Raw genomic sequence first — 41971 nt, forward strand, 5'->3', positions numbered from 1 at the left:
CACCAGTCGCGGCGCGAGCGCCTGGATCTCCTTCAGGTACCGGCTGCGCCACCGGGCCATCGTCCCGTGCACGGTCGCCACCTCGGGGTGCACGAACGGCGGCCGGACATCCATGTCGTGCCTCGGCCGCAACCCGAACTCCCGGACGCAGCGCTCGTGCACCTCGGTCCCCGGGTAGATGCGGACGGCGTTGAAGACGGGGTCGGCGGGCAGGTAGCCGAGCAGCTCGGTGGCTCGCAGGAACTCGAGGTTCTCGGCCAGCTCGGCCGTCGTCGTCCACGGGTCGAACATGATGAAGTCGAGGTCAAGGCGGATCCCGTTGGCCCGCAGCAGCTCGATGGCGGCGATGTTGTCGGCCACCGTCGTGCGCTTGCCCATGCGGGCGAGCACCGATTCGCTGCCCGACTCGATGCCGATCTCGAGGAACGTGCACCGGGGCGCGATGGCGGCGATCACGTCGGGGTTCGCCCTGACCTTGTCGGCGGTCGCCGTGGAGGACCACGTCACGTCCGGGCGCCAGGCCGCGAGCGCGGCGTCGAAGGCCCGGACCCGGCCGGCGTGGACGAAGAAGTTGGCGTCGAGGATGCCGACGTGGCCGAACGGGGCGGCCCGGTCGAGCGCTCGCAGCTCGTCCATCACGTGGTCGACCGACCGGAACCGCCACCGGGGGTTCATGACGATGATCGAGCAGAACGTGCACCGCTTCGGGCAGCCGCGGCTCGTCGACACGAACGCGGACGGCGCCGGGCCGGCGGCTCGGCGCCACTCCGTCGTGTCCCTGACGGGCTCGACGACGAAGTCGCGCGCCGGCGCAGGGAGGTCGTCGAGGGCGAGCGGCGGCGACAGCCCCGGGTTGCTGCGGACGCCGAGCACCGAGGTCCCGTGCGCCCGCCACGTGAGCGACGGCACCGACGCCAGGTCCGGCGCGCCCGAGGCCAGCTCCTCGGCCAGCGCCAGCATGGGCGCCTCGCCGTCGTTGCGCACGACGACGTCGACGGCCGGCTCGGCGGCGAGGAGCTCGGTGGCGCACGGGGTGGCGTGCGGCCCGCCGAGCACGACCGTCGTGCCCGGTCGGCGGGCCTTCACCCAGCGGGCGACCTCGATCGCGCTCCGGATCGTCTTCGTGTAGGCCGTGATCCCGACGACGTCGTGGTCGAGCAGGCCCGTCGTGGCGACGTCGTCCAGCCGGTCGACGGCGCAGAGGTCGAACAGGTCACAGCGGACGCCCGCGGCGCGGAGGTAGGCGGCGATCGAGCACAGCCCGAGCGGCGGCGGCCCCTGCTCGGCGGGGTCCGCACCCCGCACCGGGTCGGGCGGGTTGACCAGCGCGACGGAGACCCGGGCGCTCACGACGTGCGCTCGGCGGCTCGGCGGCCGACGGCCGGTCGGCGGCTACGCCTGGGCGGGCCCGGGTTCGTCGTCGGGCTCGTCGCGGATCGTCTTGCCGGTCGGCACGACGGGGTCGTCCACGATGCCCGGCTCCGGGGTCGTCGTGGGCGACGGGTCCACGCTCGGCTGCGGGTCCACGCTCGGCTGCGGGTCGACCGGGTCGGTCGTCGGCGGCGTCGGGTCGACGGGGTCGGTCGTCGGCGGGGTCGACGGCGTCGACGGCGTCGGGTCGTCGGGGTCGTCGGGCTCGTCGCGGATCGTCTTGCCGGTGGGGAGTACGGCGAGCTCGTCGAGCCCGGGCTCACCCTGCTGATCGGACATGTCCGCCCCCTTCGGTCGTCCCGGGCCGGGAGCGTAGCCGGTGCCTTCCGGGCCCGCAGGGGAGCGCGAGGGGTCGCCGCCCGTATGCTCTCGGTCAGCAGCGGCGTAACCGGGGGAGGGTGCGCGATGAGGTCCCGCAGCGGGATCGTGGTGCTGGCCGTGCTGGGTCTGGTGGCGGCCACCGCGGGTGTGATCGGTCCGGCCCCGCCGGTGGCGGCCGCGGCGACGTCGGTGACCGTCGCCGGCAGCCTGCAGTCCGAGCTCGGGTGCGCCGGCGACTGGGACCCGGCCTGCGCGGCCACCGGGCTCACCCGTGAGGCGGACGACGGCGTCTGGCAGGCCACGTTCGCCGTCCCTGCCGGGAGCTGGGAGTACAAGGCCGCCCTGGACGGGTCGTGGGCCGAGAACTACGGCGCGGGCGCCACCCGCGACGGGCCGAACATCCCCCTGGCGCTGTCCTCGGGCGAGTCGGTGAAGTTCTTCTTCGACGAGGCCACCCACTGGGTGACCGACGACGTCACCTCCGTGATCGCCACGGTCCCCGGCGACTTCCAGTCCGAGCTCGGGTGCGCGTCCGACTGGGACCCCGGCTGCCTGCGGTCGTGGCTCCAGGACCCCGACGGCGACGGGGTCGGGCGGTTCGCCACGAGCCTGCTCCCGCCCGGCTCGTACCAGGCCAAGGTCACCATCGGCGAGTCGTGGGCCGAGAACTACGGCGCCGGCGGCGTCCCCGACGGCGCCAACCTCACGTTCGACGTCGCCACGCCCGGCGACCTGGTCGAGTTCGTCTACGACCAGGACTCCCACGTGCTCGACGTCGTCGTCACGCCGGCCGAACCGGTGGACGACGCCGCCCTCGTGCGCGAGCCGGTGCGCCACCCGTTCGAGGACGAGGTCCTCTACTTCGCCATCCCGGACCGGTTCTTCGACGGCAACGGCGCCAACAACTGCGGTGACTACGCCGGCCCGTGCGTGGCCGGCGACTCGGAGGAGAACGTCCTCACCCACGGCTACCTGCCGTCGGACAAGGGCTACTACCACGGCGGCGACCTCGCCGGCCTCCGGCGGCGCCTGCCGTACCTCGACGACCTCGGGATCACCGCCATCTGGGTCGGCCCGATCTACGCCAACAAGCCCGTCCAGTCCGACACCACGAACCTCTACGGGCACTCCTCGGGCTACCACGGCTACTGGATCGAGGACTTCCTGCGGGTCGACCCCCACCTCGGCACCAACGAGGAGTTCGCCGGCCTCGTCCGCGCCGCGCACCGGCGCGACATCAAGGTGTTCATGGACATCGTCACCAACCACACGGCCGACGTCGTCCAGCTCGAGGGCCACACCGGCTACCGGAACACGTCGGCCTTCCCCTACACCGACGTCGCCGGCACCCCCTTCGACGACCGCGACTACGCCTACGCCGGCCCGGGGAGCCCGCCGTTCCCCGCGGTCGACCTGACGTCGTTCCCGTACACGCCCGTCGTGCCGCCGGGGGAGGAGGACGTCAAGAGCCCGGCGTGGCTGAACGACCCGACGATGTACCACAACCGCGGCAACACCAGCTTCGTGGGCGAGAACTCGCTCTACGGCGACTTCTTCGGCCTCGACGACCTGTGGACCGAGCGCCGTGAGGTCGTCGAGGGGATGGTCGACATCTACTCCTACTGGATCAGGGAGTTCGGCGTCGACGGCTTCCGCATCGACACCACCAAGCACGTGAACATGGAGTTCTGGCAGGCGTTCGGCCCCGCCATCCTGGCCGCCGCCGAGGAGCGCGGCATCGGCGACTTCTTCGCCTTCGGCGAGGTGTACGACCAGGCCTTCGGCCCCCGGTTCACGAGCGAGTTCTCGACCCGCGGCCAGCTCCAGTCGACGATCGACTTCGGCTTCCAGCTGGCCGCCAGGGGCTTCGCCGCGCAGGGAGCCGGCACGGACCAGCTGCGGGACTTCTTCGCCCTCGACGACTGGTACACCGACACCGACAGCAACGCCTACGGGATGCCGACGTTCCTCGGCAACCACGACATGGGCCGCATCGGCTACTTCCTCCAGCGGGTCGACCAGGCGGGCGCGTCGGACGCCGAGCTGCTGGCCCGCTCGCAGCTGGCCCACGCGCTCATGTTCACGGCGCGCGGGTCGCCGGTCATCTACTACGGCGACGAGCAGGGCTTCACGGGCGACGGCGGGGACAAGGACGCCCGCGAGGACATGTTCGCCAACGCCGTCCCGACGTACGCCGACAACGACCTGATCGGCACGGACGAGACGACGTCGGACGACAACTTCGACCGCACCCACCCGCTGTACCGGACGATCCGGGAGTGGTCCGAGCTGTACGCCGCCCACCCCGCCCTGCGGTCCGGCGCCCAGATCCACCGCTCCAGCAGCACCGGTCCCGGCGTCTACGCGTTCTCCCGGATCGACCGCGACGAGCGGGTCGAGTACGTCGTCGCCCTGAACAACAGCGAGTCGCCGGCGTCGGCCGTGGTCGACACCTATTCCGCGCCGGGCGTGCGCTACCGGCTCGTGAACCGCTCGCTCGTCGCCCACTCCGTGGCCACGGTGGTGCCGACCGGCGCCGGCGGCCAGCTGTCGCTGACCGTGCCGCCCCTGTCGGCGGTCGTGTACCGGGCCGAGCGGGCGGTGGCGCCGAGCGCGGCTGCGCCCGGGGTCGAGATCACCTCGCTCGCCGACGGGCAGACCGTCCCGCTCGGGACGACGGCGATGGACGGCCACGACGTCGTCGACCGCGTCGAGGTCGCGGCCGAGCTGGACGCCGACGTGCTGGCCGAGGTCACGTTCGCCGTGAAGGTGGGCGACGGCGAGTTCGTCCCGATCGGCACCGACGACAATGCGCCGTACCGGGTGTTCTACGACGCCTCCGCCCTGCGCGACGCGCCGGCGCCGGTGACGTTCCGGGCCATCGTCAACGACCTGTCGGGCCACCTCGCCGCCGACCAGGTGGCCAACGTGCACGTCGAGTTCCCCGACCCGTCGGGCCCCGACACGCCCTACGCCGTCATCCACTACCAGCGGCCGGCGGGCGACTACGGCGACCACACCGCGGGCAGCGACTTCTGGGGCCTGCACCTGTGGGGCAACGGGATCCCCGCGTCCGAGGCGACGGACTGGACGGCGCCGAAGCCGTTCGTGGGCGAGGACGAGTACGGCCGCTTCGCCTTCGTGGCCCTGACCGACGACACCGTGCCGCTCAACTTCATCGTGCACGACGGGGACACCAAGGACCCGGCCGGGAGCCCGGACCGCTCGTTCGTCCCTGCGACCACGCCGGAGATCTGGCTGCGCCAGGGCGACGTCGCCGTGTACACGTCGAGGGCGGCGGCCGAGGGCCACGCCCTCGTCCACTACGGCTGCGGGACGGCCTGTTCCGGGGTCGCCCTCGACGGGTCGCCGCCGACCGCGGTCGACGACTACGGGGCGGTGTGGCACCGGGCGCTGACCGGCGGCGACCCCGCCGCGCCGCTCACGGTGACGATCACCGACGGCGCGTCCACCGTCGTGGACGGCGCCACGTTCACGCCCGCCGACGTGCCGTCGGCATGGTTCGAGCCGGGCGACGAGACCGTGCACCCGTCCCGGGCCGCCGCCGAGGACGTGGCGATCATCCACTACCGCCGGCCGGCGGGCGACTACGGCGACCCCGGCAGCTCGAACTACAACGACTTCTGGGGCCTGCACGTGTGGACCGGCGCGGCGTCCGAGCCGCCGTGGACCGACCCGGTCAGGCCGGCAGGGTCGGACACGTTCGGCGCGGTGTTCCGCGTCCCCCTCGTCGACGGCGCCGACCAGCTGGCGTACCTCCTGCACCGAGGCGACACCAAGGACCCCGGCCCCGACCAGTTCCTCGTGTTCTCCCAGTACGGCCACGAGGTCTGGCAGCTCCAGGCCGCCGACCCCGAACGCCCCTACGTCGCCCCACCCCGCCCGTCCGGCTGAGGTTGGCCGCCCGCCGGGACCGGCTGTCGGTCCGGCGTCGTCGCCGTGGATCGAACCGATCGCAGTAGGTGTTGAATCCCTCGTGCTGCGGCGGCCGTAGGACAGGTCGTCGCGGGCGCGCTCCGTGCGGGTCCTTTGGAGGAGGAGGCGATCCATGCGTTCACCCGCCCGGCGACGGCTGGTGGTGCCGACGTGCGTCCTGGCCGTGGTGGTGCTGGTGGCCACGCCGGCGGGGGCGGCGACGCCGTGGACGATCGTGCCCAGCCCGAACTCGGGCAGGGACTTCAACCGCCTGAACGCGGTGACGGCGGTGTTCTCGAACGATGCCTGGGCGGTCGGCCTGGCCCGCCGGTCGGGCCGGTACCGGACGCTGGTGCTGCACGACGACGGCACCGGTTGGCGGCAGGTGAGCAGCCCGTCGGTGGGCTCGTCGACGAACGAGCTGCTGGGCGTGCACGGCACGTCGGCCGGCAACGCGTGGGCCGTGGGCCGGGCGTTCACGGGCTCGGTGGACCACACCCTGGCGCTGCACTTCAACGGGGCCGGGTGGTCGACGACCCCCACGCCCAACGTCGGCTCGGGCGACAACGCGCTGCGGGGGGTGGCGTCGGTGACGCCCTATGACGTGTGGGCCGTCGGCGCCTCGGCCGGCGACGACACGTTCGCCCCGCTGGCCATGCACTTCGACGGGTCGGCGTGGACGGTGGTGCCGACCCCCGAGCCGCCGGGCGGCGGGTTCCTCGACGCCGTCGTGGCCCTGGCGCCTGATGACGTGTGGGCCGTGGGCGGCACCGGCGACGACGGCGACGCCGCGCTGGTGGAGCACTGGGACGGCACCAGGTGGCGGGTCGTGCGCACGCCGGCCCTCGTGGGGGAGGACTCGCTGCACGCGGTGTCGGCCGTGGCGGCCGACGACATCTGGGCCGTCGGCCGGGTCGGCAGCTCGACCTTGACCGAGCACTGGGACGGTTCGGCGTGGTCGGTGGTCCCGAGCCCGGACCCGTTGGCGACGAGCAGCGGCACCAACTTCCTGACCGGCGTGGCCGCCGTGTCGCCCACCGAGGTGTGGGCCGTCGGCGGCGCCCGGGACTTCACCGCCGGCGGCGTGGTCCGCACGGCCACCCTCCGGTTCGACGGCACCGGGTGGCGGGTGGTCCACAGCCCGAACGCCGGCTCGGGCGACAACACCCTCCTCGGCGTGGCCACCCCCGGCCCCGGCCACCTCGTCGCCGTGGGCAGCTACCGCCCCACTCCCAGCGCCTACGACCGCACCCTCGTCCTCTCGGCAGACCGAAGCTGATCCCGGCGACGCAACGGACGACGAGCGACGAGTGACGACGGTCGAGGGAGCGTGCGCGGGCTCCGCGGCGGAGCCCGAGATCGGCCCGTCTCCCGTCGGCCGCCGACCACGGAGCGCTACGTGGGCTCGGAGCTCCGAGTCCCTCATCATCGAGGGCGTCGGCGACACCGGCGTGAGGCGTTCGGCGCCCGCGACGGCGAGGGCCCGCCCGCGGTGTCGGCCACGGCTGCGCCCTAGTGGTCGACCACCGTCACTTCGATCTGTCGGGTCGCCGACAGGCCGTCCGCGTCTCGCACCTCGAGGGTCGCGGGCTCGGCGCCCGTGCGCGTGCGCAGGCCGGAGCTCGCGATCGCCTGTGCGTCCTCGGGAAGGGGTACCTCGATCACGGTGTTCGACCATTTCGGGACGGTGTTCGACGATTCCGCGACGGTGTTCGACCGTTTCGCGACGGTGTTCGACCACTCCACGCCGGTCGTCAGGTCGCGGCCGTCGAGCAGGACCGCCGCCTTGCTCCCGGGCGCACGCGGACCGTCGTCGCCGAAGCCGGTGCCGATGATCTTCAGCGACTTGTCAGGCTTGAGCAGCGCGTCCAGCACGACGCGCGTCGGGACGGTGCCCGTGATGGCCGGTGCCGTGCCGCCCTCGATGGCCTTCTTCGCGACGTAGGTCGTGACGGACACGCCGGAGAGGGCGAGCAGCGTCGCCGGCAGAGCGGGCAGACCTGCCTCGGGGTGGGTGCCGAATTGCAGGAGGAATTAGGCGACCATCAGGAGGTTGAAGGCGAAGTACTGGAAGTCGACGAGGTCGACCTGCCCGCGGTCGTTGGCCACGACCTCGCTCAGCCCGTCGCCCACCCCTCCGGCGCTCGGATCGATCTCCGGTTTCACGAGCCCCTCGCTCGCCACTCTGGAGGTGACCAGCGCCTTGGCCGCCACGGCCGCTGCGAGCGGTAGCCCCAGCAACACCACGTACTCCGGTTGCAGCTCGGCGTCGAGCACCCGCGTGAACGCCGTCCGGGCCTCGTCCGGCACCACGGGGCACTCGCCGCTCGTGTTGCCGGCTGACGGACAGTTCGGCGTCCGGCCGAGGAACAGGAGGAACAGCAGGGCACCGAGGACGGCGAAGGTCCACATGACGGCCTGCACCTTCGATGTCGACGCGCGCCCGTCCACACCGATGACGAGGGCCTTCGCCCCCTGCCGGCGGCGGGCAACCCGACGCTCCACATCAGTGGCATTGGTCGCCAACGGCGCCGTCGCGGCGCGCACGAGACGGTCGACCGCCATGACGAGCGCGAGGAGGCAGGAGACCGAGGCGACCAGCGCCCACCATTCGGTGAAGACCACGCCGCGCCGGACGGCGAGCGCCACGAGGAGCGCAGCGAGGCCGCCCGATGGCACCACGGCGAAGACGAACACGGCCAGCCGAATTCGCAGGGACGGGGGCGTGGGGACCGCCATGGCGCGCCTCAGGCGATCCGGTCGAGGCCGTGGCCGGCGACGCGAATGAGGTCCGGCATCGTGAAGTCGCCGTCCTCGCCGAGGAACGGCCGCCACGACGGGTCGTTGCGGAGGTACGACGACGGGTCCTTCTCGAGAAGACCGAGGAACACCTCTGCGACGATCCGGCCGCCGACCGGCCCGAGGCTCCGCCCGTCGGCTCGGACCTCGGCCTCCTTCAGCACGTAGTACCAGAGCGGCGCCGGGCCGCCTCCGGGCAGTCCGAGCTCCTCGTCCGTCAGCACCGAGGCACCCATGTGGGCGGCGACGTCCTGACCCGACGGGAGAGCGAGGCGGGCGCCGCGTGTCAGGTTCCGCAGGATCAGCGAGGGAGTGGTCCCGCCGATCTCCGGGGGGAGCTCGACGAGCGGCGCCGCGAGCTTGGTATCGATGGACCGGCTCAGCTGCCGCTCGTCCTTGCCCGCTCCATCGACCTCGAAGAACCGTGCCCACTCGATCGTCCACCTGGGCGGAAGGATCCGGAATCCGGCGAAGTGCGTCTGTGGCGCCTCGTCGATCGGGTCCTTCGTGAAGACCGGCAACGCACCGACGAACGTGTTCAGTCGGTACCGGGCGCGAACCTGGGAGTGCCCGAACCGGTACGCGGCGACGGAGAACTCGACGGGGATGTACGGGTCGTTGCGCCACACGTAGAACTTCCGGCGGACCTTGGCCCCGTCCGGCGCGGCATCGTCGAGGACACGGCCGAGCGTGTCCTCGCCGACCGTCCTGCGGAGGAAGTCGTGGACGACGAGCCACTGGTAGTGCCACCGAACGATCCGCTGCGCGGTCTCGAAGACGGTCTCGCTGCCTCGGCGGAGCGTCCGGTCGCTCTCGACCTTCTCGACGACGGCGTTGTGGAACTTGAGCATCGTCAGGTGGAGCTGGGAGACGAAGATGTTCTCGTCGTTGCGCGGGTCGCCGATGAGCGCCACCTGCTGGTGGTTGCGGGGCAGGTCGTCCTCGTCGTCGTGGCGCTGGACGAGCATCCTCTGGCGACCCCTCGTGTCGTCGTAGAGGAAGGGGTCGTCAGCGGGGCCGCGCCCGTACAGGGAGTCAAGGTCGAATCGCGGGCTCCGGAAGTTGACGAGCGCTTCCGGGTCGTTCTGCCGGTCCAGGCTCGAGACGGGGTCGAAGGTCACGTCATGGTCGATGAACTGCCCGAGGTAGGTGTATCCGGCAGGGATCGTCGGGTTGTCGGCGGACGGGTTCGGGCCCGCGTCCACCATCAGATCGGCGATCTCCCTGATCCGGCCGTCGCTCGGGATGAACGGGGGCAGGCGGAACATCCGGCCGAAGCGGCCCTCGTGCAGCCTGGACAGCGGCACGTGGACAAGGCCCCGGAGCTCGGCGCCATGGCCTCGCGCCGGGCGGCCACGGCGCCCGTCGGCCTCGGGCATCGTCGACATCGCCACCAGCATCTCGGTCGTGCGCGGGGAACGGCTTCCAACGGTCATGTCGATCCCTCCGATCGTCGTAGGCCAGACGAGGAGCGATGGAGCCGGTTACACCTCGGCCGCGGGTCGCACGTAACTCCGCGCCGCGCCGGCCGTCGTGAACATGACCGACGAACGAGGAGCGAGCGCATGAGTGACATGGACGATGTCGTCCTCGAGGCGGCGCCCACGTTGGCGCCGTCGATGGCGGGGGCGGCGGCCGACGGCGGGACGCTGGTCGGGATCCGGGTGGGTCAGCACACGACGTTCGACCGGGTGGTGTTCGACTTCGCGGACGGCGGGCCGTCGTTCCTGGTGTCCCACGTCGCCCGGCTACGGGAGGACGGGTCGGGGAACGTCGTCCCCGTCCAGGGTCGGGCGGTGCTGCGCGTCGTGCTGTCGCCTGCGACGGCGCACGACGAGAACGGGGCACCGACGGTCGGGCCGCTGCCACCGGTCGCCGGGTTCGCCGCCCTGCGGGACATCGTCCCGGCCGGGGATGTCGAGGGCGTGGTGACGTACGGGGTCGGCACCGCCGGGCGGTCGCCGTTCACGGCCGGCCAGCTGACCGGCCCGCCGCGCGTCGTCGTCGACGTGGTGCACATCCCGCCGGGCCGGGGGAACGACGTGCTGCGCCAAGGTGACGAGGGAGCCGCGGTCGCGACCTGGCAGTGGCGGCTCCGGCTGGCGCTCTCGCGCACGCTCGCGGTGGACGAGCAGTTCGGGCCGGCGACGGACGCCGCGACCCGGGACTTCCAGGGCGCCCATGGCCTGGCCGTCGACGGGCTGGTCGGCCGCATGACCCGCGAGGCGATGGAGCGGGTCCTCAAGATCTCGTAGGTGTCCCCAGCGGATCGGCGGGACTACCGGGGTGGCGAGGCCGCTCCTCGAGGACGTTCCTGCTCGATGAACCGTCGAAGCCGGCGACGGGTGACGGTCGTACGAGCTCGACCATTGGCTCCTGGGTCGGGAGTGCGGCGTTCCATCGCCCGGCTGGGCGCGACGACGCCGGAAGGCGCGTCGTCGTCGACGTCAGGGGCTGCTCGATGACCGGCTCGGTGACCTTCGGCTTCGACCTCGCACCGTTACCCCCAGTCGGGTACGACGCCGACGCGTTCGGGCTCGCCTTTGGTGAAGAAGAGCTCGGGGCCGAGGTGGTCGCGCACGGTCTGCTCGACGGCGACCGTGGCCGGGTCGTCCCAGGCGCGGGGGTCGTGACCGACCGCGATCAGGAAGCCGTCGCCGACGGGCGTCGCGTTCGGTGCGGACCCCAGACGGCGGGCACCGAGGAGCTCGACGTAGGGGCGGCCGAAGTAGTTGAGCCAGAACACACCGGGGAGGTGCCGGCCGAAGTCCCGGCCGACGGCGCGTACCGGCGGCTCGTCGCTCATGACCTTCGACCAGTACTCGTCGACGTGCGAGGCGGCACCCCAGGCAGGGGACAGCCGGCCGGCGAGCGCTTCGAACGCCGCCCGCACCCACTCCGGCCCAGGATCAGCTTCGACCTTGGCGCGCCGTACCTGTAGGGCGACGTGGTTGCCCAGGTCGTACGACGGGCCGAGCGGGGCGAGCACCAGTTCGTCGACGGAGATCACGACGGTGAGCTCTGGGCCGGCGCCACGGAGCTCGGCCGAACCGGCGAAGCGCGCGTGGGGTGGCCGCCCGTGCTTCTCCACCAGTGCCCGGTAGGTGTCCCCGCGTTCGCCGGCGGCGGCCAGGACGGCGGACCCCAGCGCATGAGGGTCCGACAGGTCGATCGGGACCTGGTCCCGTGGTGCCTTCCACACCCTCAGCTTCCGGCACCACCGGGGAGCGACCGACGCCAGTACGTCCTGGACGAGGTCGAGGTCATCCATACCGAGGAAGCGATCGAACACCACCTCGACATCCAGGTCGTGACCGGCGAAGTCAGGCTTCACAGCGGCGAGATGATGACGTGCCCTCTTCGGATCCAGTCGTGCAACTGGCCGCTCCCGGGGAGTGTCGCGATCGTGAAGATCTCCAGTGGCACACCTTCCTCACGCGCGAAGCCCACGAGATCGCGAAGCTGCGCACTGCTCGAGAGGCTACTGACGTCCTCGACCTCGACGACGGTGCCTCGCGTCGGGTCGGGAAGTGCGCCCCCTGGGATTCGAACCCAGAACCTGCGGATTAAGAGCCGGCTTCCGTCTGTTCAGCGAGTGCTAGCAAGTTGCGTGTGTGCTGGTCACGTGCGGTGCGTCGTCCGGCGAGTGCCGCCGTGTAGTGCCTCGTGTCGCCGAGTTGGTGGGACAATCCGTGGGACGCGAGGGCTACTTCAACCGACCTGTGCGACGCGCCCATCGCTCGACGTCCGGCCACGCCCACAGGTGTCCGAGCTTCACGCGCGCGATGGGCTGCGGGAAGTCTGCGTGCCGTCGGCGCCAGTCGTGGACGACGCTCGGCTGCTTCGCGCCTAGGCGTGCGGCGATCTCGCTCGCGCTGACGATGTCGTCGACGTCGACCTTCCGACCCACCGGCGGGCAACGCTAGGCGTCGCACCGTTACCCCCGAGGCGAGTGCGACGACTCTATCGCAACAGTGGTAGAGTGGCGTTGCCGCTTGCCGGCCAGTTCGCGAGCCCGCTGCCGACTTCCGCGCCGCCGTCGCGTCGCCCGACCTAAGGGGTCAGCGTTGGCCAAAGAGGCAAGCCGAAGAGAAGGGTGGTTCGCGCCGAGCGGATCGAGGCGGTCGATCGAGCGGGCCGCCGGCGAGTGCGCATCGGTGTGATCGGCCAGGGGCTCGACGGCGACGACCTCGTCGGCATGGACGTCTTCGATGGACGCGGCCGCTCGACGCTCACGGTCGCCCTCGACGACACCGGTGTTGCGTGCATCTCGTTCGCCATCAACGGCGACCAGGCGATGGTCCTTGGACGGCGGACTGTGGCCGGCTCACACGATCAACGGGAGCCGTACGTCGTGCTTCTCAACCAGGACGGCGCTGCGATCGCATCGCTCGGGGGCGGCGGAGCGTGTCACGGCTCGACCTGAGGCATCCCTGGGGCGCTCGTCGTACGAGCCGGGACCTAAGAGGCCTGCGGCGTCAACTCCGCTCGGAAGAGACGCTTCGGGTTCTCACGGGGGCGGTCCTCGTCGGCCTCGCGTACTGCCTGCAGGTCCCCCGGAGGGGGACCTGCAAGGGTGTATCGGCGGGATCGGGCCGCTTCGCACACGGCCGACGCGTTGATCGCGGCTCAAGCGCGACGCGAGCTGCCCATGCCCGCCGGCGGAGATCGCCATCCGACGCTCGTCGCGAAGGGCGGGCTGGGCCGCATCTCAGAAGCAGGACGACCGGCGTGGGCTCACCGCTCCCGACCTTGGGTCGTCCGGCCGCCCGCCAGGGCCCAGAGCCGGGGGGACGCCGGGCCGGGGCGGGCGGATCAACGACGTCGACTTGGGCGAGCCTCGTCGAGCCTGACGCGAGCGCGAGGGATGGCGTAGTGCGCCCTAAGCCACGTGGCGGGGTAGGGCGGAGACAGTGCGGCGTAGGTTGGACCGGTCCGTGACGGAGTGCCAGCGCGCGAGGTCAAAGGGCCCTAGTCGGTGAAGGGCGCGGACGATCGGAGCGAGCGGCCGCCGGTCTCCCGTGTGCCGACGCCGAACTGGTGGCCCAGGCCGAATGCTTCACGCCGTATGGGTGCTATCGCATGGGAGGCGTTCCGGACGGCCAATCCAGAGTTCGATGTTCGAGGACGCATCGACGACCGCGAGCCTCGCCGAATGCCGGTTCACCCGTAGCACCTCGACCACTTCGGCGTCACCCGCCACGAGCTCTACGTCCGGCGAACACCCGTCCGGCGTCCGTGAGTCTGTCGGATGCATTCGCGAGGAGACGCCCGAGGCGAACCGTCGGGCGACGAGCAGCCCGTTTGCGGGCGGCGATCGCCTCACGCGCGTGGTGGTGCACGGCCGTCGGGTCGACGCGTCCGTCGCCTGCGCCGCTGCCCGATCGATAGGCGCAGCCGTTCACACATCCAACGCTTATCCGCTCGGCCTGGTGTTGGCGCAGATCGAAGCGCAGCGGGCCTGGGTCACCGAATCCGCTTGGAGCGACGATCAGCGAGAGGAACTGGTTCGTCATGGCTGATGCCGCAGCGAGGGAGGCGGCGAACACGTTCTGGCGCACGCGTAGAGGGCTGTCCGCCGGCAGATTCGCGATGTAGCTCGAGTCGTCGAGGCTGCCGTCGCGCTCGAGCTGCACGTCGCTGACGTCGTACTGGCCGACGCATCGAATGCAGGCGCGTCCGGCCGCGGCGACATGGGAGCGCCAGTAGGCGTTCCGCAGCCCGCCCGGACCCGGCTCGAGGCGGACCCCGCCATCGATGACCGGGATCGCGTCTGCGTAGGCGATCGTGTTGAGCACGTGACGCGGCCAGGGACGATCGACGCACGAGAAGATCACGTCCCAGTCGAGCGCGTCGACGAGGGCCTCTCGCTCGCAGACGCTCGCGTCGTAAACCACCGGCTCGAAGTGCTCGGCTGTCGCTGCGGCGACGATCGTCCGGGCTGCAATGTCGGCCTTCGACCGATGCAACAGAGCGTCGGTCGCCGTTGCGCCGTGGAGGCGGTCGAGGTTCACAATCTCGACGGAGTCGAAATCCATCACCCCGATCCGCTGGACGCCGGTCCGGGCGAGCATCTCGAGGATGAGCTGGCCGACGCTGCCTGCACCTACGACCAGCACGCGCAGCCTTGCGAGATCCGCTTGGACGGCGTCGCCCCACGAATGGAGCGTGCGTAGCTGCGACTCGGTCGTAGGAGGGGCCGGCCGAAGGCTCGGGTGGTACGTCATCGCGAGCTTCGTGCCGATCATTCGGATGGTGGCTGCCTCGCGATGGCTGATGGTCGAGCCGGTGCCCTGATCCCAGCGCCGTGCACTCCAGGTCTGGTTGCCGGTCCCGAGAGTCATTCCGACCAGCGGCTGCCCGGTGATGCCGCGAACCAGGTTGGCGATCTTCTTCTCGCTGGTCGCGTCTGCGCTTCCCGCCGGCGCGTTCTGCCACGACGTTGCGCCCGGATGGGAGTGCAAGACGGCGACTCCGGCGCCGGCAGCGGCTGCTGCTTGTGCCGCTCGGTATGCGTACTCGCCAGTGAACGACGCTGTCCCATGCACGTCGCGCTCGCCGCGGCCTGGCAAAATAGCGGCGCCGATTACTGCGGTCTCTCGCCTCCGGCCGGTGGAGGGTCGCCACAGGGCGAAGCAGACGTCCTCCTGGCCATCGTCACGCGTGAGGTGGGCGCTCAGCGCTGTGTGCTCGTCTTTCGCGATGGCGATGGAGAAGTCGTGCGTCATCGCACGGCGGCGGCGAGTAGCGCGCGTGCGTGGGCTAGCCACTGTGCCGCTGGGTTCCGTCCGTGCTGCCACTGCTTGTGGGGGCGGCTCCACTTCGACCAGCCGGAGCCGAGTTCGGACCGCTGTCGCCCTCCATTGGCGAGTTCGATGTGATCGGGCAGATGTACCCAGTGGGGCGGGACCGTGGGGAAGTCTCCGGGCGGGTCGCCGCCCACCCAGACCTCCGTGCCCGCGTGCGGCCCGACGGGCACGTCGACGAGAACGAGAACGATCCCGCCGCGCTGGTCGACCCTGTGGCCGCAGGCGACCATCGCGTCGACGAACCCCTGCACTCCGGTGGTCATTCGACGGGCATGGAGCCGGTGAACAGCGACACGTAGCGGCCCCCGGGGACGAGCTGAACCTCGTCGTTGTCATGGAGGCGCTGGTCGTTGCCCTGCCCGACGACTCGCACGAGGTCGTAGTCGGCGGGGTTGAGGTTTCCGAACTTCTGCAGCACCTCGCTTGCGGTCAGCCGGCGGTCGGGGCTGGTGTGCTCGACACCGTCGAGCGTGAACGTGACCGGCGGCTGGCCGCCTTTGTCTTGGTCGGACTTGGACACGGCGTACGCCTCTCTGTGCCGGGCTCTGGGGCGGCCCGCTGCTGGACACGTACGGCGGATCGCGTTCGCACGTCCAAGGAAATTGAGCGGCGCGAATCGGGCTAGTTGTAGTGACCACGGACGTTGTTGACGGGGTCCGCGTGTGAGTGAGCCCCCGGGTGAGTGTGGAGCTGCCAGGCGACACACGAACCCGGAGCGCTCGATGCACGGTAATGCTCGGCTGACGCCGATCGGTCGACTGACGTTGGTGCTGCGGACCGAGGCGGGCCGCCCTGCGGCCGATGTGGCCGCCGAGATGGGGTGTCGCGGGCAACGGCGTACAAGTGCGGGGCGTTGGCAGGCCGAGGGGGCGGCCGGGCTGGTGGACCGGCCGAGCCGGCCCGGGTCGCGTCCGCACCGGACCTCGCCGGCGACCGAGGCGGCCATCGTCGAGCTGCGACGGGAGCTGAAGCTCGGCCCGGCCCGCATCGTGCCCGCCTCGGGGTGCCGGCGTCGACGGTGCACCGGGTGCTGTCCCGGGCCGGGCTGAACCAGCCTCGGTGGTTGGACCGACCCACTGGGCGGGTCATCCGCGGCATCGTCACCGACCGGCCAGGCCAGCTCGTCCACGTCGATGTCAAGAAGCTGGTCCGGATTCCCGACGGCGGCGGCTGGCGGGTCCACGGCGGGCCGTGCGGGCCGGCGAGGAGCCGCGCAGCCGGGGCATGAGCTACGTGCACTCCGCCATCGACGCCCACACCCGGCTCGCCTACAGCGAGATACACGACGACGAACGGGGCCCGACCACCGCACGTGTTCTGGCACAGGGCTTCCATGTTCTTGGCCGACCACGGCATCGCCGCCATCGACGCCGTGCTCATCGACAACGCCAAGAACTACACCGGCCGGGACTTCACCGCCGCCCACGACGGCATCGAACACCGCCGCATCCGGGCCTACACACCACGCACCAACGGCAAGGTCGAACGCTTTAACTGGACCCTGCTCGAGGATGGGCCTACGTCCGCCCCTACACCTCAGACACCGAACGCACCGCCGCCCTCGACACCTGGCTCCAGGCCTACAACCATCACCGCCACCACGCCGCCATCGGGGGCCCGCCCATCACCCGCGCCAACAACCCTGCGGGTCACTACAGCTAGTCGACGACGTGCGCGGTTCGTAGGAACTCGAGGTGCACGCGGTCCTTCCCGAACGCGGTCAGTTGGAGCGCCAGCTGCTGTTCGTATGTCGTCACGAAGATCTGTCGGAGCCCGTCGCCCATCCCGAGGTAGGCGAGCGTCCTTGCGACGTAGCTGCGAGCGTCTGGATCGAGGTGTTCGAGCGGCTCGTCGATGACGCAAAACGGCACCTTCGTCGTCGCGGTGAGCGCCGCAAGACGGAGCAGGAGCTTCGCGACCACGCGCTCGCCCGTGCTGAAGGCGTCGATGTCGAGGTTCTGTCCGTCGTCGAACGGGCGGCTCAGACGTCCCCTTGCGTCCAGCCGCAGACCGGGCCGGTCGTGGAAGATCGCTTCCCATCGTCGGTTCACGTCGTCGGCGATAGGGCCGAGCTGCGAGTCGAGGACACCGGTAATCGTGCTCTCCAGCGCTGTCTTGGCGACGTCGAGCGCAGCGACCTTCGTGTAGAGCGCAACGGTGTCATCTCCGCTGCTCGCCGCCTCGAGTTCCTCCAGCTTGGCGCGTGCTGCGGCTTCCTTGGCGCGAGCTTCACCTGCTCGTGCGAGCGCCCGCTCCAACTCGACGCGTGCCGTGTCGGCGTCTTCCTCGAGGGGGGTTAGATCGACGGCCTCTCCTGACGGTTGCGCCGGCGGGTCGCCGAGTCGTTCGGCGCTGGTGGCCGCCTCCGCGAGTTGCGGCACCAATGCGCGAGGTCCGTTCTGATCGACAGCTTCAAGTTCCTCTGCAGAAGCGGCGAGGTCCAACTGATGCTGCTCTTCGGCGTGGCGGCGTGCGTCGTCGTCGAGGGGTCGCCGACAGACCGGGCACTCTGCGCCGGCGGTGCGTAGCCGGGCCAGTGCCGCCTCGACCGTGGCCACTCTTTCCTCGAGACGAGCATGTCGGGCGTCGAGCTCGGCGACCTGGACACGGGCGGCTGCCGCGGCAGCTCGCGCCGTTGGACGGAGGTCGAGTTCCTCCGGCATCGTGCCGAGCAGAGACCGGAGCTTCGCCGCGAGCTTGTCACGCTCGTGCCGCCAATTCGCGTAGGCAGCGAAGGCAGCGTTGGTGGCTCTCGCAGCCGCGACATTGGCCTCAGCGCGCCTTGCACTGTCCCTGGCGCTGGAAACCGCAGCTTTCGTCTCTGCCGTGCGTCCCTCGGCGTCTTCCAGGGCACTTAGCGCGCTGCGGATTTCGGCTTGGTGCACCCCGACGGCCTTTCGGGCGTTGTCGGCTCGATCGATCGCTGCCTTCAGCCGGATGGTGATTCGATCAACGGCGTCTTGGACGTGGTCGAGGCCGTGGAGTTTCGTGAGGTGGGAGCGAAGATCGGGATCGTTGCGAGCCTCGGCGAACTGGTCCATGAGGAAGGCTGCACGTGTCGCGAAGCGGTTGTCGGCTGCCCACTCCCGCTCGAGCAGCGCGAACACCTCGAGCGGTTGCGCAGGACGGTCGTTGATCCAGGCCTGAGTTTCCAGGGTCGGATTGCGGCCCCGCCCGCTTCGTGGGAACGACAGGATGCGCTTGATGCGTACTGGTGCTTCGCCGGCGAGAAGACCCACGTCGACAGACGAGCGTGTCGCGCGGAGCCGCATCGCTCCGGCGGCCGGCTTGGCGTCACAGTCCAGCACCCACTGGAGGGCTTCGATGAACGAGCTCTTGCCAACGCCGTTCGGCGCGACGAGGAAGGTCGTGCCCGGTGAGACCTCGAGCCGAAAGCTGCGATAGGCCTTCCAGTTCTCGAGCTCGACGTATCGGATCATCGCTGGTCCTCCTCGAGCAGGGCCTCGATGACCGCGGGATCGAAGTCGGGCTCCAGCGCGCGGTGCAGGGTTCCGGCCAGCTTCGCCTTCAATGCGCCTAGCTGCCGATAGCCGGCTCGCTTGTCCTCGCCAAAGCGCGAGGCGCGCGAAATGGCGTCGTTCGCGGAAGTGTCGACGGCCGAAGCAAGGACGGCGCGCACATCGACGTATGGCGCTAGGTGCGCCGGTCCTGCAATGACGGACAGTGGGAGGCGCTTCTGCTCGAGGTACTTGTCGAGGGTGTCCACCAAAGAGAATCCCGTCAGCAGCGGGCCGCTCGAACGATCTCCGGCCGGGAGGTAGGTCGCCCCGAACAGGCTCGGCGCGTCGTACAGGTCGACGCTGTCGCCGGGCGAGATGCAGATGGCGAGCGACGACGCGTTGAGTCGCACGAGGAGCGCTTGGGCGTGATCGACGTCTCTCTGCGTCGACAGCCGCTCTGGCATCCGGACGACAGCGACTTGCGTCGTGAAATCGGTGACGCGGCACACGCCGATCCACGTCTCCGCGAGTTCGTCGGGAACCGGGAGTGACGTGAGCCGTTGCACGTCGCACCACGGCCTCCGCCACGACAACTCCGTCCGCACGGTCGCACACAGGCTGTCGGACGTGGACTCGCTGTCGTCGTCTTCGGGCTCATCGTCGTAGCTGTCAAGTGCCGCGAGCCGGTCGACCAGGTGCTGGCGTACCTCGTGGCGCGGGTCGGTGGGACCTTCGAGCGGTGTTCCCCTCCAGATGTGCTCGCCATCGGGCTCAATACCCACGAGGTTCACGTCGCTGCTGGTGACGAGTCGCTCGGCTAGGGCGGTGGAAGGGAGGCTGACCAGGAGCGTGACCCAGATGGCAAGCGGTACCGACAGTGGTGATGCGGTCTCGTCGAGAACGAGCGTGCCCTCGTCGGCGACCTCGATGTCGAATGCGACGGGGACGACGACGACTCCATCGCCGCTTCGTTGAATGCTGCGGACGAGCACAATCGCCGCTTCCTCGCCCGTTGTGAGCCACAGCTCGCCAGGTTGTGCGTCGTCAGCGGAGACGGCTTCGGTCGCGAGCGGCGTGAAGTTCGGGACGACCACCGTTGACGGATCGACGAAGTGCATCGGTGGAACACCGGTGAGGCGCTGCCGCTTGATACGACAGACGACGCAGCCACGCAGGTGTGCCTCGATCGCATCGGCCGAGGCGCGCTCGGCGACGCCCTCGACGTAGTCGAGGAGGTCGGCGTCGAGGGGATGCGCGGAATCGGGGCGGGTTGTCACTGGCAGTGGGATACGTCGAACCGGATCAGATCATCCACGATTCGGACCACCTTCGGGCTATAGCGAGCACCGCTTCGGCGATGAGTTGTCCGTCAGGGTCGTCGACGACCTCGTGCTGGAGGAGTGCGATGGCGCGTCTCCTGATGAGCGACGCCTTCGATCCGCTGACGCCGAGGAGGCTTCCGAGCGCCTCGACCGAGAGGTTCGCAAGTCCGATTGACAGCCGTTCGGCGTCGTTCAGGCGTTCGAACACCTGCCGTGCTCGCGTGTCGTTGAGGACGGTCACGCTGGTCGAGTCCACCGTCGCGGTGTACCTCTCGCCGGCCTCGTCGAACGCCGCTGCGTCGATCGACAGCGGCGCGCCGCCGATGCCAAGTCGACGGGCCAGGGCTTGCGCCATCGCCGAGGCGCGCAGCGCCCCGCCGGCTGACTGCAGCATCGCCGTGGCCGCCCGGACAACGGAGTTCGAGTCCAGGTCGGGGCTTTGCCGTTCGCCCGCCCACGACGTCGGGACGACGATGTCCAGCCAACGCACCGCGCCAACGAGTGCGTCGAGGTCCACCTGAGCAGGCTCAAAGGGGCCGGCCGACAGCGTCCAGTACACGCCGTTCCGTTCGAACTGCGGGTCGCCGCGTAGCACGTCGTTGATGCGGATGACCAGCCGACCGATCGGCGTACGGCGGCCCTGGTCGGCCAAGAAGTTGCGCACTGTCGTCTCGAGGCGCCGCCTGAGCGCCAGCTCGGTCCTGCACCGTGTCAGGTCTATAAGCCTGCGCGAGGTTTGCGGCGACGCGAGGAACTCAGCAACAGCTGTCTGGAGCGCCGGCCCTCCCCAACTGAGGTGACCTTCGGGCGGCGGGAACCCCCTCGCGATGGCAACGGCTCGGATGGTTCGCTGCAGGAGAGCGAGGAACTGGTCACCTGGTGCGCCAGCTTGCAGCTCGTCCAGGGCGCTCATAGCCCGAACTCCTCGCACACCAGCTTGAAGGTGGCGTCGTCGAGTACGAGGTCGAGCGACTTCGCGACCTTCGGCGTCCACAGCAGCGCGGAGACCGACCGAACACGGCTGAAGCGCCCGTCCTTCGTGAGTCCGCCGGCGGGGGAGTTCGCGTGGAACACGCCTTTCTTCGCCGAAGCCGATCGGGTCACGACCACGATGTCAGCATCAGCTCGCACGACCACCGCCGGCCTCGTCGGCTTAGGGTCGTTGGGGTCGAGTAAGGGCGGGTAGAGCCGGTAGAGCCGCTGAACGTCTGGTACGTAAGGCTCATCGGACGCGAACAGTCCGTCGGGAATCTCGATCAAGCTGCACCGGCGCGTGCCCGACGGTGCCGCCCGAGATGGTTCACGTCATCGTCGAGCACTTCCACTGCCGTCCCCCTACGGCGGATCGCGATCGTTCGTCCACAAGAACTTCGTGAGCCACCGCCGGACTGTGGGCTTGGACCCACCTGCTGCGAAACTACAACGATGTAACATACACCAAACGTTGCGAAACGCCCGTTCGCCGCGACAATACAGTTCCGCGGCCCGTCCATTCCAGACAGCAGTCGCTCCACCTCCTCGCCGGCAAACCCTGAGCTGGCGGGGCTGCTTGTGGTCGGGGCGCGCTCGAGCGACAGCGACTCATGGCGTAGAGCCGCAAGCCTGTTGCGCGGCAGGGGCCGACACCAGCGGGACGACGATCGGCGGAGAAGTGGGTCTGACCTGGAGGGGCCGATACGGCCCGGCACGAGCCGGCACAGAACCGTCGGACTCAAACACCTCAGCTGTCGAGCGCACGCCCGATGCCACCGCGTCGCCGAGCCAGCGATAGGTGGCGCGGTCTTGTGCGACCGCGGAGCGCCGGCCGCCGATGCATAGGCGTCAGTTGGCCGAGCCAGCGCTTCTGTGGGCAGCGCGTCGTCGCTACATCGACGTCGAAGTCTTCCCCGAGGACTGGCACGTCCTCGTGCTGCCGCCGCGGGAGCGGCGAGCGTAGGCAGTCCCGGTTTCGTCGACGCCGCGGCCTCGACCTCGCCTGAAGCCGCGCCTCGTCACTCTTCGCCGGCTGGAGGGGCCAGGAGTGCAGCCAGTTGTGTTGCCGCCTCGCGGTCGCGTTCCTTGACGAAGGCGGCGTAGACGTTGAGCGTCGTCGAGGGCTGGGCGTGGCCGAGGCGGCCGACGACGGTGACGACGTCCTGGCCGGCGGTGATCATCTGGGTCGCGACGAAGTGGCGGAGGTCGTGGAGCCTGGCCGTCGGGAGGCCGACCTTGTCACGTAGCGCACGGAACACGATCGTGGCCTTCTCGGGCCGCATCGGCTTCGAGCCGTCGGGCCACTCGGAGACGATGTAGCTGTCGCTCGCCAGGCGCGTGCACGCCTCCCGCGCTCGGTCTTCCATCAGCGAACGGTGCCGGCGGAGGAGGTCGAGAGTGCCGGCGTCGACGGCGACGACGCGGTCGGCGTGGGTCTTGGTGCTCTTGACCGTTACGTGGCCGGCGACGTCGACGACGGAGCGCCTGATCTTGATCGTGCCCGACGCCTCGTCGACGTCGTCCCACCGCAGACCACACACCTCGCCTCGCCGCGCTCCCAGGAGTGCGGCGAGGCGGATGAACATCCCCATCTCGACGGAGTGCTCCTCAGCGAGGGCGAGCAGCTGTCGCACACTCGCCGCCGACGGGGGCGCGATGCGCTGGCGTGTCGCTCGCGGCAGTGTGGCGTCGCGCGCCGGGTTCGACGCCAGCCAGCCCCACTTCACCGCTTGGCCGAGCGCGCCACGGACGATGGCGTGGATCTGGCGGACCGACGCCGGCGCGAGGCCCTCGTAGCGCTCGAGGCGGAGGTAGTAGGCGTCGAGGTCCACGACGGTCAGCTTGTTGAGCGGGCGGCGGCCGAGGTCGGGCTTCAGGCGGCGCTCGATCACGCGCCGGTACTCGCGCGCCGTGGTCGGCGAGAGTCGTTCACGCTTCTGCTCCCACCAGCGGTCGAGCAGCTGTGCGAACGTCACCCGACCGGTCGCTCGGCCGCCCGCATCGGCCTGAGCGACGAGCCGCGCGAGCTGGCGCTGGGCTTCGCGCTTGGTGCCGTGGAACGTCTCGCTCGCCTGCCGCCGTGTGCGCCGGTGATCAGGTCGGTCGAGAGCCGCACTCCGAGTTCCCACCTGGCGACTCCTCCCGCACGGAGCCCCGCACGAGCGCGACGGGACGCCGATCGGTGGGATTCTCGGTACTCGCTGCACCCGCCGCACGAAGACCGGCCTTGGCGTGCTGGTCGGGAAGTGCGCCCCCTGGGATTCGAACCCAGAACCTGCGGATTAAGAGTCCGTTGCTCTGCCGTTGAGCTAGAGGCGCGTTCGGTCGAGCCTACCGATGGGGTGACCGAGGGGACTTGAACCCCCGACCTCCAGGGCCACAACCTGGCGCTCTAACCAAGCTGAGCTACGGTCACCGTGGGAGCGACCAGCATAGGTGACGCTCCGACGCCTCACGCCAGGGCGACGCAGCGCACCGTCCCGAGGCCGCTGGCGGCGAGCTCCCACGACCGCCCGGCGTCGGTCGACACCCACACGTCCCCGCCGCCGGTCCCGAACGCCGCCGTCGAGCCCGACGCGGCGAGGCAGTGCGTGTCCACGTTCGACGGGAACCACTCCGGCAGGCCGGCATGCGCCTTCTCGAACGGGCCGCCGTCGAGCGCCCGGCGGTACACCGCACCACGGGACGTCGACGGCCCGGTCGACGCCGTCAGCAGCACGGTGTCGCCGGCCAGCGCCACCGCCCGGGCGTACGTGTCGTGCAGGCCGTCGGTCGACCAGTCGAACGTCTCGCCGCCGTCGGTGCTCATCCCGAACCCGACCGCGGCGGCGACGAGGACCACTCCGTCGGCCGCGACCACCTGGTGGGTGTCGGCGTCGACCTCGACCCGCTCGTCCCATCCGTCGCCCGTCGACCGCCACACGCCCCCGACGTGGACGTTGACGAACGCCGTCCCGTCGCCGGCGACGGCCAGCGAGCGGGTGTCGGGCGGGGCGCCCCACGGCGTGTACCACTCGTCCCGCGTCGGGATGGCGTCGAACGACGCGTCGGGCGCCAGGCCACCGCCCGCCGGCAGGCGCAGCACGTGCGCCTCCGACGTACCGACCAGCACCTCCTCACCGCCCGGCGCAGCGGCCAGGCAGTGGGCCCGGAGCCCGTCGCCGACCGCGGCGATGTCGGCCCACGCCGCGCCGGCCCCGGACGCCTCGGACCGGGCCAGCACGGCCCGCCCGTCGGCCAGCGCCCACCGGCCGGACAGGCACGTCACCGCCCGGTCCAGCACCCGCCGGGGCTCGCCCCCGTCCACCTCGTACAGCCCGGCAGTGGTCCCGACCAGCAGCATGCGCCCAAACTAGGTCCGTGCCCGAGCCGACGCGCCGGCCGCCGGCGAACGACGCCGCGCTGTGCCAGGAGGTGCGCACCCGCGTGCTCGGGCAGCGGCGCTTCCGCCGGTGGACGGTCCTCGTCGACGCCTGCGGCGGCGTCATCGGCCTGCGTGGCGTGGTCGACGACGCCGACGACGCGGCCGCCATCGTCGAGGCGGCACGCGCCGTCCCCGGCGTCGTCGGCGTGCAGGACTACCTCCACCCCTCCGACGCGCCGCCGCCCAACCTCGCCGCCGGCCGTGGTCGACGGGGAGGGGTGACCGCCGCCGATCGTTGATCGCCGCCGGCGCTGCTGCAACCGCGGCCGGCGGCCCGTCAGGGCGCGGCGCGCAGGACCGCGCCCCTCGTCCCTCCGAGCGTGATCTCGGTGATCACCCGCCCGCCGGCGTCGAGGTAGCGGCCGCCGAGGCGGATCGTGGCCGACCGCTCGCCGGCGTTGACGATCGCCGTCCCGGCGCTGAAGTCGCGGCGGTAGACGCTCGAGCCGAGCGAGCGGTAGGTGCCACGCGGCGTGCCGAGGCGGTACGAGAACTCCGGGAGCCAGCCGGTGTCGCCCCAGCCCACGATCGAGCGGCCCTGGTTGGCGAGGAGGTACGAGGCCAGCCCGTAGAGCCCGGCGGCCCGGTCGCCGTCGACCCCGCCGATCTTCATCATGGCGATCTTCCCCATGCGCTCGGCGGTCACGATCTCCTCGATGTGGGCCCGCCAGCCGGTCGTCCCCCAGTCCCACACGAACCCGGACCCGGTCGTCGAGCTCCAGTTGGTGAAGTGCTCCTCGGCGCCGCCGTCGAGGAACTGGATCCAGTCGGCCCACAGTCCGGGGACGGAGTACGCGGCGGGGATGTTGGCGAGGGCGAGGAACCCCCTCGCCTGGATGGCAGGGCCGACCCTGGCGAGGAACGACCGCATGGCCGCCCGCGCCGTCGCGTCGTCGGCGTACGGGCCGGGGTCGTTGTAGGCGGTGTTGTCGCTGATGAGGTCGTCCATCAGGACGCCGTCCCACCCGTAGCGACCGAGCTCGTCGGCGACGTTGTCGATCCAGCGGTCCTGGTAGCCCCGGTTCTCGACCCGCATCTGCCAGAACCCGGGCCACCGGTCCCACTCCATCCGGCGGCCGTCCCGCCCGATGGCGAACCACTCCGGGTGCTCGCTGTCGGCCTCGACCCAGCCGACCCCGGTCGGCAGGAACCGGGCGTCCTCGCCGTCCTCCACGAGGTCGCCGGTCGTGCGCGTGGACCCCATCGACTTGTAGACGAGGACGAGGGCGTCGGGGTTGACGGCCTTGATGTCGTCGATCAGCGGCCAGTCCCAGGCCTGGAGGGAGATGACCCGGCGGCGGGGCGCCTCGGTCCTGACGTCGAGCGGGGCGAGCGCGAAGTCGTCGAGGAACGGGCCCGGCCGGCCTGGCGACCAGCGTTCGAGCGTGGGTCTGGTCGTCGCCCCGGCAGGCGGCGCGGCGAGGAGGGCGAGCAGGACGACGAGGAGGGCGACATGGCGCCCGGCAGCAGCCATGCCATGGAACCGTAACCTCGTCGCAATACTTGACGTGAGTTAAACACTAAACCGACTTCCATGGCCCGACGCCGGCCACGCGGTCGACCGAGATCCGGAGGACGACGCCGGGCGGCGGGTCCGGCATCGGCGGGAAACGCACGTCGGGACCGAGGTACACCCGGGCGAGCCGCTGGAGGAGCTCCGGCGCGCCGCCCTCGGTGACCCGGGCCGTCCCGTACACGACGAGGTAGTGGTCGAGCCCGAACTCGTTGCGCCCGCCCGTCTCCATGGACACAGCGACGCGCCCGTCGCGGGCGACGTTCCGGAGCTTCTTCTGGCCGGGGTCGAGGTGGGCGCAGACGACCTCGTCGCCGTCGAGGCCGACCCACACGATCGACACGTGCGGGCCGCCGGCCGCGTCGAGGGTGACGAGGTGGGCCAGGTGACCGGCCTCGAGCGCCTCGCGCACCGCGGCGGTGAGCGGCGTCGGCACGGGCCAGAGCGTACGTGACGGCCGACGGGTGGAGACTGGACCCGTGGTCGATCTCGGGAAGGGCCAGTGGTACGTCGGCGAGCGCGTCGATCCGGCCGGGCACGGGCGCACCGGTGAGGCCGTCGTGCTCGACCGCGCCGACCTCACCACCCACGGGCTGCTCGTCGGCATGACGGGCTCGGGCAAGACGGGGCTCGGCGTCGTCCTCGTCGAGGAGGCGCTGCTCTCGGGCGTGCCCGTCCTCGTCGTCGACCCGAAGGGCGACCTCGCCGGCCTGGCGCTGACGTTCCCCGGCCTCTCCGCCGACGAGTTCCGGCCCTGGGTGGGCGGCGGCGACGCCGACCAGGTGGCGACCTCGTGGCGCGACGGCCTGGCGTCGTGGGGCATCGGTCCCGACCGGGTCGCCGCCCTGCGGGCCGCCGCCGACGTCACCGTCTACACGCCCGGTTCGACGGCGGGCGTCCCCCTGAACGTCGTCGGCTCGCTCGCCGCCCCGGCGTCCACCGATCCCGAGGTGGTCGGCGACGAGATCGAGGGCTTCGTCGCCGGGCTGCTCGGGCTCGTCGGCGTCGACGCCGACCCGCTGGCGAGCCCGGAGCACGTCCTGCTGTCGACCCTCGTCCAGCACGCGTGGTCCGCCGGGCAGGACCTCGACCTCCCGACCCTGGTCGGCCAGGTGCTCCGCCCGCCGATCCGCCGCCTCGGCGTGTTCGACCTCGACGAGTTCTTCCCGCCCGACGACCGCTCCGCCCTGGCCCGCCGCCTCAACGGGCTCCTCGCCTCGCCCTCGTTCGGGCCGTGGGCCGCGGGCGCGCCGCTCGACGTCGACGGCCTGCTGTTCGGGCCGGGCGGACGGCCCCGCTGCGCGGTCGTCTCCGTCGCTCACCTGTCCGACGAGGAGCGCCAGTTCGCCGTGTCGCTCCTCCTCGGCAAGCTCGTCACCTGGATGCGCCGGCAGGCCGGCACGACCGACCTGCGGGTGCTCGTGTACTTCGACGAGGTGGCCGGCTACGTGCCGCCGGTGGCGGCGCCGCCGGCCAAGGGCCCGATCCTGACCCTGCTCAAGCAGGCCAGGGCGTTCGGCGTCGGCGTGGTGCTGGCCACGCAGAACCCGGTGGACGTGGACTACCGGGGCATCGGCAACGCGGGGACGTGGATGATCGGCCGGCTCCAGACCGAGCGCGACCGGGACCGCCTCCTCGACGGCCTCGGCGCGGCGAGCGGCGGCGTCGACCTCGCCGCGCTGGCCGGGACCATCGGCGGGCTGGCCAAGCGGGAGTTCGTGCTGCGCCGACCGGGGTCGTCCGAGCCCGTCGTCATGGGCAGCCGGTGGGCGATGTCCTACCTGGCCGGCCCGCTGACGAGGGAGCAGATCGCCACCCTCACGCACGGGTCGGCCGGCGGGGCGGCGGTGGCGCCGGCCCCGGCCCCGGCCCCGGCGCCGGCCGAGCCGTCGGCGTCCGACGGGGAGCCGCCCCCGCCGGTGGCCCAGGGCCTGCCCGTCCGCTGGCTCGACCCGGCGGCGCCGTGGGCCGCGGCGATCGGCGCGGCGCCGGCCGCCACCCGCTTTGCCGCCGGCCTCGCCGCCAGGGTCGCCCTCCTGTACGACGACGAGCGGGCCGGCGTGCGCCACACCGAGGAGTGGGAGGCCGTGCTGTTCCCGCTCGGCGCCGAGGTCGACGTCGCCGCGGCCGTCGCCGTCGACTGGGACGACCGGGACCTCCGGCCCGACCCGCCCGCCGGCGCGTCCTACGTCGTGCCCGAGGCGCCCGTCGGCCGGGCCGCCACGATCACGGCCGTCCGGCGGGACCTGGTCGAGCACCTCCGCCGCCACCGCACCGTCGAGGTGCTCCGCTGCCCTGGCCTCAAGCTGTGGTCGAGGGTGGGGGAGACCGGCGAGGCGTTCGAGGCCCGTTGCCGCGCCGCGGCCGCCGACGCCGCCGACCGCGAGGCCGCCACCCTGCGCCGGCGGTACGAGGCCCGCCTCGACCGGGCCAGGGACGCGGCGGCCGCGGCGAGGGACCGCGTCGACGAGGCCGAGGTGGCGTCCCGCAGCCGGCGGAACGAGGAGGTGCTGTCGACGGTCGGCTCCGTCCTCGGCGACTTCCTCGGCGGCCGCCACCGCGTCGGCACGCTCGCCCGGCGGGCGGGCAGCGTGGCGTCGCGGCGGGGGAGGGCGGCGTCCGCCGGACGGCGGGCGGCGTCGGCCCGCAACCGGGCCGAGGAGCGCGAGGAGGACGTCGCCGAGCTCGAGGCCGAGCTGGCCGAGGAGCTGGCCGTCATCGACGAGAAGTGGCAGGCCGCGGCCGGCCAGGTCGAGCCCGTGCAGGTGCCGCTCGAGAAGTCGGACGTCGCCGTCGACGACCTCGTCCTCGTGTGGGTCCCCGTGCCCTGACCTACCATCCGTCGCGCCCCGCCCCCGTAGCTCAGCTGGACAGAGCGGCTGCCTTCTAAGCAGCGGGTCGCAGGTTCGAGCCCTGCCGGGGGCGCCCGCCTGACCTGCGGAAACGCCGGCACGGTCGGTTCTCGGCCGACCTTTTCCAGCGATTCTTCCAGCGTGCTCGCTCGATTCGTGCGAGAATGGGGGCGTCCCGGGAGTGGAGACCCGGACCCCTAGCGACGGAGGAAGCGATGAGTCGGGACAAGAACCCGGACGACCGAAGGCGCAGCGCCTCTGTTCACGCAGGTCGGTCGTGGACATGCCCGTGCGGCAAGACGGTGTACGGCAACGGCGGCAAGTCCGGACACCAGCGGGCGTGCCGCACATGGAAGGAACGCAAGCTGGCTCGGCTCGACGAGAACGTCGCCGACATTGACGCTGGCCGGTGGGGTAGCAGTCTGTCGCCGGTCGTTGTCGAGCATTACCGCCACACATACGCGCTGGAGGCAGCGCGGCTGCGCGAGGAGCTAAAGATCGCTTCCCGCTAGGGGAGCAAGCCCCCGGTCCTTCTCCACCAGTGGGGCCGGGGGCACCAGACGAGAGGGAGAAGTGTGGAGAGAATCCTTCCCGACGACGTGAACGACACGGGTCACACGGTCAAGGCGTGCATCTGCGGCCATGGCTGGGACGAGCACCTCGTCGTCGTCGGCGGCTGCCCGTTCTGCTCGTGCCGTGCGCACCCGCCGAACCAGCCAATGCCTGATCCCACCCGCGGGCAGCAGGCGGAACCATTGAGCGCCGAGGAACTGGAACGCGTCGCCTGCGCTCTCGCTGACGACCCGGTTCTGCTCCACTGCGAGAGCTACTTCGACCTCCACCGCTGGCTCTCTGGCGCGCTCGCCACCGTCGACGCGCTCACCGCGGAACGGGACGCGTTGGTGCGGGCCGCTCGGCGCTTCGTGGAGGAGTACTGGCACGGGATGCCTCGCGAGGCTGACGACGCCATGAAGGAAGTCGCGGTTCTCGTTGGACTGCGGCTGTTCTCTGGCGACGCCGCCCCCTCCGATGGACCGGAGACAACCAATGGGTGAGATCAGCCCGGAACTGCGAGCAGCGGGAGGGCGGTTCGCCGTCGAGTACAACGCCAATACCATCCTCGCTCACCAACCCGACGCCGCCGTGATCATCGCCGCGCGTGTCAACCAGGCGGCCGTCGCAGCAGGGGGAGCACCCCCCGGGATGGAGCAGTGGGGACGCGAATGTGCGGATCACGTCGACGCCACCGGCAGCGACCCGTGTGCCGTCTGCGGTGGCCCACTCGTGTCCCTGTTCCGTCTGGCTCCTGCTGCCTCAATGGAAGCGTGAAGGGCACGCTCCGTTTCCGGGCTGGCGCCTGGCGCCTGGAAGCCTCCTACACCGACGACGGCCGCCGCCGCTACAAGACCCGCACCGTCCACGCCCCCAACAACCGCACCGGCCGCCGCCTCGCCGAAACGGAACTCGTCCGCCTCGTCGCCGAAACCCAAACCGCCTCCACCCCCACAGTCGCGCCGGATGCCACCGTCGAGCAGCTGCTCCGCCGCTGGCTCGCCGTCCGCACCCCCGACTGGTCACCGACCACCGCGTCCACGAACCGCCGCTGGGTCGAAACCCGCATCATCCCCGCCGTCGGCCACTATCCCCTGACCCGGCTGACCGTCGCTCATGTCGACGCCCTCTACGCCTCCCAACGGGCCGACGGCCTCACCGCGGCGTCCGTCCGCCGCACCCACTCCATCCTCCGCGCCGCCCTCGCCCAAGCCGAACGGTGGGGACTGGTCGACCGGAACGTCGCCGCCTTGGCCCGCAAACCGGCGCTCGGCCCGCCCCGCGTCCGCCCCCCCGAACCCGACGAGATGGCGCGGCTCACCGCCGCCGCCGAACGCGACCCGGACCTCGCCGGCTGGCTCCGGGTCGCCGCCGTCACCGGCGCCCGCCGCGGCACCCTCTGCGCGCTCCGCTGGTCCGACCTCGACCTCGACAAGGGGACGGTGACGTTCTCCCGGTCCCTGTCGGTCGGCGACGAAGGCCTCGTGGTGAAAGGCACGAAGACGGGTCGGCCGTACCCGGTGGCGTTGGACCAGGGGACGGTCGGGGTGCTGCGGTCGCATCGGGCGCGGGCCGCGGAGCGGGCGTTGGCGTGCGGGGTGGCGTTGCCGTCGGACGCTTACGTGTTCGCGAGGCCGGTCCCGCCGGACGGGTCGGTGCCGTGGCATCCGGACGGGGCGACGCAACGCTTCGCCCGCCTACGCCGCGAAGCCGGGGTGGAAGGGGTCCGGCTGCATGACCTCCGCCATTTCGTGGCGACCCGCCTGTTGGCGGGTGGGGTGGACGCGAGGACCGTGGCCGGAAGGTTGGGGCATTCGTCGGCGAAGATGGTTCTCGACTTGTACGGCCATTTCGTGCCGGCGGCGGATCGGGTGGCGGCGCAGCGGATCGCCGATGTGGTCGACGGAAAGGGCTAAGAGGGACAAGCGAGGCCCCGGATACCTAAGACTGCGTTACGAACGCGAACGGCTACTTGCACGAGCCATGCAAATGGAGTGGAATCAGCGGCCCACAGGGGCTAGATGACCACATGGGGCGGGACGGGTCTCACGGGGTCGTGCCCGCCGACCTTCGTCCCCGCCAGCGGCGTGGCAGCGCGTGGGACGCTGCTCACGTTGGAGGACAGGGGTGGGAGACCTGCAAGCCGAGCTGGCCCGGCTCGAAGCGGAGATGCCGCTCGACGAGTTCGAGGCGCTGATCCGCTGGTGGAAGGAGCATTGGGGTAGGGCCGCCGCCTACCAGGCCGCCGCTCCGCCGGAGTGCATGGACGCGATCCTCCGGAAGACGACCGACCCGGTGGAGGCGCTCAACGGGATCGTCGCCGTGCTTTCGACGGTGCACCCTCAGGTGATCGACACGTTCCTGCGGAAGCTCGACGGGTGGCTGGAAGTGGTGCGGCTGCTGCGGGTCGCGGTGCGGGAGGAGGCGTCGATGCGGTTGACGATGGAGGCGTGCGCCGCGGCGCTGTCAGCCGCGGCGGCGCCGACCTCCGGCGATGTAGGCGTCGTAGGCGGCGAGCAAGGCGGCTTTGCCTCGGGTGTCGAGCCGGGGGTCGGAGGCGATCGCTTCGCGAACGGACGCAACGGAGCGGCCCGCGGCCTCGGGGGGTAGGTAGCCGAGGAGCAGCGACAGGGAGCCGGGTGTCGCGTCGAGCGCCCGTTCGATGCTGAACACCACCTTCGGCTCCGGCTGGTACTTGCCGGCAACCCACGTGGACACCGTGTTCTGAGCGACGCCGACGCGTTCGCCGAGCGCCGCTTGGCTCAGCCCGGCGGCCTCAAGGGCAGCCGCGAGCGCCCGGCCGAAGGCGACAGGCGTCTCGTCGTCCACTGCGTCCTGATCCGTCACCGCACCGCCTGGGTCTGCCGTCTCGCCTCCATCCGCGCCCGCCACGATAAGACGCCGGGACAGAGCATATGAGGATACCTGTTAGATACGTGACCGGTGTCACGTATCCTTCGCATCAGCTTGCTTGACGACTACTAGGACGGCTAGTAGCATGTCGACTGATGGAGGAAACGTTCGGCCGATGGCTCGCCAGCAAGCGTCAGGCTCTCGGCTACACGCAGGCTCGTCTCGCTGAGCTAGTCGACGTAGGCCAGACCGCCGTCTCCCACTGGGAGCGAGACGAGTGGCGGCCGACGTTCGCCAACGTGTCCCGCCTTGGTCGGGCACTCGGGGTCGACCCGGGCGAGATTGCCATGCGGCTCGTCGCCGCCGTCGCTGGGGACGCGGCGTGACCGCCACTCTCGAAGACCTGTTCGCCGCCGCCGTCGAACGCGGTGTCGCCGCCGGCCTCGCGAAACACGCGCAGCAGCCAGAGAAGATCGTGTACACGGTCGCCGAGGCGGCGCACGTGTTGCGGATCGGGGAGTCGACGGTGCGCCGCTGGGTGCAGCAGGGCTGGCTCCCGAAGCTGCCGCACACGGGGGACAAGGTGCTGATCCCGGTGGCGGCGGTGACGGGACTGGTGGAGTCGACGGTGGCGGAGTGGCGCCGCAGCCCGGTGAGGGCGGCGTGATGGCCGCGGTCGTGTCCCTCCCGGAGCGGAAGGTGATCGTCCTGGACGAGTACCGGGGCCGGCGCCGCGAGCGGCCCGTCCCGCCCACCCCGGAACCGGAGGACGCGGCATGACGCTCGTCGACACCGAGACGGGCGAGGTTGTGGAGGTGCTGTCCTTCGAGGACGCACGCGACATCCTCAACCGGCTCAAGGTCGTGGCCGAGAACATGTGCTCGCTCGTCGAGCAGTTGTACTTCGGGAGGGCGTGGATTCCGCTCGGCTACGAGTCGTGGGACGACCTGTGCTCCAAGGAGCTTCGATTCTTGTTGGTCGCTCTGCCGAAGGAGCACACCATCGGGTCGCTCCGTCAGGCAGGCATGAGCAACCGGGCCGTCGCTTCCGCGGTGGGTGTCAGCGAGGCGACCGTTCCGGCCGAAGGACGCCGCTCCCAGACGCAGCGCAGAAGGCCGGCTGGGCGTTCATCGCCGACGACGACCGGTTCTCCGCAAACGCGGAACAGGTGGCCGTCCACTGGAACGGCCACCTGTCGTACGCGGTCGAGGGTCTGCCAGGACCTGCTCGACCGCCTCACCCAGGAGAGCAGATGAGCACGACCATCGTAGCCATACCCCCGTCCACGAACGGTTCGGACTCTGCCTCCGGTGTGACCGCCGAGGTCGTCACGATCACGCCCGAGGCAGCCGCCGTGATGCTTGCGGGCAACATCGTGAACCGGAAGCTCCGCCGTCAGCGCGTTCTTCTCTACGCGAAGCAGATGGCGGCGGGGAAGTGGCGTCTCACCGGCGAGACGATCGTGTTCAGCCCGACCGGTCAGCTCCTCCAGGGTCAGCACCGGCTGCACGCGTGCATCGAAGCCGGCGTGTCGTTCCCCACCATCGTCGTCCGCGGCATCGACCCCGAGGCCATGCGCGTCATGGATTCCGGCCTCGCCCGGACAGCGGCCGACGTCACGCGGGACGAGCTGATTCAGTTCTACGTCGAGCACGCCTCCCTGCTCGATCAGGCGCACACCATCTCCGGCCCGGCGTACGGCGCCCTGCGCCACTCGCGATGTTGGCGCCGGACCCGAGCGGCGATGCCCGCTGCGTCGAACTCGGGCACCACACGTTCCTCTCCGCGGACGGGGAGTGCATTGAGGTCGTCTCCGAATCCGAGCGCCGATCCCGGCGACTGGATCATCCGAGGCGTCAAGGGCGAGTTCTACCCGTGCAAGCCGGACATCTTCGACGCGACCTACGAGGCGGTGGAGAGCTAATGCCGCACCGCCCCGAAGACCTGTTCCCGTCGGCGTTCCCGTCGTCGACTGCTGACCGCGAGCAGGAGGCGGCGGGCAGGGCGTTCCACGCCTACCTGAACCGGCTGCGGCAGGAGAACGAAGGACGCCGCATGACGAGCATCGACGCCGCTCTCGCTGCAGCAGGACCAGCCGCTCTACCGGATCGTGGGCGAGCCGTGAACCCGGTCGTCCTCGCCGCCGCCTCCGTTCTTCGCAGGCTCGTTCTTCACTCTGCTCGCCGTCGCGGCGGGCTGGTCGCTGCGCGGCGTCTACGAGGACGATGCCCGGCACCGGCCGAACCGCGTCTACTTCGGTCCTCGACCCCTGAACGACCGGCGGAGGTGGCTGTCGTGAATGGGATCACTGCTGACCACGTTCGCCGAGTGCGATCTCGGATTGCTGATGAGCAACGTTGGACGACGGACTTCTGGGCCCGCAGCAAGTCCGGCGCCGCGGTTCCGCCGTACAGCCACGACGCAACGTGCTGGTGCGTTGAAGGCGCCGCGTTGGCAGAAGGTCTGCCACTCACTCCCTTCTGCTTCGCTGTTGCTGGCCGCTCCTCGCTGGCGAAGGTGAACGACACCGACGGCCACGCCGCCGTTCTCGGCATCCTCGACGCGGCCATCGCCCGGTTGGAGACGGCGTCGTGATCCCCCCGGATGCCCCTTGGGATGCCCCGGTGTGGACCGACCGCGACGAAGCCGAAGCGGCCCGCCAGGAACACCACGACCTCCTCGCAACGGAACACGACTTCGAGTACGTGCTGGACGACGAGGGGTGGGACTGGTGAGGACGACGATCGGCGATGTTGCTCGCCACCCCGCCTGGCTGCCCGACTGGTGGTTGGAACTCCCGCACCGGCGGGTCGCCTTCTGGCGTGACGTGCTGTACGAGCCGGGGCAGGGATGGCTGCGCTGGCAGTCGGATCGCCGCGAGCGCGTCTACTACGACCCGCCCGATCTGGACACGTGGGTGGTGTGCCCGCCCGCTCATCGGCTGTGGCTGTACCTCCGATCGTGGCTCGCTGCACCGCAGCTGTTGGTGGTCGGGTTCCGTGACGATGACGGCTGTCGGCATCGCTTGTCGTGGGACGAAGTCCGGCCGTCGTGGGACGACTGTTGGGACAGCCTCATCGACGGGGACCGGCGCCGCATGTGGGGGGCGTCGTGACCGCGCTCGTCTTCGATTCCAAGGCCGACGTGATCGCCGCCTGCGACGGCCTCGTCCACGCTCTCTCCGCCATCGCGCAGGACGTGGAAGGCCGCGACGACCCCGACCACCTCGCCCTCCTCCTCGACGCCCTCCGCCGGGTCAAGGCGGCAGTGGGGGAGGCGTACCAGCAGTGCGAAGCCCAGCTGGTCGCCTGCATGGGCACGAAGAGCCGTGAGGTGCCCGGCCTCGGTGTGATCGAAGTGAAGTTCAAGGTGGGCCGGAGGAAGTGGGATCACGACGGCCTGTGGCGTGTCGTGGTCGCCCGCGCCCACGACGAACGCCGGGTTGACGGCGATGGGGTGTACGAGTCGGAGGGGGAGGCGGTCGCCCGGGTGCTGGCCGAATGCTGCCGGCCCGACTGGCGTCTCACCCCGCTCCGTGCCCGGAGCATCGACCCTGACGAGTTCTCGGAGACGACGCCGGCCGGCTGGTCCGTCGTGCTCCCGCCGAGAGAGGTGGCGTGATGGTCCGCCAACTGACCCCCCGCCCCGCGGTGCGCAAAGGCCAGCGCGCCCGTGTCGCCCTCGCCGGTCCCGCCGGCGCGGGCAAGACGTGGACGGCGCTGGAGGTCGCCAAGGTGCTCGGTGGCCGGGTCGTGCAGATCGACACCGAACGCGGGTCAGGCTCCCTCTACTCGGACCGGTTCGACTACGAGACTGTCGACTGGCTGCCGCCGTACGATCCCCGCGAGCTGGGCCAGGCGGTCGTCGAACTCGGCGGCAGCTACGACGTGGTCCTCGTCGACTCGCTGTCCCACTTCTGGATGGGCGAGGGGGGCACCCTCGACGTGGTCGACGCCGCAGCCGCCCGCAGCCGGGGGAACTCCTACGCCGGCTGGAAGGAGGGCACCCCCGCCCAGAACGACATGGTCGCCGGGCTGCTCGCCAGCGACGCCCACGTGATCGTGACGATGCGGTCGAAGGTCGAGTACATCCTCGAGACCGACGCGAAGGGCAAGCAGGTGCCTCGCCGGATCGGGATGGCGCCGGTGCAGCGCGACGGCATCGAGTACGAGTTCACTGTCACCGCCGATCTGGACCACGAGCACACGCTGGTGGTGGCGAAGACCCGCTGCGATCTGATCGAGGGGAAGGCGTACAAGCGGGGGCACACCGCTGAAATGGCGGAGACGCTGGCTGCGTGGCTGGGGTCGGCTGAGCCGCTGGTCGACCGGATGACGGTCGAGGCGCTGGTGGCCCGGATGAACGGCATTCCGGACCCGGACACGCGGAAGCGGGTGAAGGAGATGTTCGTCGCCTGCTTCGGGTCGCCGTCGTCGTTGACCGAGAAGATGGCGGTCGAGGCGGCGGCGTGGCTGGACGAGCAAGTGCCGACGCCCCCGTCGGCGCGTGACAACGACGGCATGGGCGAGCAGGCGTCGCTCATCGCCGCGGAGGGCAACTGATGCGGGACATCGCCTCGTTCTGCGAGCACCGTCCCGGTCGCCCCGAAGCGGACGTGTCCACCGTGGTCTGCGAACCGTGGTCGCTCGCCTGCACCACCGACCCGCAGTTGGCCGGCGCGTTCCTGTTGCACTCGCTCGCCGCCGGCCGCGCCCTTCCCCGTCTGGACGACCGTGTCGTCTGCGTGCATCCCCGTGTGCGGGCGCTGCGCCCCGGTGACCGGACGATGGTGTACCCGGCTGACTGGCCCGGACAGGCGGTGGCGTGATGGCCCGCCGTCCCGCCGAAACGCTCCTCACGGTCGAAGCCCGCGAACGGTGGGCTGGTAGCCGCGCGCTCGTCCCCGTGTCGCGCGACTCGTGCCCGGCGTGCTCGTCGCCGCTGGAAGGCACGACGATGACGGAGACGCCGCTGCTGCGGCACGGCGGGTACGGCGCCGCCCGGGAGACGACGACGGTGTTCTGTGATGGGTGCGGCTGGTCGCTCGTCGTCGCCGTCTCCGAAGTCCACCCCGGCCCGCGGTCGCCCGACCCGGTCGACGTTTCCGTCGGGAGCTTCCTGTGATCGGCATCCCGTGGCGCCACCCGCGTCCTCAGCCGGCCGACGAGGACGAGCGGCCCGTCTACCGGGCCGACTACTCGCAGCACGCGTCAGCCGCCCGCTGCGAACCGTCCGACGACCCGGACTTCGATGGCTGGGAAAAGGTGATCGCGCGGCATTGCGACCGGTGGCCTAACCACATCGTGTCGTCCCCGGTGTGCCACATCGGCGGCCACCACCAGCGGTGCTACATACCGAAGGCCAAGCCGTGAGCAACCTCTACGGCAAGGGCCCGCGCGGCAAGGCGACGATGCTGCACTCGCAACTCGTCCGGCTCCGCGGCGCCTGCGAACGGTGCGGCCGCTCGGCCGGCGTGAAGCTCGAGTGCGCCCACATCATCAGCCGCCGGTACGCGTCGACCCGCACCGACGAGAGGAACGCCTGGTGTCTCTGCTCGGCCTGCCATCGCAGGTTGACGGAGTGGCCGTTCGAGCACGTCGCTTTCGCTGTGGCGACCATCGGCCAGGAGACCTACGACGAACTCAAGGCGAAGGCGTTGACGATCAAGAAGGTCGACTGGGAGGCCGAGGTGGTCCGACTGTCGGCGCTGCTGAGGGAGGCCGCATGAGCTACTTCCATCATCTGCTGTCGCTGCTGTCGAGGAAGGCGGACGGCGCGGTCCACCTGCACTACACGTACGGCACCCCCGAACGGTTCCTCGTCTCCTGGTGGGCTGGCGGCGAGTTCCATCGGGTGTCGGGTGAGCGTCTGCATCAGACGTTGTCGGAGGCGGTGCGTGAAGCGCGGGCCGACCAGCCGGAGCAGGCCGCATGAGCGACGTCGAACGGCACGCCTTGGCCATTCGCGACCGAGGACTAGGACACCAGCATCGGTGGGCGCCGGAGTGCGCTTGTGGTTGGGTGGGCCGCTTCAAGCGGCGACGCCAGATGGCCGAGGTCGAGTACCACGCTCACGTTGGGAAACAACGGCCGTCGTCCTACCGCACCGGCGTTGTTCGACGACGGCCCACGCCAACGCGACGCCTGCCGAAGGAGTTGCGATGACCTGCGAGAACGTGGCTGTCGCTCTCTCCTACGACCCGGACCGGCCATCGTGGTCCACGCCTGCCGTCTGCGCCGCGCTGGGCGTGACGAGGACCGAGATCAACTACTGGGTGCGCGGCATGCCCCTCCCGCTGGCCCGTCCCGGCACCGGCTACCGCCGCCGCTGGTCGCCCCGCGAGGTCGTCGCCATCGCCATCTGCCGGCACCTCCGCGACTCCGGCCTCTCCATCCTCGTCGCCGCCCCGGCCGCCGTCGTCGGCTGCCACGGCGACCGCGGCGAGGTGCTGTACGTCCGGCCGGAGGGCGCCGTCGTGCTCCCCGCTGAGGCGACCGCAAGCGTTTCGCAGCCGTTCCACGCGCTCCGCCTCGCTCCCGTCTGGGACGAGGTCGAAGCCTGGGTCCACGGGGAGGCCGCGGCGTGACCCACGGCAGCGACATTCGTCTCGAGGCGCTGCTACCCGAAACGGAACCGCCGCCGCCCCGCGACCCGATCCCCGTCCCCCACACCCGGCCCGACACGTGGGAGCCGGTCATCCCGTGGCCGGACCGCCCCGAATGGATGCGCCGCGGGAACTGCGCTGGCACCGACCCCGCGATCTTCTTCCCGAAGCCGGGCGACCCCGCGGCGACGAAGAAGGCGAAGGAGGTGTGCTCCGACTGCCCGGTGCGGGGCGAGTGCCTCGAGTTCGTGTTGTGGAGCCCGGACGGCAGGTGGGGCGTGTGGGGCGGGACGACGCCTTTGGAGCGGCGCCGGCTCCGCAGGCAGCGGGCACGGGAGGCCGCGTGAGCGCCCGGCTGATCGTCGCGGACGTGTTCGACGGCCTCCGCTCCCTCCCCGACGGCTCCGTAGATTTCGCCTGCTGGTCGCCGCCGTTCCTCGCCCTGCGCTCGTATCTTCCGGCGGACCACCCCGACAAGGGGAAGGAGATCGGGTCGGAGGCGACGCCTGCGGCGTGGCTGGACGTGATGCTCGCTGTCACCGCTGAGGTGGGCCGGGTGCTCGCCCCGCACGGGTCGATCGCCGTGGAGATCGGCGACACGTACGCCGGGTCCGGTGGCGCGGGCGGCGATTACCTCGCTGAGGGGTGGCGGTCGGGTGAGCCGAAGTTCAACGGCTCGGCCAAGGCGGCGCGCTGGGGTATGGACCCTGAGGCCGAAGGCAAGGGCCGCGGCAAGCAGGCCCGCCCCGAGGGCACCTCCGGTCCCGGCTGGCCCCTGTCGAAGTCGCTGACCGGCCTCCCCACCCTGTTCGCCTGGTCGCTCGCCTACGGCCGGAACCTCCTCACCGGGGAGCCGTCTCTCGCCGGCCAGTGGCGCGTGCGGAACCTGCGGCCGTGGGTGCGGCCGAACCCGCCGGTCGGGTCGTTGGGGGACAAGGTGCGGCCGGCTACGTCGTATGTGACGGTGGCGTGCCGGTCGGAGCGCCGGTGGCACGACCTCGACGCCGTAAGACGGGCGACGTCGGCGCCGGAGAAGCCAGGCGGTCGGCCGAGGCGACAGACGTCCCCCCGACCGAACGGCAGCGGTGACGGCGACCCCCGCTACGACGACGTGCCGATCATGTCGAACCCCGCCGGCGCACCTCCGTTGGATTGGCAGCACCCGGTGGACGAGGTGCTCCGCGCCCAGCTTGCAACCGACCGGACCACCCCCCGTGACCTCCGCCTCGCCCTCGAGCGCGCCGGGTGGCTTGCCTCAGCGGACACGTACGACCTGCCGCCCGGCGGGTACACGGGCGCCCACTACGCCGTCTGGCCGCCGGCGCTGGTGGCGCCGATGGTGGAGGAGATGTGCCCCCGGCGCGTCTGCCGCACCTGTGGGGGGCCGAGCCGACGCCTGACCGGCGGGGCCACCCTCGACGCCTACCGGGCGAGCGACCGGCCGCAGACCCGTCGGGCGGTCGAGCTGGCCGACGCCGCCGGGCTGACCGACGACCACATCGCCGCCGTCCGCGCCACCGGGCCGAACGACACCGGCAAGGCGCTCGTCGTCAACAACGGCGCCGGCAAGAACAGCGACGCGGTGAAGTCCCTCGCCGCCGAGGCGAAGGCCGTGCTCGGCGGCTACTTCCGCGAGTTCGTCACGACCGGCAACGCCACCTCCACCACGACCGGCTGGTCGTCGTGCGGCTGCCCCGGCACCGACGGCATCCGCGTCGACGGGTTCCACACAGGCCCCGCCTGGCGGCCCGGCGTCGTCCTTGACCCGTTCGCAGGCACCGGCACCACCCTTCGGGTAGCCGTCGACCGAGGACGTGACGCGGTCGGCGTCGACATCGACGCCCGCAACGCTGACCTCGCCGGCGAGCGGCTCGGCATGTTCCTCGACGTGGAGATCCCTGTTTCTTCTGAGGTCCAGGAAGGCGAGGTGGCCTAACCGGTGGAGTACCGACGCTCAGGAGTCACCGCGGGTACCGATCTACGGGTTCGGCTAAGCGAGAGAGACGGCTGGCGCTGCACGTACTGCCATGTGTTCCTCGTGCGGGACGGCTACGAAGCGGAGGCATGCGTCTGGTCGTCTGATGGGTGGGTCCTCGACAGGAGCGACCCAGATGCCGCGCCGTTTGACTGGCCCCACATCGACCATGTGATCCCCCGGTGCCGGGGCGGGTCGGACGACATCGACAATCTCGTACTCGCGTGCGCGTGGTGCAACCTACGCAAGGGCGCCATGACCGGCGACGAGTGGCGCTCGTCGTCAACAACGGGGCGCGTCTAGTGCCGCGCATCCGCTCCGTCCACCCGGACCTCTGCACCTCCGAGACGATGGCGACGCTGTCGGCGTCGGCGGAGCGGACCTTCGTCCGGCTGTGGACGCACTGCGATGACGACGGCCGCTGCGTCGACAACGTGCGCCTCATCAAGGCCGCCGTGTATCCGCTGAACGACGAGATGACGCTCGACGCCGTCGAGGTGGACCTGGCCGCTCTTGCTGCGAAGGGGCTGATCATCCGGTACGAAGTCGACGGCCGGCGGTATTTGGCGGTGAGGTCGTGGTGCGAGTTCCAACACCCGCAGAAGAGGCGTCCCAGCAAGCTCCCCGCCCCCTCCGCGACTACCCCCGTACTAGTACGCGAACAGTCCAGCCCTGTAGTTGAAGTAGGAGATGGAGATGGAGAGGGGGAGGGAGTTACCCCCCTACCCCCCCCGTCGGTGAACGAACGAGCGTCACGAGCGGCGTCGCCTCCGGCGACCGTGACCGCCGTCTTCGACGCCTGGCGCGATGCAACCGGGCATCACCGCGCCGTTCTCGACTCGAAACGCACGGCGACCATCCTCAAGGCGCTGCGCCTGTACCCGCTTGAGGACGTGCTCGACGCGGTGAAGGGGTGGCGGCACGACCCCCACAACCGCGGCGAGAACGACCGGGGCCGACCGTACAACGACATCACGCTCCTACTCCGAGACGCCGAGCACATCGAACGGTTCCGCGACCTCGAACGCGGCCACCCCCGACTCAACGGCAGCACCGTCGTGCCCCCGGCGATGCGCGCCTTGGAACGGTTCGTCGGCCGGCAAGGGGGTGCGGCGTGACCCCGGACGAGACGACCGCCGTGCTCGCT

43 protein-coding genes, 3 tRNA genes and 1 pseudogene are annotated in these 41971 nt (G+C 71.0%); 28 read left to right on the forward strand and 19 right to left on the reverse strand.

The window, feature by feature from the left end:
- Together VGB14_05950 and VGB14_05955 are read right to left on the reverse strand one after the other, a co-directional pair.
- Positions 1–1350, reverse strand: a 1350-nt coding sequence (locus VGB14_05950) for a radical SAM protein (protein HEX9992452.1), incomplete at its 3' end; no start/stop codon positions are given.
- A gap of 42 nt (positions 1351–1392) precedes the next feature.
- A complete protein-coding gene (locus tag VGB14_05955) occupies positions 1393–1710 on the reverse strand; it encodes a hypothetical protein (protein HEX9992453.1) in 318 nt (105 codons plus the stop codon).
- 126 nt (positions 1711–1836) lie between these two features.
- On the opposite strand from VGB14_05955, the gene VGB14_05960 reads away from it, so the two are divergent.
- Together VGB14_05960 and VGB14_05965 are read left to right on the forward strand one after the other, a co-directional pair.
- The gene (locus VGB14_05960; protein ID HEX9992454.1) at positions 1837–5667 is read left to right on the forward strand and encodes an alpha-amylase family glycosyl hydrolase; all 3831 of its coding nucleotides are present in this window, start codon (positions 1837–1839) and stop codon (positions 5665–5667) included.
- A gap of 154 nt (positions 5668–5821) precedes the next feature.
- Entirely contained in the window at positions 5822–6967 is a 1146-nt protein-coding gene (locus VGB14_05965; protein HEX9992455.1) for a hypothetical protein, read from the forward strand.
- Positions 6968–7200: 233 nt separating this feature from the next.
- Here the strand turns inward: VGB14_05965 and VGB14_05970 are convergent, their stop codons facing one another.
- The 3 genes from VGB14_05970 to VGB14_05980 form a co-directional block, all read right to left on the reverse strand.
- A complete protein-coding gene (locus VGB14_05970) occupies positions 7201–7647 on the reverse strand; it encodes a hypothetical protein (protein ID HEX9992456.1) in 447 nt (148 codons plus the stop codon).
- 75 nt (positions 7648–7722) lie between these two features.
- Positions 7723–8385, reverse strand: coding sequence for a hypothetical protein (locus tag VGB14_05975; protein HEX9992457.1), 663 nt, complete (start codon positions 8383–8385; stop codon positions 7723–7725).
- Between the two features lie 50 nt (positions 8386–8435).
- A complete protein-coding gene (locus VGB14_05980) occupies positions 8436–9794 on the reverse strand; it encodes a heme peroxidase family protein (protein HEX9992458.1) in 1359 nt (452 codons plus the stop codon).
- 258 nt (positions 9795–10052) lie between these two features.
- On the opposite strand from VGB14_05980, the gene VGB14_05985 reads away from it, so the two are divergent.
- A complete protein-coding gene (locus VGB14_05985) occupies positions 10053–10742 on the forward strand; it encodes a peptidoglycan-binding domain-containing protein (protein ID HEX9992459.1) in 690 nt (229 codons plus the stop codon).
- Between the two features lie 245 nt (positions 10743–10987).
- Here VGB14_05985 and VGB14_05990 read toward each other — a convergent pair whose 3' ends face one another.
- Positions 10988–11821, reverse strand: coding sequence for a hypothetical protein (locus tag VGB14_05990; GenBank protein HEX9992460.1), 834 nt, complete (start codon positions 11819–11821; stop codon positions 10988–10990).
- 372 nt (positions 11822–12193) lie between these two features.
- Entirely contained in the window at positions 12194–12397 is a 204-nt protein-coding gene (locus tag VGB14_05995; protein ID HEX9992461.1) for a hypothetical protein, read from the reverse strand.
- Positions 12398–12583: 186 nt separating this feature from the next.
- On the opposite strand from VGB14_05995, the gene VGB14_06000 reads away from it, so the two are divergent.
- Positions 12584–12913 (forward strand): hypothetical protein, encoded by a 330-nt coding sequence (locus tag VGB14_06000; GenBank protein HEX9992462.1) that lies wholly within the window; start codon positions 12584–12586, stop codon positions 12911–12913.
- A 766-nt stretch (positions 12914–13679) separates the two neighbouring features.
- On the opposite strand, the gene VGB14_06005 is transcribed toward VGB14_06000, so the two are convergent.
- Together VGB14_06005 and VGB14_06010 are read right to left on the reverse strand one after the other, a co-directional pair.
- Entirely contained in the window at positions 13680–15215 is a 1536-nt protein-coding gene (locus VGB14_06005) for a ThiF family adenylyltransferase (GenBank protein ID HEX9992463.1), read from the reverse strand.
- 340 nt (positions 15216–15555) lie between these two features.
- Complete coding sequence (locus VGB14_06010; protein ID HEX9992464.1) at positions 15556–15816, reverse strand: multiubiquitin domain-containing protein; 261 nt, start codon at positions 15814–15816, stop codon at positions 15556–15558.
- A 202-nt stretch (positions 15817–16018) separates the two neighbouring features.
- On the opposite strand from VGB14_06010, the pseudogene VGB14_06015 reads away from it, so the two are divergent.
- Positions 16019–16958 (forward strand): annotated as a pseudogene (locus VGB14_06015) (IS481 family transposase).
- Here the strand turns inward: VGB14_06015 and VGB14_06020 are convergent.
- The 8 genes from VGB14_06020 to VGB14_06055 form a co-directional block, all read right to left on the reverse strand.
- On the reverse strand, positions 16955–18736 hold the full coding sequence (locus tag VGB14_06020; GenBank protein HEX9992465.1) for an AAA family ATPase: 1782 nt from the start codon (positions 18734–18736) through the stop codon (positions 16955–16957). The pseudogene VGB14_06015 and the gene VGB14_06020 overlap by 4 nt on opposite strands.
- Positions 18733–20034, reverse strand: a complete 1302-nt coding sequence (locus VGB14_06025) for a hypothetical protein (protein HEX9992466.1) — start codon at positions 20032–20034, stop codon at positions 18733–18735. The genes VGB14_06020 and VGB14_06025 overlap by 4 nt, the downstream gene beginning before the upstream one ends.
- Before the next feature lie 25 nt (positions 20035–20059).
- A complete protein-coding gene (locus tag VGB14_06030) occupies positions 20060–20992 on the reverse strand; it encodes a hypothetical protein (GenBank protein HEX9992467.1) in 933 nt (310 codons plus the stop codon).
- The gene (locus VGB14_06035; GenBank protein ID HEX9992468.1) at positions 20989–21339 is read right to left on the reverse strand and encodes a hypothetical protein; all 351 of its coding nucleotides are present in this window, start codon (positions 21337–21339) and stop codon (positions 20989–20991) included. The genes VGB14_06030 and VGB14_06035 overlap by 4 nt, the downstream gene beginning before the upstream one ends.
- A 731-nt stretch (positions 21340–22070) precedes the next feature.
- Positions 22071–23267 carry a site-specific integrase gene (locus tag VGB14_06040; GenBank protein ID HEX9992469.1) on the reverse strand — a complete coding sequence of 399 codons (1197 nt, stop codon included), beginning with the start codon at positions 23265–23267 and terminating at the stop codon, positions 22071–22073.
- A gap of 31 nt (positions 23268–23298) precedes the next feature.
- Positions 23299–23370: transfer RNA gene (locus VGB14_06045), tRNA-Lys, on the reverse strand.
- A gap of 19 nt (positions 23371–23389) precedes the next feature.
- Positions 23390–23467: transfer RNA gene (locus VGB14_06050), tRNA-His, on the reverse strand.
- Positions 23468–23503: 36 nt separating this feature from the next.
- On the reverse strand, positions 23504–24394 hold the full coding sequence (locus tag VGB14_06055) for a hypothetical protein (protein ID HEX9992470.1): 891 nt from the start codon (positions 24392–24394) through the stop codon (positions 23504–23506).
- Between the two features lie 17 nt (positions 24395–24411).
- On the opposite strand from VGB14_06055, the gene VGB14_06060 reads away from it, so the two are divergent.
- A complete protein-coding gene (locus VGB14_06060; GenBank protein ID HEX9992471.1) occupies positions 24412–24714 on the forward strand; it encodes a BON domain-containing protein in 303 nt (100 codons plus the stop codon).
- 38 nt (positions 24715–24752) lie between these two features.
- On the opposite strand, the gene VGB14_06065 is transcribed toward VGB14_06060, so the two are convergent.
- Together VGB14_06065 and VGB14_06070 are read right to left on the reverse strand one after the other, a co-directional pair.
- Positions 24753–25949, reverse strand: a complete 1197-nt coding sequence (locus tag VGB14_06065) for a putative glycoside hydrolase (protein ID HEX9992472.1) — start codon at positions 25947–25949, stop codon at positions 24753–24755.
- Between the two features lie 46 nt (positions 25950–25995).
- Positions 25996–26424: a TIGR03618 family F420-dependent PPOX class oxidoreductase gene (locus VGB14_06070; protein HEX9992473.1), complete on the reverse strand. Its 429-nt coding sequence runs from the start codon at positions 26422–26424 to the stop codon at positions 25996–25998.
- 43 nt (positions 26425–26467) lie between these two features.
- On the opposite strand from VGB14_06070, the gene VGB14_06075 reads away from it, so the two are divergent.
- The 22 genes from VGB14_06075 to VGB14_06180 all read left to right on the forward strand — a co-directional run bounded on the left by VGB14_06075 (position 26468) and on the right by VGB14_06180 (position 41942).
- Complete coding sequence (locus VGB14_06075; protein HEX9992474.1) at positions 26468–28819, forward strand: helicase HerA-like domain-containing protein; 2352 nt, start codon at positions 26468–26470, stop codon at positions 28817–28819.
- Between the two features lie 20 nt (positions 28820–28839).
- A tRNA-Arg gene (locus VGB14_06080) sits at positions 28840–28913 on the forward strand.
- 502 nt (positions 28914–29415) lie between these two features.
- Positions 29416–29895, forward strand: coding sequence for a hypothetical protein (locus VGB14_06085; GenBank protein HEX9992475.1), 480 nt, complete (start codon positions 29416–29418; stop codon positions 29893–29895).
- A gap of 270 nt (positions 29896–30165) precedes the next feature.
- Positions 30166–31308 carry a site-specific integrase gene (locus tag VGB14_06090; GenBank protein ID HEX9992476.1) on the forward strand — a complete coding sequence of 381 codons (1143 nt, stop codon included), beginning with the start codon at positions 30166–30168 and terminating at the stop codon, positions 31306–31308.
- Positions 31309–31519: 211 nt separating this feature from the next.
- A complete protein-coding gene (locus VGB14_06095; GenBank protein ID HEX9992477.1) occupies positions 31520–32002 on the forward strand; it encodes a hypothetical protein in 483 nt (160 codons plus the stop codon).
- 398 nt (positions 32003–32400) lie between these two features.
- Positions 32401–32631, forward strand: coding sequence for a helix-turn-helix transcriptional regulator (locus VGB14_06100; GenBank protein HEX9992478.1), 231 nt, complete (start codon positions 32401–32403; stop codon positions 32629–32631).
- The gene (locus tag VGB14_06105; GenBank protein ID HEX9992479.1) at positions 32628–32912 is read left to right on the forward strand and encodes a helix-turn-helix domain-containing protein; all 285 of its coding nucleotides are present in this window, start codon (positions 32628–32630) and stop codon (positions 32910–32912) included. Before VGB14_06100 ends, VGB14_06105 begins: the two co-directional genes overlap by 4 nt.
- A gap of 109 nt (positions 32913–33021) precedes the next feature.
- On the forward strand, positions 33022–33501 hold the full coding sequence (locus VGB14_06110) for a hypothetical protein (protein ID HEX9992480.1): 480 nt from the start codon (positions 33022–33024) through the stop codon (positions 33499–33501).
- A 56-nt stretch (positions 33502–33557) separates the two neighbouring features.
- Positions 33558–34169, forward strand: a complete 612-nt coding sequence (locus VGB14_06115; protein HEX9992481.1) for a hypothetical protein — start codon at positions 33558–33560, stop codon at positions 34167–34169.
- A gap of 404 nt (positions 34170–34573) precedes the next feature.
- Positions 34574–34840, forward strand: coding sequence for a hypothetical protein (locus VGB14_06120; protein ID HEX9992482.1), 267 nt, complete (start codon positions 34574–34576; stop codon positions 34838–34840).
- A 136-nt stretch (positions 34841–34976) separates the two neighbouring features.
- Positions 34977–35360, forward strand: a complete 384-nt coding sequence (locus VGB14_06125) for a hypothetical protein (GenBank protein ID HEX9992483.1) — start codon at positions 34977–34979, stop codon at positions 35358–35360.
- Positions 35357–35866: a hypothetical protein gene (locus tag VGB14_06130; GenBank protein ID HEX9992484.1), complete on the forward strand. Its 510-nt coding sequence runs from the start codon at positions 35357–35359 to the stop codon at positions 35864–35866. The genes VGB14_06125 and VGB14_06130 overlap by 4 nt, the downstream gene beginning before the upstream one ends.
- Positions 35866–36807: an AAA family ATPase gene (locus tag VGB14_06135; protein HEX9992485.1), complete on the forward strand. Its 942-nt coding sequence runs from the start codon at positions 35866–35868 to the stop codon at positions 36805–36807. Before VGB14_06130 ends, VGB14_06135 begins: the two co-directional genes overlap by 1 nt.
- Positions 36807–37073: a hypothetical protein gene (locus VGB14_06140; GenBank protein HEX9992486.1), complete on the forward strand. Its 267-nt coding sequence runs from the start codon at positions 36807–36809 to the stop codon at positions 37071–37073. The genes VGB14_06135 and VGB14_06140 overlap by 1 nt, the downstream gene beginning before the upstream one ends.
- Before the next feature lie 128 nt (positions 37074–37201).
- A complete protein-coding gene (locus VGB14_06145) occupies positions 37202–37369 on the forward strand; it encodes a hypothetical protein (protein ID HEX9992487.1) in 168 nt (55 codons plus the stop codon).
- On the forward strand, positions 37366–37617 hold the full coding sequence (locus tag VGB14_06150; GenBank protein HEX9992488.1) for a hypothetical protein: 252 nt from the start codon (positions 37366–37368) through the stop codon (positions 37615–37617). The genes VGB14_06145 and VGB14_06150 overlap by 4 nt, the downstream gene beginning before the upstream one ends.
- Positions 37614–37973: an HNH endonuclease gene (locus VGB14_06155; GenBank protein ID HEX9992489.1), complete on the forward strand. Its 360-nt coding sequence runs from the start codon at positions 37614–37616 to the stop codon at positions 37971–37973. The genes VGB14_06150 and VGB14_06155 overlap by 4 nt, the downstream gene beginning before the upstream one ends.
- On the forward strand, positions 37970–38179 hold the full coding sequence (locus VGB14_06160) for a hypothetical protein (GenBank protein HEX9992490.1): 210 nt from the start codon (positions 37970–37972) through the stop codon (positions 38177–38179). The genes VGB14_06155 and VGB14_06160 overlap by 4 nt, the downstream gene beginning before the upstream one ends.
- A 241-nt stretch (positions 38180–38420) precedes the next feature.
- Positions 38421–38831 carry a MerR family transcriptional regulator gene (locus VGB14_06165; GenBank protein ID HEX9992491.1) on the forward strand — a complete coding sequence of 137 codons (411 nt, stop codon included), beginning with the start codon at positions 38421–38423 and terminating at the stop codon, positions 38829–38831.
- 137 nt (positions 38832–38968) lie between these two features.
- The gene (locus VGB14_06170) at positions 38969–39196 is read left to right on the forward strand and encodes a WhiB family transcriptional regulator (protein ID HEX9992492.1); all 228 of its coding nucleotides are present in this window, start codon (positions 38969–38971) and stop codon (positions 39194–39196) included.
- Entirely contained in the window at positions 39193–40785 is a 1593-nt protein-coding gene (locus tag VGB14_06175; protein HEX9992493.1) for a DNA methyltransferase, read from the forward strand. The genes VGB14_06170 and VGB14_06175 overlap by 4 nt, the downstream gene beginning before the upstream one ends.
- Before the next feature lie 308 nt (positions 40786–41093).
- Positions 41094–41942, forward strand: a complete 849-nt coding sequence (locus VGB14_06180; protein ID HEX9992494.1) for a hypothetical protein — start codon at positions 41094–41096, stop codon at positions 41940–41942.
- Positions 41943–41971 lie beyond the last annotated feature (29 nt).

The sequence above is a fragment of the Acidimicrobiales bacterium genome, from assembly GCA_036399815.1.
In the GTDB taxonomy this organism is placed as follows: Bacteria; Actinomycetota; Acidimicrobiia; order Acidimicrobiales; family DASWMK01; genus DASWMK01.

Excerpts from the sequence above, each read along its gene's own strand:
- VGB14_05955 (HEX9992453.1), bottom strand. The coding sequence starts at position 1,710 with ATGTCCGATCAGCAGGGTGAGCCCGGGCTCGACGAGCTCGCCGTACTC.
- VGB14_05960 (HEX9992454.1), top strand. The coding sequence starts at position 1,837 with ATGAGGTCCCGCAGCGGGATCGTGGTGCTGGCCGTGCTGGGTCTGGTG.
- VGB14_05965 (HEX9992455.1), top strand. The coding sequence starts at position 5,822 with ATGCGTTCACCCGCCCGGCGACGGCTGGTGGTGCCGACGTGCGTCCTG.
- VGB14_05985 (HEX9992459.1), top strand. The coding sequence starts at position 10,053 with ATGAGTGACATGGACGATGTCGTCCTCGAGGCGGCGCCCACGTTGGCG.
- VGB14_06005 (HEX9992463.1), bottom strand. The coding sequence starts at position 15,215 with ATGACGCACGACTTCTCCATCGCCATCGCGAAAGACGAGCACACAGCG.
- VGB14_06020 (HEX9992465.1), bottom strand. The coding sequence starts at position 18,736 with ATGATCCGATACGTCGAGCTCGAGAACTGGAAGGCCTATCGCAGCTTT.
- VGB14_06030 (HEX9992467.1), bottom strand. The coding sequence starts at position 20,992 with ATGAGCGCCCTGGACGAGCTGCAAGCTGGCGCACCAGGTGACCAGTTC.
- VGB14_06055 (HEX9992470.1), bottom strand. The coding sequence starts at position 24,394 with ATGCTGCTGGTCGGGACCACTGCCGGGCTGTACGAGGTGGACGGGGGC.
- VGB14_06065 (HEX9992472.1), bottom strand. The coding sequence starts at position 25,949 with ATGGCTGCTGCCGGGCGCCATGTCGCCCTCCTCGTCGTCCTGCTCGCC.
- VGB14_06100 (HEX9992478.1), top strand. The coding sequence starts at position 32,401 with ATGGAGGAAACGTTCGGCCGATGGCTCGCCAGCAAGCGTCAGGCTCTC.
- VGB14_06110 (HEX9992480.1), top strand. The coding sequence starts at position 33,022 with ATGACGCTCGTCGACACCGAGACGGGCGAGGTTGTGGAGGTGCTGTCC.
- VGB14_06135 (HEX9992485.1), top strand. The coding sequence starts at position 35,866 with ATGGTCCGCCAACTGACCCCCCGCCCCGCGGTGCGCAAAGGCCAGCGC.
- VGB14_06140 (HEX9992486.1), top strand. The coding sequence starts at position 36,807 with ATGCGGGACATCGCCTCGTTCTGCGAGCACCGTCCCGGTCGCCCCGAA.
- VGB14_06145 (HEX9992487.1), top strand. The coding sequence starts at position 37,202 with ATGACGGAGACGCCGCTGCTGCGGCACGGCGGGTACGGCGCCGCCCGG.
- VGB14_06160 (HEX9992490.1), top strand. The coding sequence starts at position 37,970 with ATGAGCTACTTCCATCATCTGCTGTCGCTGCTGTCGAGGAAGGCGGAC.
- VGB14_06170 (HEX9992492.1), top strand. The coding sequence starts at position 38,969 with ATGCGCCGCGGGAACTGCGCTGGCACCGACCCCGCGATCTTCTTCCCG.